This is a genomic window from Anaerobacillus sp. 1_MG-2023, from assembly GCF_030547345.1.
Taxonomy (GTDB): domain Bacteria; phylum Bacillota; class Bacilli; order Bacillales; family Guptibacillaceae; genus Guptibacillus; species Guptibacillus hwajinpoensis_B.
In genome coordinates this window covers 1-57,671 of record NZ_JAUORD010000017.1, presented here as the reverse complement: position 1 = coordinate 57,671, position 57,671 = coordinate 1, and the positions used below count along the sequence as shown (strand labels likewise).

The window sequence follows — 57,671 nt, the reverse complement described above, 5'->3', positions numbered from 1 at the left end:
TGTGATATGAACTCGTTACGATCAAGCTGTTCCTGTTGAATAATACCATCCACCTCATTTAAAATATGTTGTGGGAGAGTTACAACAATCGATTTTTTGTTTGCCTCTGACACAAACATACACCTCCGAAGCACTGCTACTCATATTGTATTCCACCATTAATCTTACCATTGCAAACGACGCATTGCAAAACAACTTTCCACAAGACTATTTCATCATATTCTTCCAAAATCCTTCTTTTATTTTACTATTTTTTTAAAATTGTATTCATTACGCCTTTTTTTTCTCCGTTTTCACGAAAAAGTCTCGGAACGCGCGGTCCTATCATACAAGGAATTTCATAGTTAATCGTCTCAAGTCGTTCAGCAATGTCATCTATTGTAATTTCCTCTGAACCTTGTACTCCAATTAGCGTCACATGAGTTCCTATTTCAACTTCAGAAGAAAGACGAACCATGAGTTGATCCATACAGATACGGCCCACAATAGGTGCACGCTCGCCATTTATGAGAACATAAGCATTACTTAGTTTACGTATCCATCCATCAGCATATCCAATAGGAACTGTTCCAATCCATTCCCCTTCAGCTGTGTGATACGTAGACCCATAGCTAATCGGCTCTCCTGTGCTCATTTGCTTCACGTTAACTAGCTGACTATGAAGACTAAATGCAGGTTTAAGCTCAAAAGGTTGAATGGACTTCATCTCTTGAGAAGGAATCAATCCATACATTGAAATACCGATACGAATTAAATTTCCAATTCGATCAGGATAGCGAATCGCTCCTGCACTATTTCCAAGATGAACCCATTTAGGCTCAATACCTTCTCTTCGAAAATAATCTTTCATTTTTTTAAAAGTTGCTATTTGAGATTCAATGAAAGCATTATCCGGTTCATCCGCTGTCGCGAAATGAGTGTAGATCCCCTCAACGATAAAAGAAGTGTACTTTCTTAAACTTTCTATAATCATAGTTGCTTCTGTTTCCTTTTTTATTCCAAGACGCCCCATCCCAGTGTCAACTTTCAAATGGATATTAAGTGATAGTTCCCCTAGTACTCTCGCAGCTTGTTCGATCCAATCTTTTTGGAAAGCAGTAAGGGTAATGTCATGTTCTGCCGCCATTTTCACATGCTCAGGAGGCACCCATCCCAATACAAGAATGGGAGCATCAACTCCTTCTTCACGAAGTGCAAGTGCCTCATCAAGAATAGCCACCGCAAGGTATTTAGCCCCGGCGCTTAAAGCCTTCTTAGCTGTCGCAACAGCTCCATGTCCATACCCATTTGCTTTCACAACAGCCATGATGGAAACATCTTTCGGCACATATTGCTCATATGATCTTACATTCTGTTCAATGGCATCCAGATTAACCTCAGCCCAAGTTCCACGATAAAACGCCCGATTGTCCATTCCAACTTCCTCCTAAAACAAATCACTCTGCCCTCTATTTTAGGAGATTTCAAGAAAAGCGCAAGTGTCTCGTTAGTTCCGACAAGCGCTGGAAGCTTTTTTCCTGAACACGCCCTTTGTGTTCTGGGAAAAAGCTGAAGCGACTCGAGGAACTAGACACTGGAGCTAGACAATAAAAGCGCAAGTGTCTCGTTAGTTCCGACAAGCGCTGGAATATTTTAAATATGGTTAGCTGTAGCTATTTCTAAAAAAGGTTCAGCCATGTAATCATAGCTGAACCTCTTTGAAGTGTTATTTAATTTCCGTCATACCATACACTGACCTTGCCACAGATGCCATCTCTTCTTGAGTTAAATCATTTGAAGCCAGGAAGAAATCAACACCATTATGGTTCCAGGTAACTGTCGTATCTGTCATGACACCCATTGTAAAGCCTAAGTCCACCGGTTGACCCTCGCCTACCGAGACGGGGGCACTTGTTTCGAGCACTGCCTCACTTTTCTCTTCTATTAACGTAAAGGACTTTTCACCAGTGAAGCTTAACATAACTTTGTTTGTGCCTACTTCTTTCTCATCTGTAAGACCTGTGCCTTGTGGTTCATACATTGGATACACAACTTCAAACGGTTCATTTGTTGTAGCAATGACAGGTACTTCTAACTGAGCAGCTGTCATATTTCGTTCCATATCAAATGCACCCTTATCGAATGAAGCGTTGAATTTCATATTAGAGAATTCAATATCAACAAGAGGTTTCTGATCTTGATTCATAATTGTAACTTTCTCTGGCGCAAGGTCTTTCTTATTTAATTGGATAGACTGTTTTGATAAGTTCTTGTTCTGATAGTTTGTTTTCGTAGTAAACAAATAATCATTTTCTTTTGCTTCAAACTCTGCTCCAGAATCATTTAGTATATCTAGAACAAGCGTGTTATAGAGATAAGCCTGGCTACCGTTCTCAGGCCAATCACTCTGGAATCTAAAACTTTTATTAAGAGCAGGTGTCAGAACAAATACCCCTTCATCGTTACGCAAGATAATTTGACTCTGTTCTTTTGAAGCGTTTTTTAACTCAACACGATAAAAAGAGGGCTTTTGGTACCAGATCTCTACATCATAACGCTGTGGTTCTTCACCTGTTTCAAGCGTCATTTTGGCATTTACTTTATAGCTCTCCATCTCATTCAACTTTTTGTCTAAAGCATCTACAACATCCTGCTGACTTTTCTGTCCGCATCCCGATAGCGCCACAAGCATCAGTACTCCGATAAGAAAAACGACTCCGAACTTTTTCACTCTATCCAACTCCTTTGCCTCATTTAAAACGACAAAGGAGGTTCCTGTCATGTGAAAAACCTATCCGTGATGTTGGTTAAGAAATGAATGCAGAACGGTTGGAATCGTAGCAATAACATCAGTCGCCAGTACGTCAAGAGTAGTGTGAGTTGTTTGAACAAGGGTATCTGCTGCTTGCCCATGTAGAAATACCGCATTGCTTATCCCTTCTTGGATGGACGAACTGTGCATAACGAAAGCAAGTACCATACCAGTCAGGACGTCACCGGTTCCTCCCTTAGCAAGCGCTGGATTACCTGTTGTGTTAACGAACTGACTTCCATCCGGGGAAGTTACAATCGTATTTGGGCCTTTCAATACAAGGTAAACACCAAATTCTTTAGCAAATGAACGAGAGATCTCGAATCGCTTACGCTGAATTTCCTCGATTGGCAAGTCAGTTAACCTTGCCATCTCTCCAGGATGGGGCGTTAGCACAGTCGGTGTTTCCCTTGCCTTCAGACATCCTTTCAATTCTGCCAGGTGGTACAAAGCATCTGCGTCCAGAATGAGGGGGGAAGTTGTTGATAACGCTGCTTCAACGACTGTTTTACACCCCGGTTTTCTCCCAAGACCTGGACCAACAGCAATTCCATCGAAAGAAGAAAGGTCCTCCGGCACTTCTCCAGAGAAAAATCCTTCGCGAGATGACCACCCCTGGAAAATTGTTTCAACGACTGTTCCAGCTACCACAGAAAGAATCTCATCAGGTACTGAAGCCTGAATTAACCCCGCTCCGCTCCTATAGGCAGCTTTCGCTGTCATAACAGGCGCTCCAACCATTCCTTTTGATCCTCCAATCACCAGCCCTTTTCCATGGCTTCCTTTATGAGAGGACGCCGATCGATCAGAAAGCGTGCGATGTACATCTGACTTTTGCCAGAGTTCTCTATTGAATATAGATGAAAAAGCAGCCTGTGGTAGACCAATATCAACTACCTCTAAATCTCCATAAAAATCGGCATCTGGATAAAGGAAGGCTCCTAATTTTGGACACTGAATCGTATAAGTTTTATTCGCACGAACCGGAACGCCTTCGCCCACGTATCCTCCATTCGCATGTAAACCGCTCGGAAGATCAACAGATAAAACCGTTGCAGAAGACCGATTCAATTGCCTAATTACCTCATCGTAGGGAGCACGAATTGCTCCTGATAAGCCAAGTCCTAGAAGACAATCGATAACTACAGAATAGTTTTGAATGTCCCCAGCGAATGCAACTCCATCTTCATACGATCTGTAAGAATACGAGAGGCTACGATAAATATCGAAGTGAGTTCTAGCGTCTCCCCTGACCTTTGAATATGGTGGGATCAACCAGATATCTACATCATATCCATGCTCTTTTAAATATCTTCCCAGAACAAAACCGTCGCCTCCGTTATTCCCTGTGCCAATTAATACAGCCACACGCTCTTCTTTTTGAATTCTGCTCTTCATCGCCTCAAATAGAGCTTTCCCCGCATTTTCCATCAACATCACACCGCTAATCCCGATTTCCTCCATGGCAAAACGGTCTGCTTCATACATTTCTTCTCCGGATACGATTCTCACAACAGGTCCCTCCTGACCGTGGTAAATTATATGAGGCAAGTCTCCACCTTATGCAGACTAGCTTGACGAGCACTCAATAATTACTTGTGCAATAGCATGCTGCTTCGTATGTGAAATGGATATATGTACCTTCTCATCTTGATCGGCTGATTCAATATACGGCGCACCCTCTGGCGATTTCCGCACACAAATGTCTTGCCAGCTAAGTCTACCAATCCCAGTACCCCTCGCTTTTGCATACGCTTCTTTAGCTGCAAAACGTCCAGCCAAAAATTCCACACTTCTATGCCCACTTATTTGCTGATATTCTCTACGTTCACGTTCAGTTAGGATACGCCCAGCAAATGCAGCATTCCTCTGAATAACCTGCTTGATGCGATCAATTTCAATCATATCTATTCCGATTCCTCTAATCATCTCTATACTCCTTCGTACTAATTCGTCACAAGCCTGCATAGTGTTTTCAATAGTGATTATACCTCTAGCTATGCTAAACTAATAAGAAAACGAGTGAGCTTAATTTACCAGCCACTCCTACAACATTCCATTGAACCAAATTGATAATAAATTCTCTGAAAAAGGTGGTCGAATTATGTTTGTGCGAAATGAAGATTTTCGCTCATTTATCCGTTATTATCCTATCATTTCCATACTTATTGGTATACATATCCTCCTCTTTGTTCTCGCAAACCTTTTTGGTATGTATTCGATCTTAAGACTTGGAGTAGGCTACAATCGAGCGATTGAAATTGGTGAATATTGGAGACTTGTCACACCAATATTCCTCCATGGTGGATTTGCCCACGTCTTATTCAATTCCTTTTCACTCTATCTTTTTGGTCCGGCCTTAGAACAGATGTTAGGGAAAACCAAGTTCTTGGTCGGCTACTTCGGAGCTGGAATTATCGCCAATATTGCCACCTTCTATTTGCAAGATAGCAATTTCAGTCACGTAGGTGCTTCTGGTGCAATCTTTGGGCTTTTCGGGATATATTTTTATATGGCTTTCTATCGCAAAGAATTAATTGATCAAGCAAATTCACAATTGATTTTAATGATTCTTGGTATAGGGCTCGTAATGACATTTGTAAGTCCTAATATCAACATTCTTGGTCATCTCTTTGGGTTTATAGGCGGGGCAGCTCTGGCACCTATTCTTTTGATTGGGGCTAAACCATTTATCAATCGCGGCATTATTCGCGTCAGACGAACGGCTGACAGTGGAGAAATACGGTTTAAACCAAACCGTTGGCAACGGAGAAAAATCCGTACAGGGTCTGGGCGCGGCGGAAGAATTCTATGGGGGATTTTCATTTTCCTTGTCGTGATTGGTTTTATAGCAAGATTTGTTTAACGAAGTTCACACAAAAAACCAGTGATTTTAACTAATCACTGGTTTTTTTACGTGAAAGACTGTTTTAAATAATAATCTACAGCATCTTTTAAGCTTCCCGTAACCTCAAAGTTTTGATTTAATTCAAAATCATTCTTCATTAATTGAAGCACATGGTTCGGTTTTAACCCACATAAAACCACGGAAACGCCAATAACTTCGAGCATCGAGCAAAATGATAACAGTGGAAGAACTCCACTATTTTCAATTTCTCCAATACCACTAAAGTCTAGAATTACACGTTCATACTTTCCATTGTTCAAAATTTGTAAAAGATTTAACTCGTTAACAAGGAAGAGCTCCTTTTCAAGTTCACCAAACAAAGGAATAATCCCCATATTATTAGATATTGGTAAAAAGGGGCTTGATAGCTTTTTTATTTTCATTAATGCAGCTTCAAGCTCCTCCTTTTTATCTAATAAATCAAAGTTTGTATCAGCTAGTCTCTCTCGTTGCTTCTGTAGCATCGTGGACAACTTCTCAATGCGATCATCCTGTCTGACACAAACTATCTGCCCAACCCCGCTTGACCATTTTGCAAAAACCTGAAAAAGAGAATAGGGCGACTGCACCGTATTCATGACTAATTCTAATTCAACTTCATCTTGAGAGGGTCTCAACATACGTACCGCTTTATCCCTGCTATCAAAATCAACAAGATCCAAAAAAGACGAATGGATTGAGAAAGCTTTCGCAGCATTTTCCGACTGTGAAAGGATCGTCAATGTCTCATCAATTAAAAAAGCTGGAAGAGGATGATCATTTATATCATAAATCATACTGTACACTATCCTTCCAACTTTCAAGCCATTCACGTACCTGATGCAAATCAGCTACTAGCTTAGTTTGTTCGGAGCAATAGCTAGACAAATCATACTGTGATGCAAGCCTACCCCCTACTATTATCTCAGGTGAATGTGGCAAATCTTCTAGTTCGGTTACATATCGATTTAAGCGCTCCGCATGGCGTCGAATAGAGACCGAAATCCCTACTACTGACGCTCCCCACTTCTTAGCTTGATCTAAAGTATACTCAAGAGGTAAATTTGCTCCAAAAAGCTTTGTTTGAAATCCGTATTCCTCAAAGAGCAATGAAATCATTTTCACTCCCAAGTAGTGCTGCTCTTGTTCAATACAAAGAAAAAGAGCCTTTGGTCCTTCTGAATTCCGATTCGCCATCTTTCTATAATGCGCATATCTTGATAGAACATAATCACAAGTTGTTGTAGCTAAATGCTCGTCCGCTACAGATATTTTGTTTTCCTCCCATAGTATTCCAATACGATGCATCGCTTGTGTAAGAACTTCAAAGGTTAAATAACTGTTTTCCATCAACTCAGAATGATCCATTATTCTTTCCCATGCTTGATTTTGATCACCTTCAAGAAAGTCATCTGTTAACATTTCAATATTGATCGCCATGTTCACACCCCTTTCTATAAGATGAATGATCGTTCTAAAAGTTTTGCTATTTCATATAACCTGACATTCTGCTACAAGAAATTCACTCTTCATGATCCTTCCTTTTATTTGAACGATAGGAATACCAATACAACAGTTCTTCTGCATGAGAACGACCGAGGTCTTTCACTCTAAACTGTTTTCCAGCAAAACTTGATAAAATCGATACTTTAAAGGTAGCTAATTGTCGACGCTTTTGGAAGAAAGTTGTCTCGATTTCCAGCGATTGAATCTTCTTACGAGAAACATAGACTCTCGTTCTTCCAATTTGCCTAAATTGTAACAGCGCCACGTCATTTTTCACACCAGAAGCCGCATCTCGATAATGAAGATAACCAATTAGAGCAGAGATCGGTAGCAACAATATCGACATAGCGCCATATGGAACAAAGTAACTAATGACACCTATTGGTAGTAGAACGGGGATACAGAATCGAAAAAAATACCTTCTCCTAGCACGAACAGGCAAGGAAGTATACTCTTCATGTATCGCTAATTCAGGTAGAATTTCTGCAAGCACCTCGGTAACTTTCTTACGCTTTATGAGTGGAAATAAAATCGTTGAAAACTGTTCATCTTTTCCACCGCCACCGCCGCTCTCCACATAAAGCACAGAGTAGCCGAACGGTTGGCGAAGAACACCCTCTACAATGCGTATGGCCTGGATACGATGCACAGGAATCGTTAACTGTCTCTTCTCTAAAATCCCTCTATTAATGATTAAATCATTCTCCATTCGAGTGAGAATGAACCCTCCATACTTCAAAACAGTCCCCAAAACAGAAAAGATCCAGGAGACTAATAATAAAAAGGCAACACCAAGTAATACATATGGAAGGGTGGCCTCCATCACTCGCTCTGTTATGCTCTTATAAAATGCATCAGGAAGAAGATCATCCACTTGGGAAGCAAAGGCTGCGACGAAAGAGAGCACTACGCCAATCCCGCCCGATGTGGATGCTGCTATAAGTAACTCTCGCCATGAGAGCTTATATTCGTATGTCTTTGGACTTTCTAGTTCTTCCACTTCTTCATCTAATATTGGTTTTCTTTTATCATAAAGTTCACTTCTTAATAACTCTGCGTCTTCACGTCTTAGAGCGGACATAACCACTTCAGGTTCGCCACCACCACCAGCGGTTTCAATTTGAACTTTCACAAGACTGAACAAACGTTGGATAAGACCTTCAGAAAAATCAATGGATTGAATTCTCTCACGTGGAATGAATCTTTTCTTTCGAAATATAAACCCTTGATGAATTCGAAGCTCATTGTTTTCGACCTGATATGTATAAAAAAACCAACCAAGAACACCATTTCCGATCGTAAACAGTAGAAGTGCCCCTATTGCTATCACGTGCCACCATTCATAGCCGCTTCCGCCCCCAACAAAAACGAAGAAAATAAGAGGGAGCGCCGCTTCTCTTGCATATCTTAAAAGGGATAATAACATAGCAACTGGATGAAGACGTTTCTTATTAGACATCTTCTTCCGCCACCCTTGCAAGCACGGAGATACGGTCTCTTAGCTCATCTGCTATGTCATTTGATAGAGCTGGAATCTCGTGAGTCGTTGCTGCAGTAGAAATAGTCACAGATGATAGACGATAAGCTCTTAAAAGCGGCCCCTGTCTTGTATCAACGTGTTGAACTCGAACCATTGGAATCAACGTTCGCTTCACTATAATAACGCCATATTTAAGCTCAATTTCATGTTCTGTAACTTCATACCTCCATTTTGACCATCGTAATCTCGGTAAAATCCAGGTTTGTAAAAAGAAAAAGAGCAAAGCGAGTATGCAGCTTATCACCAATATCCATAAAGGAATAGGTACTATCATTAAATGAATAACAAACAGGCCACATAGGAGGGCAATGGCTAGTAAAGAAACTAGTCCACCAGTAATTTGCCAAACTTTCAATCCTTGTGGATCAATTTGTTTTGAAGGTTCCAGTCGCATTCTTTTTCCCCCTTTCTACCTCGTATCCTCTATTTTCTTTAAATTAGTATATCATGTTTATTAAATCTTCTATTCTCATTCTTATCCTCTATAACTAGTCCTAACTGTATTCTTTGTTCCATCTTCATTCACCTTTTCATTTCATCATAATCTCTCAAAACAAAAAACTTGAGCAACATTCAGCTCAAGTTTTTTCTGAAATTATAACTATATTAATTCATTATGTTGATTTCTCGATTTTTGGCTCATTTCGAGAGAAAAGTTCTCATAAAGGGTAAATGCCCAAAAAACTAATAACGTTTATGAGCATGGCAGAATTAAAAATGTTTTGATACATAAGGGCGCTCGGATTCTCTCATACTAATGATTTCCTTTTGTTCATGATCCCATATTGATAGTATTTTTGAGTCAGCGTTGTAGAAAGTTAAATGTTGATCTGAACATTGAACAAGCTCACTACTTGGGATAGGGAATTTTTCTTGATGCCCTGTTTTGGAGCATATATAAACGAGCTGATCACTTTTCCCTGTTCGCCCATTGATGCCATGAACAATTAAGCTCCCGTTCCAGGAGTGAATCGTTCGTGGAGAAAAGTCGAGCTTAAAGGAGTTTTTTATCTCATACGAATCATTTAGAAGAAGAATCTGATCTTGATAAGAAGCGGAGATCGATAGCGCAGCAACATATATACCTTCTTCTGCGATCATCATATTAACTGGAGAATATCCAGCTTCTAGCGGGATCACTTTTTTTCCTTTGTCACTGAATGTTGTTAAAAGAGCTTCATTTCCCTCAACATGGTAGGAAGAAACAATAAGCTGATTTCCTTTTCTTTTTAGATCACAGAAAATGCCATTCACGTGCCACTGGTGTGTGATACGCGGGTCTTCCTTTGAGAACTCATAAATCCATCCATTCCATTCTTCCCCTTCACAAGCAATGCAAATTGACTCAGGGTATTCATAGAAACTTGGCTTCCCGTTTACTTGAAATGTTCTCAATTGAGCAAGGTTGTGAACAAAGACATAAACCTCGACATGGTTAGATGAAAGTTGCTTGGTAAACCAATAATTCTGGTTTGAATCCCTTACAACATTAGAAAAGCCTTCTTCACTTGCAATTGGTAGCTTGGGTACATTGACCCGCTCTGATGTTTTAGTATTGTGATGGGCATTTTCACCGGATTTGAGTGCTTTGTTCCCTTGCTCTAACGGCATTCCAAACTCTCCCTTCATAATCAGCTGCCTTCTTCCGTTTAGGCAAGTAGGAAAAAGGATAGATATTTATAACCGATCCTTGCTGTTAGTACTAGTTTAACAAACAATTCGTCAAGGGGGTATTGGGAAATAACAATAACTTTCGTCGGATTAATAAAGCGAATTGTTTCCTACTTTCCCAAGTATTGTAGAATCGACTAGGACTTTATTCCTCGTTCTCTCCATTTAACAGGAGCACGCTCTCTTTACTACTAGTGTATAAACAGTAGTAGGAGGACGACTTTTACCTTGACACCCTTTCTCTTCTGCATAACAATGATTACGAATCCACTAATTTCAGGAAGGATGAGATTCACTTGGCACGCAACCATGATGAGTATATTCGCAATCTATTCGGAAATGAAGACACAGCACTTCAATCAGTCAATGAAAGCATTCGTAGAAATGGTATGCCCGCAATCTCAATTAAACCTGAAGTAGGACGCTTCCTAGCACTACTCGTCAGTATTGCAAAACCTCGAAACGTAATGGAAATCGGTGCCCTTGGCGGTTATAGTGGCATCATGCTCGCAGGTGCTCTTGAGAAAGAAGGCTCCCTCACATCTCTGGAGTTAGAAGAAACCTACGCCAATGTTGCTAAAGACAACCTCACTAGAGCGGGACTTGGCGATAAAGTGAAATACGTTATAGGACCAGCTCTTCAAAATATGGAATCTCTCCATAGCGCCGGCCAACAATACGATTTCTTCTTTATTGATGCTGATAAAGTGAACTACCCTAACTATTTTAGTATGGCACTAAAATTAGCAACTCCTGGAGCAGTCATCGTAGCTGATAATACCCTTCAAGGTGATAGAGTTTTCGATGAAGATATCCATAGTGAGAATGTGGAAGCTATGCGATCATTTAATAAACAAATAGCGACTGATGATAGAGTGGAGTCCATTCTATTACCTTTGTGCGATGGCTTAACGATTTGTAGAGTAAAACCTTAACTAGAAGAAATAAACAAGAAAGAAGGGAGAGCATTGCTCTCCCTTCTTTCTTGTTAGCTGAAAGGCGAAGGTACCACCTAACATCGCTCTCTTATTTAGAATGCAACGATTGTTCTTCCACGTACTTTGCCACTTAGAATTGAACTCAAGACATCAGGTAGTTCATCAAGTGTCACTTCATTTTGAATCGCTTCAAGGTGCTCAGACGGTTTATATTCGTCAGCGGCTTTCTTCCAAATTTCCTTCCGCTTTTCCATTGGACAATAGACAGAGTCAATCCCGAGTAAATTAACTCCTCTTAAAATAAACGGAAAAACAGTTGTAGGAACTTTAGCGCCTGCAGTAAGACCACTTACGGCAACAGCGCCACCGTACATTGTATTACTTAAAACAGCAGCAAGCGTTTCTCCTCCAACGGGATCGACTGCGCCTGCCCACTTCTGTTTGCCAATCGGCTTAAATCCTTCAGGGGCTACTTCTTCTCGACCGATTGTATGTGTCGCACCAAGTTGCTTCAAGTAATCATATTCTGATTCTTTCCCTGTACTTGCTGCCACTTCATACCCTTTTTTAGCTAAAATAGCTACAGCCATACTTCCTACGCCACCCGTTGCACCTGTCACAAGAACTGGTCCTTTTTCAGGCGTCACACCCGCTTGTTCAAGTTGGTACACGGAAAGAGCTGCCGTAAATCCTGCTGTTCCGTATACCATTGCCTCTTTAAAAGACAATCCGTCAGGAAGTGGGACGATCCAATCTGATTTCACCCTTGCATACTCGCTAAACCCGCCGGAGTGTGACACGCCTAACTCGTAGCTAGTAACAATGACCCGATCTCCTTCCTTCCAATCTGGATGATCCGATTCCTCAACAACACCTGCAAGATCTATACCAGGGATGTGGGGGTATTTCTTAACAATATTTCCCTTTGGATGAGTAGCTAACCCATCTTTATAGTTCACGCTAGAATAATGAACTTTAACTAACACATCTCCTTCAGGGAGATCGTTTTTCGTTAAATTCTTTATCGATACTTTTGTATCCTCATCAATCTTATCAACAACTAGAGCTTTAAATTGATCCATCTAGGATCCCTCCTTCAACTTTCTTTCGGACTCATCTTAACAGAAATTATTCTGACCGGTCAATTAATCTGAATTCTTTAATCGCACATATGGTTTGTGTATAATGATCACTGTAAGGAGAGGAATAAGATGAAACGTAAAGCTGAGTTAAAGCGGCAGCAGATTATTAAAGCAGCCTATCAAGCCGTCTCTGATAAAGGCTATGAGGCAGTTACACTTCAAGACATAGCTGATTATGCAGATGTAAGTAAAGGCGTCCCAAATTATTATTTCCACAACAAAGAGGACGTACTTGCTCATCTGCTCGCTCAAATTACAGATCGAATATATGAAAAAGAGAAACTGGCTGTTGAAAAAGAAACAACTTCAACAAACATGCTTATGGCATATTTAAATACAGTGTTTGTAGGTCCTAAAGAAAATGAGAAATTCTATCGTGTATATTTAGATTTTCTTGCGCAGGCAACCAGAAACAAACGGTACAGAGAAATAAATGAACGCTTTTATCAAAATTGTTCATCCATCTCTAAAGTGATCCTCGAGCAAGGGAAGAAAGAGGGCGCCTTTCGCACGATTGATAACGAAGAGGCAGGGAGAACAATTAGGGCAATGATAGATGGGTATATGATTCAATGGATGATGACGGGTGACCATACGCAACATAACGCATATAAAACAGCTTGTTACAGGAGCGTGCTTTCCTATATACAAAACTAACTTTTGCTACTTTTCAATAAAAATCCCCTCATTTCTTATTGAACTTCATTCTCTCAAAAAAACAAGACGGCCTAATAAAACATCTGAGAATGGGCAAGCTAACATCTAATAAAGGAGGGATGACGTTTGCCTCAGGAAAAAAAACGCAGCATGAAAAAAGAGCTGTCTCAATCTGTTGAACATGCCAACCAAACAAAGCCTTCCACTAAACAAAAAAGCAAAAAAATCACAGAATAAAACCGGGCCAGGAGCGCCCGGTTTTACTTTAGTTTGAACGTAGATTGATCAATAAGTTCAACATCACTTCTTTGTCTAATTCCATCCATCAGTTGAAAGAGCGCTGCATCTTTTTGTTTGGCTTCAATCATACAATCAATTTGGTCTGTGCTTCCTTTGACTTCATTCAGAAAAGAAAAGAACCAATCAACATCTACATAATCAGCATGACTTCGAAATTCCTTTTCACTCTTAGGAGAAGAAATATGCATCTTAACAGGTAGTGAAGAGTCTCTCCAAGTATTAACCACTCTCCCCCATTCTTTCGCCCAATCTTTTGTTTCATGACACGCCAGATGATGATGATAATCAAAAACGAGCGGCACGTTTAACTTCTCACATAAATAAAGAGTATCTAGGAGCGTAAACGTTGTATCATCATTCTCTAAAATAATGGTTTGTTGTATTTTCTGCGGGGTATACATCCAATTATGGATAAACCGTTCAAGTGACTTCTCCTTATCATCATAGGCTCCTCCTACATGAAGGACACACCGATGTGTTGAAGGAAGTCCCATTTCTTCAAGAAGACGTACGTGCAAAGAAAGCATTTGAATCGATGCTTGTAAAATTTCTTTCTTAGGTGAATTAAGTAAGACAAAATGATCCGGGTGAAAGTCCACCCTCATTTTTTCTCTAATTGCAAAATCACCTAACTGTTTCAACGGTTTCTTTAGTGGAGAAAGATAATCCCACCCTTCAAGGGCTTCATGATTGGCAAGCGGGATTAGCCTTGAGCTAAAGCGAAAAAAATGAATCTCGTTCCCTTTGTTGTGCTTAAGAAGACGTAGGCAGTTCTCAAGATTTGAAATAGCAATCCGCTCAAGCTTCCGAATAGCCGCTTCTCTATCTTGGATTTTTTGAAATTGAGCATATGTCATCGTCTGAGACGGAGAGCCGTTATTCAGTTCTGTACTCATTGCGACATACCCTAGCCGAATAATTGTCATCCCATTCTCACCTCCAAACATCTTTCTATTAGGCTCTCCATTCCATTCTTAATTCATTAGCCACAACTTACGTTCGATTAGGCGTTGAAGCGTGGTACAATAGACATAATACCTGGATGCGGGTAATAACAAAAAAGGGGTAATTGTATGGCAACTCGAATCATTACTGACAGCAGCGTCGACTTCCCTGAAGAACTGCTAAATGAATTGAACGTAACGGTCGTTCCACTCAACCTTCTCTTTGGTGAAGAAGAATACAAAGCTGGAGTAGATCTTGATACGCAAACGTTCTACCAAAAACTTAAAAAATCGAAAGAGCTTCCTAAGTCCTCTGCCCCAGCACCACAGGACTTTCTTACAAAATTTGAAGAAGCAAGTCCTGAGGACGATATTCTTGTTATAGCGCTGTCCGGATCATTAAGCACTACTTATGACAACGCTGTACTTGCAAAGAAAATGTTTCATGAGGAACATCCTGACAGGAAAATCGAAGTCATCAATTCAAAAACAGCCTCATCAGGTCTTGGGATCATTGTTTATCATGTTGCAGAAATGGCACGTGACGGCGAAACCTTTGAATCCATCGTTGAACAAGCATATGAATACACTGAAGATACGCTAACAATGTTTTTATTAGACACCCTTGAGAACGTTATCAAGGGGGGACGCCTCGATCGTGTAAGAGGAACGATTGCTTCAGCCTTGAATATTAAATTACTTATGAAGGCAAGTGATGACGATGGTTCACTTGAAGTCCTTGATAAAATCCGCGGAAACAAGCGAGCAGTACGCCAATTCATTCAAAAAATTGGCGAGTATGGACATAATTTTGAGGATAAAGTCATTGCTGTAGCTCATAGTAATTGTGAGGATAAAGCAAAGGCATTAATCGAGCAAATTCAAGAACGCTATAAATTCAAAAATGTGATTCTTTCGACGATGGGGCCGCTTATTGGCACTTATGCTGGCGAAGGTGGCCTTCTAGTCGCATTCAAGAAAAATTAATAACCATTTAGGGAGCGCATTTTGCGCTCTTTTTTTTTGGATAAATCTATGTTTGTTCATATTGTTGATTACTCAAATGAGCCAAAAATCAATAATATTCATTACCATATCCTTGAATAAAATAAAAATTTAAAATAAAAAAGCGCTTTCTTTACAGGAAATGAATGACCATTCATCGAAATGTGTTCAAAACAAAGAAGTGTGGTGAGCAGTTATGAAATGGGAAAAATTATTTAAACCAATTCAATTAAGGAGATTAACCCTGCCGAACAGAGTAATGATGGGATCCATGCACCTTGGAATGGAAGGAAATAAAGATCAAGAGGATGCTCTCATTTCGTTTTATACTGAACGGTCAGGAGAGAACGGTCCAGGTCTCATTGTTACAGGAGGGATATCTGTTTCACCTGAAGGCGATGGTGGACACCATTTTCTAGGATTCTATCGAGACGATGATCTTCGAGTCATGAAACGATTAACAAGCAGCGTGCATACAGCAAATGGGCGTATTGCGGCACAGCTTTTTCATGCTGGACGATATGCTTACTCTGAGATGAACGGAATTCCGTCTGTCGCTCCATCTCCTATCAAATCGCCCATACACAGAGAGACTCCCAAGGAACTAAATGAACTTGATATTCTTAATTTACTTGAATCCTATGCAGAAGCCGGTAGGAAAGCGAAAGAAGTTGGATTTGACGCAGTAGAAATCATGGGCTCTGAAGGATATTTAATCAATCAATTCCTATCACCAAGAACAAATAAGCGAGCAGATAAATGGGGCGGAAACTTTGAGAATCGCACCCGTTTTGCAATCGAAGTCCTTAAAGCAGTTCGAAAAGCAGTCGGAGAGGATTATCCGGTGATTTTTCGTATGTCTGGACTCGATTTAGTACCCAACTCCTCAACACCAGAAGAAACCGTTCAACTAGCTACAAAATTAGAGGCCCATGGTGCTGATATTCTAAACATCGGAATCGGTTGGCACGAATCAACAGTCCCAACGATTTCAATGATGGTGCCTCGTGCTGGTTTTATCGAACCCGCTCTACAAGTTAAAGAAGCGGTGACTATCCCGGTGATTGGAAGTAATCGAATTAATGACCCGGTTCTAGCTGAAGAGTTACTTCAGAAACTCGATATGGTCTCAATGGCTAGACCTTTTCTTGCCGATCCTCATCTATTAGTGAAGGCGAAGGAACAGTCACTTGATCAGATCAATACATGCATCGCTTGTAACCAGGCATGTCTTGATCATGCCTTCGAAGGCAAAGCCGTCTCTTGTCTTGTTAACCCCAGGGCTGGGAGAGAGCACAAGTGGACCATTAAGAAAGCTGCAAAGATAAAAACAGTTGTAGTGCTCGGAGGAGGCGTCGCTGGCATGGAAGCTGCAAGAGCTCATGCTGAATTAGGTCATAATGTGACACTTTATGAAGCAAGCTCTGCGATTGGTGGGCAATTTAATCTTGCTAGAAAAATTCCAATCAAGAAAGAATTTGACGAAACCATTCGCTACTATACAACGGAACTCAACCGATTAGGTGTTGAGATTTATTTAAATCATAAACCAACGGAACAAGAGCTTTTAAATCACTCACCAGATCTCATTGTGGTAGCAACTGGTGTGACACCAAGGCAACCGGTTATTCCTGGTATAGAACATGCCATAGCTTATCCAGACGTTCTTTCTGGTAATGTAGCTGTGGGCAAAAATGTGATTATCATTGGCGCCGGCGGCATCGGATGTGATGTGTCTCATTTCTTAATCGAAAAAGGAATTAATAATATTCTCCTTCTAAGACGTAATGGAAAAATGGGTGAAGGCCTTGGCAAAACAACTAAGTGGGCGATGTTGCAGGATTTAAAACAAAATGGTGTGAAATTTCGAACGAATCTCTCATATAAAGAAATGACAAAGGATGGTCTTACGATCATAAATACAGAGACAGATGAGAAAGAATTTCTCAAAGCCGACACCATCATTCTCGCAGCTGGACAAGAATCGAATATACCCCGTGAATACGAATTACTTTCACAAAAAGGTGTTGAAATCGCCATTATCGGTGGCGCACGTCTTGCTGGTGAGCTAGATGCGAAACGCGCCATTTATGAAGGTGCTAAAATCGCGTTTGAACCCGAAACCATATCGATTAACTAGCTAGGTCCCAAAACGAAAAGAAGAGACGCCAGAGAGCGCCTCTTCTTTTCATTCTATATCAATTCCAAATCATACGTTTAAGAAAAGGCACACTATAAACCGTACCTTCTAACTGCTCTATGATCCAATCTTCCTCTTCCTTCAACCAGTTTCGAATAAACTTAGCAGACATCTCATGCTCTTCAATCGTCATAAACTGAAAAATTTCTTTCGACTTCTCAACCTCTTTCTCCCCTAGTGTTCCATTCAATGCTTTTAAACCAAGCTGGGCTCGATCCGGGTGATAACGGTGCAATATCACTCTTGAATAATGAAGCATAACTTGATTTAACATATGAACAGACCAAATATCGTTTCCTCTTCTTCTGGACTTCTCGTATTGAAATAAGAAAAAAGCTGTATCATCCACGTGATTGATAAACTCCTGCCTCGATAAGGTTAACTGCTCATTAAAATGACTCAACCGATTGTTGGGATCATAAATCACTTTGCAATAATCTTTCTCTATCAACGATTCCGCTGTCACTGTAAATAAATCAAGATGGAGCATATTATCGAACACAGCGATGATCTGTGGAGCAATAATAAAAATTTCATCATAAAAGAGAAGATTAGCATATGCTTCTAAATGATGCTTTCGATTCTTAAGAAACAATTCCACATCGTTCTCTTCTACAAGACAATAAAGATCAACATCCGAATTTTCATCATGTTCGTTTCGTCCCATAGATCCTTTAAGAAAAATCGCTTTTACAAGAGGATCTTGCTCCAGACTGTTAGATATCACTCGAACCGCTTCTTCTTGCTTCACTCCCTCACCTCGTTTTTACATTTTTTAGGCATTAAACCATTATATAGGGAAAATACGTAAATAGACAAGAAAAAAAGAATGCTTAAATGCACTCTTCACCCTAATTTATCGCCTTTTTTCACTTTTTGATCAGGCTGTATTAGCACGACTCCTTCATCTCCATATACGCCTAATACAAGCACTTCAGACATATAATCTGCAATTTGCCTTGGGGGGAAATTCACCACCGCCATCACCTGTTTACCGATTAAATCATCCTGATTATACAGGTCCTTAATTTGTGCACTGGACTTCTTTATACCAATTTCCTCCCCCAGATCTACCTTTAATTGATAAGCCGGTTTTCTAGCCTTTTTAAAATCATTCACTTCAATAATTTCCCCAACACGAATATCAAGTTTCATAAAATCATCAAACGTCGCCACTTCATCCACCCGACCCTTTCATCTAAGTATAGAATCCTTTCTTTCAATACCTCTATCATTTGTTTCTCGAGATGATTTCAAAATCCTTCCTATTCCAATCTCTTCTCCATAAATAGATGAATCCCGCTATGAATTTCATCCTCACTTTTGTGTCGCTCTCCAAATAAAAATGAAGAATAACACTCTACTAGGAAGCGATCGCTCTCTTCAAATTGTATGGCGTATAGTTCAGATAGGGTAAGGGGGTATTGTGAAGTCTTGATAAACTGTTCGATGCGAAGGGCGTACATGATGTCATTTAATAATTCGTAGTGGTTGATTGGCGGCATACATTGTTGCAAGCGAGTATCAATGGACTGTAGCAGGCTCACAAGACCACGCTTGATTTTAGTTCTTGAAGGAAGAACAAATGGTGTGTCTCCATATACGTTTAATTGCTCAAAACAAGGAGCCACATACTCTCTTGACCCATCAGCCATTTCGCTAAATTCCTGTAGACTAACTTCTCTTAGATCAAGTGAAATACCCGTTAGTTCAGGGAGACATGGAGACTTACTTGGGAGTTCCTTATAAAAACACCAGATATCCAGATCGGAATACGGACCAGCTTCCCCTCTAGCAAAGCTTCCTGTCAAAACAATCCCAGATAACGATGGTTGTTTCAATCGGACTACAAGTCGTTTAGCGTATTTTTCAATCATTATTGGAGTAAGTAGTGGATTTCGCATCTCTTTTTCTCCTTTTCACCGAGACCCTAAGAAGGAGCTAGCAAGTATGAAGCTGTTCTTTATAGTTAAAAACAAGCTCTTTGTATTATAATCAATCATCCCGCTAGTTTATAAGGAAACGGTACACCGTATGAATAACATCATCCCGATCCTCTCCGTGGCAGATCAAATGCTTTGAATTCTCCATCAATCTAACCTGTTTCTCATCCGAACGAATCAATTGATAAATCGTATCAGCGGTTTTATAAGGTACCATTCCATCAAGCTTTCCCTGTAGGATGATCGTTGGAATAGAGACATGTTCAAAGGATGGCTTGAGGTGTTGGACAAGCTTTCGAAATTCTAATGAAGCAAGGAGTGGCGTTGTCTTCACCTTTTTGCTATAGCGAATAAACAATTCATTTTGAAGAAGCTTTCCTCTGTAGAGATCGGTCATCATTTCTCTTATATCCTTCACCATCTGCAAAGGATGAATATATTGTATAGCTGCACTTAATAACACTAATTTATCAACTTGATACTTCGTTGCTAAATAGCCAGCCAGAACGCCACCCATTGAAAATCCAATGAGATAAATCGTATCGCAACGTTCTAACAACTGCTTTAAATGCTCCTCAGCTGTATCTATCCATTGTTGAAAAGTAATCCCTCTAAGTGAATCCTTTTCCCCGTGTCCCGGAAGCGTCGGTGATACTACAATCCAATCCGTTTGACGTCTAAAATAATTTGCCAGAGGTTCAACTTCAAATGGTGACCCTGTAAATCCATGTATGAGCAAACAACCAATCATGTTTGGCCCCTCACCTTTCCTTCTGTCGTTACCACTTTATATTCCCATCAGAAGAAAAAGTTAATCACTTGTAGTCCTTACATATCATCCCTATTGCTTAAATGAGGTTCTTGAACCTTTCCGAACATGAACCTTTAGTGAAGACGGTTCTAGTTCTTCACGAAGAGAGGTAGAGCAATTCGGACAAATCACTGCTTTCGAAGGTATCGGCGTACAGCAAAACTGGCATTCTTTTCTAGTCATAGAATTAATAGGATCTTGTCCTGGTTTTCGCCATCTATTCAACTGACGAACGACAAGAAACACCGAAAAGAAAATGATTAAAAAGCGAATGGACGTTGTAAGGAAAACTCCATAATTGATTGTCGCCGCCCCAGCTTCTTTTGCATCAGAGAGAGACGGATAATAATGCCCATTTAAACTAATAAAAAGATCGGAAAAATTAATTCTCGCTAATAGTAAACCTACAGGTGGAAGAATAATATCTGAAACAAGCGAATCGATAAAATTACTAAATGCTGCGCCTAGTACAATTCCAATTCCCATATCAGCCGCGTTACCTCTAATAGCGAAATGACGAAATTCATTTAATAGACCGATGGAAATTCACTCCTTTATCCTCGCTCTACACAATATGTATGCTTCATTAATACAAGCTATGAATTTTTATAATGTTTTCAATTTTTCTTTAATTAGTTTTAAAAGCGAAGAATGTCACTTAGATGATATAATGTCTATTTGCGACTATAGTCTAACATCAAGGAGTGAAAAATAATGACATTTGCACTAGCCTGGTCAAAGGCTAATCCATTAATTGAGGATCCGATGGCTGTATTTGTCTATCTAACGGTTGTAGTTGGAGCAATCTTCATGCTTGGCGAATCAAAAAACAACGTTCTGCAGAAGATATTTCATTATGCCCCACCGTTAATTTGGACATACTTTATCCCAATGCTATCAACGACATTTGCGATTATTCCGCAAGAGTCGACTTTATATGGCTTCGTTTCTACGTATATTCTTCCAGTTGGGCTCCTGCTGTTATTATTATCAGCTAACGTCCCAGCTACGTTAAGATTAGGACCAAAAGCCTTATTAATGTTCCTAGCAGGAACAATCGGTGTTATTATCGGTGGACCGATTGCGCTAGCCATCTTCCAACCTTGGCTACCTGCAGACGCATGGACAGGAGTTGCTGCTCTCGCAGGAAGTTGGATTGGCGGCTCAGCGAATATGGCTGCAATGATTGAAGCAGTGGGCACACCTAAAGAAATTCTTTCCCCAATTATTGTCGTTGACACTGTTGTCGGCTATAGCTGGATGGGGATTATGATTTTTCTTGCAGGATTCCAGCACAAGTTTAACAAATGGAACAAAGCGGACGATTCCGTTATTCAAAGTGTGAATAAGGAAATGAATGATATTCAACGTAAGAATGAACGCCCGATTCAAGTACCTCAGCTACTAGGATTACTTGGACTTGGCTTTGGCGTCTCTTATATCGTATTGAAAATTTCCGAGAATCTTCCACAATCAGCTGTGCTATCTACAACAACATGGACAGTCATGATTATTTCTGCCATCGGTATTTTGTTCTCATTCACTCCTATTAAAAAGCTAGAGGGTTATGGCGCTAGTAAAGTCGGCTATACAGCCATTTATCTTTTGCTTGCTACAATAGGGGCAAGAGCGGATCTTACTTATGTAGTGGATTCACCACAATATGTCCTAATGGGCATTGTGTGGCTCAGTATTCATATTCTTGTTATCTTCATCGCAGCGCGCTTATTACGTGCCCCTCTTTTCTTTGTGGCCGTAGGTTCACAAGGAAATATTGGTGGGACAAGCTCGGCACCAATCGTTGCCTCTGTTTTCCAACCCTCACTTGCTCCTGTTGGACTTTTGATGGGAATTGTAGGTAACGTTGTCGGTAGCTACGCAGCGGTTCTCTGTGCGCAATTGGCCAAGATGGTCGCCACAATGTTGCTCTAGAACCTCAGTCTAGAAAGTTAAAAACCGTTCTCCTATATGGAGAACGGTTTTTCATTATCCTTGGGATGTTGGACGCACTAGTACTTCATTGATCGATACACTGTCAGGTTGACCAACAGCATAATAAACGGCATCAGCAATCGCCTCTGGATCCAGTGGATCAAGACCATTTGGTCCGCGATTATTCAACTTCTCTTGAACATCTTCATCTGTAATTGTGTTCGTTAACTCTGTTGCAACAGCCCCTGGTGATATGATCGTTGCACGAATATTTGTTGAAGGAGACATTTCCTTACGCAGTCCTTCTGTAATCGCTCGCACAGCAAATTTCGTACCACAATACACTGCACCAGCTGGCATAATTTCATGACCGGCAACAGAAGATACATTAATTATATGTCCAGATTTTCTTTCTTCCATATGTGGAAGAACTCCGGCAATACCGTAGAGGACACCTTTTATATTCACATCAACCATCTTATCCCACTCATCAATCTTAAGCTTATTCATGAATGATAGTGGCATCAATCCTGCGTTATTGATCATGACGTTAATCTGTCCATAATGCTCAATCGTTTTATCGGCAAGAGCCTGCATTTGTTCCCTTGAAGTTACATCTGTTGTTTGGATAATTGCTTCTCCGCCATTGTTCGTAATATCGTTCTTTAATTCTTCAAGGCGGTCCTCACGTCGAGCTGCAAGAACAACTTTTGCACCGTCTCCTGCAAGTTTCTTCGCCGTTGCTTCGCCGATTCCACTGCTTGCTCCAGTAATAATAACTACTTTTCCATTAATATGACTCATGATTCTCCACCTTTCGTTTTATCCTCACATCTCTAGTTCCCGGTTGAATGACGTGTAAACATTCCAATGTTTTATTGTATACAAAAAGCACCCTCACAGGGTGCTTTTGTATGTTAATCATTCTTTTCAATCCACTGTTTAAAAGTGTCTTCTGTTTGCGTACCTACAATACGATCAACTTCTTTACCATCTTTAAATCGTACAAGAGTTGGCGTTGATTCAATTCTGTAATCATTCCATCCTTGTTCAAACTCAAGAACATTGTATTTTTTCAAGTCAATTTCCATATCTTCTGCAAGTGGTACAAGGACTGGGGACGTATTTTTACAATGGATACAAGTTGGACTATAGAAATAGACGAAGGCATCTTCTTCATTAGACAGTGCTTCATCAAGCTCATCAGGTAAAATTTGATTTTGATATAATGGATCGTCGAGTTGTTCTATAGTAGCTGGATTTAGAGAGCTCTTCCCGTATGGATTCCCTTCTGTCTTCTCACTATTACTATAGTTTGTAACGAAAGCGAGTGCTCCGAATATTACGATGACAATACCAAGAAAGATAATAGCTTTCTTCATATGTTTTCCTCCCTCTTTGTTTGCTTATGTAAGGCAACCATTAGAATCGTAATGGTTAGAAATGCAATAAGTGCTAGAAACGGTATCGTAATAAATCCAAGGTAATTAATATATTCACCTGTACAAGGAACCCTACCACATGATGGTGCCGATTCTGCTAGAAAAGATGTTTTTTGTAGCAAATAATGGTACAGCGAAACGCTTGCACCAATGATCGACAATGGGAGAACATAAAATCGTTGGGATGCGTCTTTGCGAACCACAGCGATACCTAGAATCATAACTAGAGGATACATAAGAATTCTTTGATACCAACATAGTTCACAAGGTTCGTATCTAAGAACTTCAGAAAAATACAAACTTCCAGCAAGGGCAAGAACTGAAGCAGCCCACGCTCCAAATAAAAGATACTCACTTTTTTTCTCAGTATTCACAGCTGTACCTCTCTTCTTTCAAGCCAAAATATATTATTATTATACACTACTATTGATGACGTGAAATAAACAGAATGATGACAATCCATTTAACTCTTTTTTAAGCCGGCTCTTTGAAGAGCCGACTTTATCTCACTTAATAATTTGTAGATCCTTCGGATACTTTGTTAACGTCTCATAACCAGTCTCTGTTACAAGAACATCATCTTCTATACGCACGCCGCCAACATCTGATAGATAGATACCCGGCTCAATCGTATACGTCATACCTACTTGAAGCAAGTCGTCATTCTTCTCGCTCATGGAAGGATACTCATGTACTTCAATTCCAATACCATGTCCAATACGATGTGGAAAGTGTTCGCCATATCCTGCTTTAGAAATGATGTTTCTTGCTGCAAGGTCAATATCACCTAGTCGTGTCCCAGGTTTTGAGATATTAAGTGATTCCGTTTGTGCACTTAGTACCGTCTCATAAATTTCTTTTTGCTTATCGTTAACCTCACCAAAAGCCACTGTTCTAGTAATATCAGAGCAATATCCGTTTAGTACAACGCCGAGATCAAATAAGACGAGATCTCCTTTTCTTAATTGCCGCTCTCCAGGATTACCGTGTGGTTGTCCAGATTTCTCACCAAACAAGACCATTGTTGAAAATGACATCTCACGAATTCCTTTTTTCTTCAATTCAAATTCAATTGTAGCAAGGACTTCCATCTCAGTAACACCTTCGCGTAAAGCCTTAACACCAGTTTCTACACCAAAATCAGCAAACGCTGCTGCTTCACGTAATACTTCAATTTCTTTCTCATCCTTAATTAGGCGCAATTGATTCAGTCCAAGTTCTGCAGAGTGATAGCTCAGCTCAGGATAACGTGTTTGCAGTTCTTCAGCACGCTCATAAACAAGCATACCTTTTTCAATCGAAGCACTAGTTGGCTTATGGACGCCGCGTTGTTTCAGTGCTTCATAAATGAAGTCAAATGGTTGTTCTGAATCACTATAGCCGATAATGTCATATTTCCACCCTGCATCTCTAGCCTGTGAAACTTCCATTCCAGGACAGACGAGAAAAGGTTCCTGATTCGGCACCACAAAAAGTCCAAGCAACCTTTCATGAGGCTCACAATGAAAGTTAGTCAAATAATAGACGTTAGAAGGAGAATGGATGTACGCAAAATCTTGATTCTGCTCAATAAGGTAATTAGTAAATTTCGATAAACGTTCGTTCATAGTGACACTTCCTTTTTGAAATTAACCTGTTCACTTTTTCATTCAATTAGAACACAGGTCTCTTGATTATTAAGATCGTTACCTACCCTAGCTTATCATACGTGAAATCGTATACGTCATACAAAAAAATACTATGTAAAAAACCCTGCATTTAATATGCAGGGTTAAATCTCTCTATTCTAGTTCTTTCGCAAAGCTTGGCTTAATTAAATCAGCATCTTCAAAGACTTTACCCATTTGATCTTCAAACATCGTAAAATGCTCTAATGCCTTCTCCTGTACTGAAGAATCATCAATAGTAGCTTGCTCAGCGCGAATTTCATAGGCTTCCGTTAGTTCATCAAGCGCGCTTTCAATTTCTTCTTTCGAGTCGTTCAATTCAGATGGAACTTTTAGGTTTTCAATACCTTCAACAGTGGCTTTGCTTGCTTCTACAGCATTGCCTTTCAGTTCTTTAAGTTCTTCGGTTGAAGGCTTTTCCTCTTCGGGTGTTTCACTGTCACTTAAAGCAAACTTAGCTGACTCATATGCTGCAATGTCTTCATTATTTTCTTTCAAAACGCTAACGATTTCAGATTGAAAATCAAGTAGAACACTCTTCGTGTCCATCTGCTCTGCCTCTCCGCTAGTTTCATTAGCACTATTTGTATTTGAACCGCATGCTGCTACGACGAGAAGCATTGATAAACTCAAAACAAAAAAGACCTTTTTCATTGGTATAACCCCCATTATAAGTGTACTTCCAAAAATTAGTTTAGCACGTTATTAAATTTTGTAAATGAAAATATATGGATAAAAACCCTTTCTAAATCACTGGTATAAAAGGATTTATGTATATTTATTAAATGAGACAAATAAAAATAGCTGCCGGCGTTGGCAGCTACGATATTTAAACAATTGGAGAAGGGGGAACTTCTTTGGCTTTGTTTGAGCTATATATGACAATTTGTGTCGGGGAACACCATGTCTCTTTTCTTCTATACTGATAATGATAATCTTTATCAATTAGAAAGTCAATAACTTTTCTTAAATGAAATTGGTGGTGTTGATTCAAAAGCACTCGTTTTCTTTTTACGTACATAACCACTTCTTAAAGCCTCTGCCCTAAGAACAAGTGCAAATGCTGTAAAGGAAAAGACTAGTATTAAGAAAAACATGGAGATTTGTAACGTTTCAACCATATTACCCACCTCTTCGTTGACTATTTTTTTCATTATAGCACGCCTTAATGATAATGAGAAGCATTATCATTAAGGGTGAGCACATTTGCACACTAATAAAGGTTCAACAAGTTGCGCAAACGATTTCATTACATTATGATAAGAAAAGTACATATAAAACCATTTTGGAGGATTAATAATGCAGCGTATTCATTTAACAGAAGATTTATCATTCTCTCGTCTCGTCCATGGTCTCTGGCGACTTGCAGACTGGAATCAAACGAGTGAAGAAACACTTTCTTTAATAGAGCATAATCTCGATCATGGCATTACAACGTTCGATCACGCTGACCTTTACGGAAGTTATGAGTGTGAAGAACTTTTCGGGAAAGCATTATCACTCAAACCATCTCTACGTGATCAAATAGAGATTGTCACAAAATGCGGGATTGTAATCGAGTCTCCTAATCGTCCCTCCCACCAATCTCATCATTATAATACAAGTAAAGATCACATCATCGCTTCTGCTGAACAGTCCCTTACAGCACTTGGGATTGAGCATATCGATGTCCTGTTAATTCATCGACCTGACCCCTTTATGGATCCAGAACAAGTGGCCGAAGCTTTTTATGAATTAAAACAAGCTGGAAAGGTTCGTCATTTTGGAGTCTCTAATTTCAAACGTCATCAACTTAACATGCTACAATCTTATGTGGATCAACCATTAATTACAAATCAGCTGGAACTTTCAGCCTATCATCTTGAGAACTTCGAAGATGGCACGCTAAATCTTTGTCAGGAAAAGCGAATGAAACCAATGGCATGGTCTCCTCTTGCAGGAGGAGATGTGTTCACATCGCAAGAAGATAAAGCAGTTCGTCTCCGCAAGACGATAGAAAAGATTGCCTCTGAGATCGGTGCTGAAGGAATCGATCAAGTGCTTTATGCATGGCTACTTAACCATCCGGCAAACATTATGCCAATCGTTGGATCTGGAAAGCGTGAGCGAATTGATAGTGCTGTTGAAGCTCTTTCTTACTCCTTATCACGCGATCAATGGTTTGAAATTCTAACAAGTTCTATGGGACATGATATTCCATAAGAGCCTCGCTAACCGAGATATATTCTAAATTTGATCTGGATATGACACAAACAGAAGCGCCTATCTATAGAAAGGCGCTTCTTCTTATTATTCATTTTTAAACAAACGTGTATTTAGCTCTATTTAGAGCTATATTGCTGTACAATATTTACTGAAAAACCTTCTCTTCAAATACCGTTCTGTTTCATCTTTTTATTTTTTTACTTGAAATAATTTCAGATAATGCCAGCTTCCTACTACCTGTAAATGCTAGTATAAGTGATAATCCAAAAAGGGAAAGTGGAAATTCGTAGCCTCCTATTAGCCCCATAGGAAGCTTTGCAAGAACAATAGCACCAATCATCGTTAATCCAAGGAGGATCGCAGATGGGATAACGAAAATCCCCGCAATAAGAAACGCTCCTCCAACGGCTTCAATAATGGCTGTAGCATAAGCTAACCAGGCAGGTTGACCAATTTTTTCAAACATCGCAATGGTATTTCCTATTCCACCTAATTTTTGTATTCCATGAGCTAGCATAATGAAACCGAGTATTACTCGACCACCCAGAAAGCCCCACTCCATTCTGTTCTTCATAATGGACACCTCACTTGTTGTATTGTTTCTTAGCTAACGTGTCAGGCAGGGCCAATGGATCACTTTACGCTTGAATCGTTCCCACGGGGCTTTGTAAGAGCCTTGCTTGAATCAGACGTTTGCGAACAGTAATACCTATCCAACTTGCAAGAAATGCTTTGATTAAACCAACGAATAAGAAAGGATAAACCCCCGCGACCATCGCTTCATGCCAGTTTAGATCTACAACAAATTTTAATTGAATCGTACCGATTAATAGGATGATAATCATAGACACTGTGTTCGCCAACATCGCATGCACCATAGTATACGATGTTTTCTCTAGGATAAGGCCAGTAACATATGCCGCAATAATGAATGCAAAAATATATCCACCAGTTGGTCCTAATAAGACTCCTAATCCACCTTTTGCCTGTGCAAACACCGGAAGACCAATACCCCCTAATATTGTATAGCCTGTCATCGTAATGGCGCCGTATTTACTACCAAGAATTGTGGCCGTTAAACCGACAGCTAAAGTCTGTCCACTAATTGGAACAAGTGGTAAAGGAATTTCCATTTGTGCAAGAATAGATGTGACCCCAATAAAGAATCCACATAAAATTATCACTCGAAAATTTGATTTCTCCATTTTCTCCCCCTCAAATGTTAACCTTAATAAAAACAATGTTAACACTTATTCAAGGAAGGAGGAAGATCTATTTAAGGCATGCTTTCATCAATCATTTCAAAACCTGGAATCATCTGCGAAAGAGGTACAATTGTTGCTTCATTTTTGTACATTGGAATAAATTCATTTAAAACAGCTACCATCTTTTCCCCCGCGATTCCTACATGTCCAATTGCGATATGAGCCTCATCATCTTTCAGTTTTTCCGCCAACTCTTGAGCTTGTCTGCTCATATGTTGAATCGTATAGACATCATCAAAAAAAAGCTCATTCTCAAGATAAGGTACCCCTATTTCTTCTGCTAGTTCAGGAATGACACTTTTCCCTGTTGTCTTGCTATCTAAATAATAGAGTCCCTTTTCTCGACACACTTCAAGAACTATCCTCATCACTCGTTCATCAGCTGTCGCTTTTGAACCCATATGGTGATTCATTCCTACCGCATGAGGAACAGCCTCAATCGCTTCGTTTACTCGCTTTCGAATTTCTTTATTAGGAAGATCAGTTGTAATTGCCCCTGGACCTAGCCAGCTTCTCTTTCCTCTAACCGGTTCCATCGGAATATGAACGATCACTTCATGTCCATAACGATGCGCTTCCTCCGCATCTCTTTCAGTCGTTTCAAGAAACGGCATAATGGCTACTGTTAGCGTAACAGGTAATCGAAGCATTTCATCTGTCCCACCCATGTCATTTCCAAAATCATCAATAACAATGGCCAACTCGCGATTATTCTCCGCATACACGTGACTTGGAAAAAGTATGATCAACATCATAATACAAATCCACCTGTTCACATCCTCACACCCCTTTTCTCTTTAATATTCCCATATAAGCCATCTTCATGAATGCCGAGGTAGATCAGTTGCGTTATCCATACGACTGCATGAAAATAGAGAGAGGATAGAAAGGAGTTTCAGTATGAACGTAGAGGAGTATTTACTACGCATCTGTACAGAAAGTGAGCAAACCGACCTTCTCTCTCTTCAATTACTTCAAAAAAATCATATACATCACATTCCTTTTGAAAACCTCGATACCTCAAAAAACATATGGATCGATTTAAACCTTGAGACTATGTATCAAAAGGTAATCACACAAAAACGAGGGGGGCTATGTTTTGAACTTAACCCCCTATACAATTGGCTTCTTAACGAAATTGGCTTTTCCCCTATTTTGATTACAGGTACAGTAGCAATTAATGAAAAAAATTGGGGTAAAAAAAACACACACCTAACAAATCTTGTTGAACTTGAAGGAACGACATACTTAACAGATGTAGGGTTTGGAAATTCAAGTCAAACTCCTATTCCCCTAACTGGAGAGGTTGTTTACGATGGTTATCACCATTACAGGATTGTTCATCACTCTGAAGATGAGTTTGATCTGCAAAAAGCAGAATATGAAGAATGGCAGACTCAAGTCCGCTTCTCAACTGAAGCCCGAACGTTGGCTGATTATGAGCCATTAAGTTCTTTCGTTCAATCAGACCCGAACTCACCTTTTACTAACGGTGTAGTAGTCACTATTGCGACTAATGAAGGACGAACGACACTAACAAAAGATTCACTTAGTTTTACAAAAAATGCACAAAAAACGGTCTTTGACGTGAACGAAGATGAGTGGGACTATTTATATAACCTCTACTTTAGATAACTCTTCTACATGTACATGTAAGACATAGGTTTTTCAACTCTTGATCAAGGGCATAGTAAAGATAGACTACAAGAAAAGCATAATAAGGAGAGACGAATATGGAATCTAAATACATTCGCGAATCACGTGTTGTCAAAACAAGTCACGTATTCCCAGAAGCAACAAACAATCATAACACTTTATTTGGTGGCCAGCTGATGAGAGACATTGATGATATTGCATCAATCGCAGCAATGCGCCACTGTCGTAGTGAAGTTGTAACAGCCTCAACTGACTCTGTTGACTTCTTACACCCAATTACACCAGACGATTCCGTTTGTCTCGAAGCATACGTGACATTCACCGGAAAGTCATCTATGGAAGTATTTGTGAAAGTGATAGCAGAGCATCTCCTATCAGGCGAAAGACATATCGGAGCAACAGCATTCCTTACATTTGTGGCATTGGATGAAAAGAAAAAACCACTACCTGTTCCAAAAGTCATCCCTGAATCAGAAGAAGAAAAAAATCTACACGAAACAGCTCCCGCCCGAGCAGAAAAACGCAAAGAACACCGCCAGGCCAGTAAAGAACTAGCCGGCCTCCTAACCACAGAAAAACCTTGGGAATAACAAAAGCAGAAGGGACCGGTTAGCCTCGACAAGCGCTGGAGGCATTTCAATAGAACACGCCCTTTGTGTTCATTTGAAATGGTGAAGCGATCGAGAGGCTGGGCCCTGCAGCTGGATGATAACAAAAGCGGAAGGGACCGGTTAGGCCCGACAAGCGCTGGAACCATTCAAAATGAACACGTCGTTTGTGTTCATTTTGAGTGGTGAAGCGATTGAGGGGCTTGGCCAATAACTAAAAAAAGCGACAGCCAATATAATTGGCTGTCGCTTTTTCACATTAAATCCAATTGTACCCGATTGAAATAATCACTAAAATAAGAACAATACACGCGATCCAAAGCATCTTTGTTGATTCGGCACGCTTTCTTCTCCCAACGATCATTTCCATAACCCCGATTAATACAATCGCCAGGATTCCTTTAAGCACATAGATCAGCGGAAAACCAAGGATAAAGAGCATCCCAATTCCAGTACCGAGCATAATCAAGTAAAATAATCGCTGAACCATAAGCGAGATCTTCTGCTTAGGAGCAAAATAACTAATCACTAATAGCAAAACAAGAATCGCCCATGAACCTGAGTGAGACTGAAGTAATATATTGAACATTCGTGTTCCCCTTCCCATTGAAAATGGATATGACTAATGCCATACCCTAATAGTAGAATTGTATTGAGGTTGGCACAAGTCCTAATGTGAAATCGTAACAAAATTATACGAATTAAGATATTATTTATCCCTATTAAATAATTCCGAAACGAACAGATTTCAAACAAATAAAGGGAAGCTCCATTTAATGAGCTCCCCTTCTGCGTAGAGATTACGCCATTTCTTTATAATGCTTGCTAATTAGATCAAATAGAGTTTCTCCTTCGGTTACTCCTGTAAAAGCAGTAATCGCACTAGAAAGTCCTTCATTTTTGATTTTACTCTGAATCGTTACAGCATCTTCATCTTCTTTTGGATCAAATCGCAATGCTGCTGCAATTCCTTTCGCGAGGTAGTTTGGTTCTTTGTTTAATTCCGCAAGCTGACGTGCCGGGCCAACAAGTCGATCGTCAGGTCCAATTTTACGAATTGGAGCTCGTCCAACGCGAGTAACTTCATCCACTAGATGTGGATTTAGAAAACGACCAAGAATTTTTGTAATATAAGCCTCATGCGCCTCTTTTTCAAAACCGTGCTTATGCTGAAGCAATTCACCAGACTCTTCAAGAGCATTCTTCACATCATGATAGATATCTTCGGTGTCTAGTGCTTCCTTGATTGTCTCATACCCTGCTTGATAACCAAGGTAAGCTGTCACTGCGTGTCCTGTATTAACGGTGAACAACTTCCGCTCAATGTAAGGAGCAAGATCTTGAACGTACGTAAGGCCAGCTATTTCCGGAACTTCTCCAGCCATCATTGTTTGATCGACTACCCATTCATAGAAGGGCTCAACCGCAACCATTAATGGATCTTCATGCGTCTGGTTTGGAACAATACGATCCACTGCAGCATCTGGGAAACCAGCATATTGATCAAGCACTTTACGATCCGCTTCATCCATCTTTTCTTCAACAGCATTTCGAAGCATTGTACTGCCACCGATCATATTCTCACATGCTATGACGTTAACGGGAGCTTTTCCATCTGCGATACGTTTTGAGATGCCTTCTTTGATAGCAGAAGAAATCAATTTTAATACGGTCGGACCAACAGCTGTCGTAATAAGGTCAGCTTGATAGATCGCATCAATCACCGCTTCAGGATCTTGTTGGCTGTTAATACCTCTTACGCCTTCAACATCAATCTGCTCCTTATTCTGACCTAATATTTCTACTGTATAACTATTTCGTTCATTAAGCTCGTTAATCACAGTCTCATTGATATCTACGAAGCATACTTCATATCCTGATTGAGAAAGAAGCTTTCCAATAAAGCCTCTTCCAATATTTCCAGCACCAAAATGAACGGCAAGCATGATTAATTCACCTCGTTAAACATTGAGATTAACGTTTCTTTGGAATCCGCTTGAATCAACTCTTCCACATTTTCTTCTTCAGAACAAACAATCGCAATTTGAGAAAGGATCTCTAAGTGCTCATTGTCCTTACCAGCAATACCAATGATAATCTTCGCAATATTTCCATCTCCGAAATCAACGCCTTCTCGCAATTGGATGATGGATAGTCCAGAATGCTTCACAGCTTTCTTAGCATCCTCCGTACCGTGAGGAATAGCAACAGAGTTGCCCATGTAAGTCGTCGTGATCTTTTCACGTTCTTGCATTTGCTCAAGATAGCTTTCATCAACATAACCGTTGTCGACAAGGATCTGACCAGCCATACGGATAGCCTCTTCTTTAGTTGCAGCCGTTTCGTTTAGTAATACGTTCTCAGTTGATAGAATTTCTTTTGCCATTTTAATCGTCTCCTTTAAATCCTAATTGTTTTTCTACATGACTTTTCATTTTGTTTGCGAGATACAATCCAATTGATTCTTGATTGCTCCCCGAAAAAAGCGCGATACTTTCATTTGATTCAATGATAAGAGAACTAATGTAGCTCATGATCTCAATGCTTTCAATCGGCGAATCCTCTGGTGCCAGTTGTAAAAGAACGGTGTCCATTTCAATGAATGAACCATCCATTGCCTTTCTCTGAACAGGTTCCATTAATCGAACAATTGTAAACACAGGCTTCTTAACTTCAGGAGTCCGTGTATGGAATAATCCAAGTGAAGTCTCAGGAATCCCCACTCCACTAATGTTTTCGCGCTTTAGAAGCGCTTCTTTAACCTCTGATGAATGGCTAATAGCATCAAGTGTTTCTAGACGCCTACACTCTTCTACTAAAAGCCTCTCCACCTCTTTGTGTTCAGATTGGTTTACTCGAAATAATTCCACTATTGAAGCTGCAGTTGTGGTATATAATTCAGCTTTACGAAACCAGGTACTTGCTTCATCACTTGAAAAAAACAAGGGTTCCTTATCCGTCTTTGGCTTCTCGCCCGTGCTTCTTCTTTTCAACATCGATTTCTTTTGAAGTGTCGAACGAATTCGCGTTGCCTCTTCCTCCGTTAAAAAAGGATTGACCTTTATATACTCTCCTTCATATTCAGGGAGAGGGATCGTAGAAACAATCAGATCATAATTCTCTGGATCTTCATCTCGTAGTTCAAATAATGAAGCGCTTTTGATGGTTTGGATTTCTGGTAACTCCTGTTTCAATCGAGTCGCCAGCATTTTGGATGTACCGATACCACTTGAGCATACAGCAAGAATATTCACTTCGTTATGTTGAAAGCGACCTTCAAGGGCCGAACCAAAGTGGAGAACGAGAAAACCAACTTCTTCATCAGGAATAGATACCCCGGGAAAAATTTCTTTGAGCGCTTCTTTAAGCAGTTGGAATAAGTCAGCATAATCTGCTTTTATTTTTGTAAGCAAAGGATTATGGAAATTCATGTTCTGCCTAACACGATGCGTTGCAGGACCAAGGTGTGTTACCAAACCCTCTAGAAGTGATTCATTCGTTTCTAAATCCGCATTGAGACGCTTATCTACATAGCGGATTAACTCTTTCGTTTTAACAAGAATCGGATAATTTGTTTCTTCTAAATAGTAGTCTCCAGTGTTTCTTAGTTTGGCTCCGCGTAAATGCATGGTGATATAACCGATCTCAGCTTCAGGTATTAAGACATTAAAAGATTCTTCAAGTTTTGTAGCGATTATTCTAGCAAAACCAAACTCTTTCGTATTCCTTAGTGTGCTTAAATACTCTTCATCAATCTCGATCTTTTCACCCTTTTGAATACGCTCCACAGCCAGAGTCAAATGCACAATTAAACCAATATATGCGCTATCCGCGATCATATAAGGTAACTCATTATTTACATCATCAACGATTGTTTCAACTTTCAAAAGCTTATCTCGATCAACTAACCCTAGCAATCGTTCGGAAGCAGATTCGAGAACATTGCCTTGAGATTTCTTTTGAATAGACTTCTTTAACAACGTAAAAAAGTCTGAATCATTAAACTCAGAAGCAAGCAAGGAACTCATGGCGTGCCTTTTCAGGGCTTCAGTCCCTTCAACCTGCACGCCATATCCCCGCCTTCGTATTAATGAAAGCTGCATCCTTTCAAGCCATTCTTCCGCTTTGTCTAAATCATGACTGACAGTAGCAACTGTCACTCTCAAGTCATTCGCTAGACCAATTAACTTAATAGGATCAGCTGATTCCAACAGCTTGCATAGAATCAGCGTCTCCCTTTCTTGTTGCGTATATTCCGTAATGGTTAGATCAACTAGATAGCTTTTCAACTCATTTCGGTTGGATTCTTCACCTTCAATTTGAACCCCTACCCCAGCTTTCTTGTTTAAGGTTAAATCATACTGAGTGAGAATATCCTCTACGCCTACTAAATCACGGTGAACCGTTCGTTCGCTTACCTCAAGTTCTTGAGCGATTCCTTTGACCGTATAATAGTCATTACTCTCTAATAGAAGCTGAAGAATTGTTCGTTCCCTTGCTGAAATAAACACATGGTTCACCTCGAATTCTGGCTATACCTATTTTTTAAGTCTATCAACAAGCTCTTCGTATTTCGGGCTATTCATAAAGTTTGCCACTGAGATATGCTCAGCATCAGGACGTTTTGCTTTTGCTCGATCTGTTAAGTCCTGGTGCGTTACGATTAAATCCGCATCATCTGGTAAGTTACTAATAGCCGTATTTGTCACATCAATGTCTTGAAGTCCAGCTTTCTTGAACTTATTGCGAAGGACTGATGCGCCCATTGCACTTGATCCCATTCCAGCATCACATGCAAACACTACTTTATTAATATCTTTCTTCTCAACTTGCTCTACTTCTTCTTTCACTGGCGCTTCACCTGCGGAAGTTAACTCAGCAACAAGTTCATCATATTTTGGACTGTTCATAAAGTTTTTAACCGAGATGTGATTCGCTTCTGGAAGCTTATCCTTTGCACGATCGGTTAAATCTTGATGAGTCACAACGAGATCGGCATCATTAGGTAAATTGCTAATCGAAGTATTTGTTACTTCAATGTCTGTTAAACCAGCTTTTTTGAATTTATTACGTAGTACGGATGCCCCCATTGCACTTGATCCCATTCCAGCATCACATGCAAAGACTACTTTGGCTATATTGCCATAAGAAGATGTTGTTTCTTCTTTTGGCTCTTCGGCATTCGTTTTTAGGTTAGAAGATACGCTGCTCTTCTTCCCTTTCATTGCTTCCATTTTTTCAGTCGCTTCTGAAATATCTTCTCCGCTATCTTTTGAGCGTTTAAGGATTACGGCAGAGACTAAGAAAGAAACTACCGTTGCCGCAACAACCCCTGCAATAACACTTAGATACTCGCCACGCGGTGTCATAATCATAAGTGAAACGATACTTCCTGGTGAAGTAGGTGCTAACAATCCTGCATTTAGAAGCGTGAATGTGAACACACCACTCATTCCCCCAAGAATAGCAGCAAGAAGTAGTGCTGGTTTCATCAAGATGTATGGGAAGTAAATTTCGTGAATTCCACCTACAAAATGAATCAGTGCAGCTCCTGGGGCTGATTGTTTTGCTGTTCCCTTACCAACAATTGAGTAAGCAAGAAGAATCCCTAAACCTGGTCCTGGGTTGGCTTCCACCAAAAAGAGAATCGATTTACCAGTATTTGCAGCCTGTTCAAGTCCAAGTGGGCTAAAAATCCCGTGGTTAATCGCATTATTTAAAAAGAGCACTTTACCTGGTTCAATTAATATACTTACTAATGGTAATAGACCTGCAGCAATAATAGCTTCTACACCTGCAGCAAGCGCTTTGTTTAATCCTAAGACAACTGGACCAATTGCTAGAGAAGCAATAATAGTTAAAGCCCCACCAATAATCCCAGCTGAGAAATTGTTAACGAGCATTTCAAAGCCTGATTTAATCTTGCCATGAATAGCTTCGTCGAATTTCTTAATCAAATATCCCCCAAGCGGCCCCATAGCCATAGCTCCAAGGAACATCGGAATGTCTGCTCCAACAATAACACCAATGGTTGCCGTTGCACCAACAACTCCGCCTCGACCACCGTATACAATTTTACCTCCAGTGTAACCAATCAAAAGTGGCAATAGGTAGTAAAGCATTGGTTCTACTAACTCGGCAAGGCTTGCATTTGGTAGATAACCATCTGGTATGAATAAAGCAGTAATCAATCCCCAAGCAATAAATGCGCCAATATTTGGCATAATCATACTGCTTAAGTAACTTCCGAAACGCTGAACTTTTACTTTAAATCCAGATTTCTCTGCTGTGTTCTGTTCACTCATTATATATCCTCCCTTTCTTCCGCACCGTTAAAGCGTTTTCATTTTTTTAGGAGACTTGTTGACATGATCTTATATTTCGCTTAATTGGAACCCATATTCCCCGGCACGTATTGTTTGTCTTAATTACTTACTATGATAAAGGGAGACAAAGTCAGTTACAATGAAATCCAAACGCGAATTCGGCATATCACTTGTTGACATGATTAAACAAAGCTATACTTTCTGTTAATTTTTAGGGTGAATAATATAGAATGCCAACATAAACAAAAACCCTCTAGAAATCTAGAGGGTTACGAATGCTGTGGCTCTGCTTCATTATGAATATGTGTTTTTTCTTTTGTTTTCCGTTCCCATAGAATCGTTAAACTAATGAACGTCACGAGAATTGTTGCTCCCATATCAGACAGTATCGCAATCCATAGCGTTAATAAACCAGGAATAGTAAGAAGTAAAGCAATCAGTTTTAAGCCAAGGGCTAACGCAATATTAACCCGGATCGTTCGATTTACTCGTTTAGCGATGGAGACCGCTTCAGGCAATTTACTTAGATGGTCCTGCATCAATACGATATCGGCTGTTTCAATTGCGCTATCTGTCCCTTTTCCCATAGCGATTCCAAGGTCAGCTGAAGCAAGAGCCGGAGCATCATTAATCCCGTCACCAATCATGGCTACTTTACCTTCTGTTGTTAATTCTTTCACTTTAGCCACTTTGTCTTCAGGTAAGAGACCGCCGAAATAAGAACGTACGCCAACACGGTTTGCCACTTTCTCAGCCGTTTTTTCATGATCTCCTGTTAACATCACCGTATTTTTAATACCTATATGATGTAAAGCGCGAATAACAGACTCACTTTCCTCTCTAATTTCATCTGCAACTCCAAACACGCCAAGAATATGTTTCTCATCGGCTACAAGGACAAGCGTTAACCCATCATGTTTCATCGCATCAATCGATGTTCTCACATCCTCAGGGATGATTACATGTTGAACACTTTTTTCATTTCCTACCCAATGTCTTTTTCCATTAATGTCGGCTATGATCCCCTGCCCTGATATCGTTTCTGTATTTGTTGCTTCGATTTCACGATAAGGAAAGCTATTTACTTTTGTCATGATTGCTTTTGCTAACGGATGTGAAGAATGTTTCTCAACCGCTGCCGCTACTGATAAGAAATGCTCCTGGTCATAAACTTCATATTTCTCCACATAAGGTAGCCCTTTTGTAAGCGTACCGGTTTTATCAAAAGCGAGCGTATCAATTTTTCCTAGCTGTTCAAGATAAATAGATCCTTTTACGAGAATACCGTTACGCGCATTTCGAGTAATACCCGAGATGTTGGCAATAGGTGATGAAAGAATAAGTGCACAAGGACATCCTACAATAAGCACGGCAAGTCCCTGGTAAAACCACTCACTCCAAATCCCTCCGAACAATAAAGGCGGAACAAGCATCACGAGTGCTGATATAAGCATAATAATCGGTGTGTAATACTTTGAGAAACGATTAATAAATAATTCCGTAGGTGTCTTTGTTTCCTGAGCTTCTTCAACTAAATGCAATATTTTTGCAAGGGATGAATCCTCATAAGCTTTCGTGATTTTCACACGAAGAATTCCTTCATTATTAATACTTCCGCCATAAACAGACTCATTAGCACTTTTTTCAACCGGCATAGCTTCTCCAGTAATAGCCGCTTCGTTCACTGAACTATAGCCAGATTCGACGATTCCATCCGATGGAATTTTCGCGCCTGATTTGACCAAAACAATGTCTTTCACTTTTAGATCCTGAATCGAAACGATTTCTTCTCTTCCCTCTCGAATAAGAAGGGCTTCTTTCGGCGCAATTTTTAGTAAGGACTCCATAGACTTCCTTGCCTTCTCCATACCAAGTCCTTCTAAATATTCATTCAGTCCAAATAGGATTGCAACAAGCGTGCCTTCCTTCCACTCTCCAATAGACACCGCACCTATTAAAGCAATTGTCATTAACGTCTCAATGTTAAATGTTAGTTTCATTAAGTTCTGTAGACCTTTAATAAACGTTTGATATCCACTTAAAATAATGGCCGTTAAATAGAACGGGATAGCTGATATATTTGATAGTCCATCGAAAAGAAGAGCAGTAGCGAAAATCGCCGATGAGATAGCAAGGAGCCACTTCACCTTGTTGTGACCATTACCATGTTCATGGGCATGTCCATTCTCGTTTTTAATCAATGATGCGTGATCTGAAGCAAGGATTTTCTCAACTTGTTCAAGATTCACTCTCTCATCCAGCTTTAATTTACCGGAATTATATTGAATTTGAGCGGAATCGCCGTATTCAAGTTTTTGAATCTGTTGTTCCATTCCCGCTGCACAATTCGGACAGGATAAACCTTTCAAACGATATTCTTCCATCGATGTGAACTCCTTTCTTATGTGATTTTTCTATTTTATTCAATATATGAGCATGTGTTCATATTAGTCTATGTACAATTTTACTGAATCTTATATATGTTGTCAAAAAAGCTTATGAGTTACCTCAAGATAAATCGCCAGTAAAAGTATTCCCAGACTTGTATATAAGTACAACTCCTGATTTAAAACTCTTCCGACAACATGACCGATCATTTCGTGAATAGCTACATACGATAAAGATCCAATTGCTACGCCCATAAAGAGACCATTTAGTAGATTCGATTGATAAGAAACCACCCCGAACCAGGCTGATAGCGTTAATATAATGGTTACAGAGCTTGCTGCTAAAATCACAAACAACCGATGGAGTCCGTTCATTCTAGTGAGTATATACAACGCCACTCCCTCTGGTAAGTGATGGATAAATAAGGCTAGCAGCAATGACATGCCAATTCCGCTACTAACTGACGTCATTCCAAGAGCGATCCCGACTGGGATGTTGTGCGAGATGACAGCAAGAACGAAAGCAAACACTGGAAGGTAACTCTTATCTTGAAACTTTCTGTGAACCACTTGCTCTGTCCAAATAAATAAAAGAACAGAAAGCGACGCACCTGCTAGTAGTGCCCAAAACGAATACGAACGAACGCTTTCTGGTATCAGTTCAAAGGAAATCACGCCGATGAGCATACCACCACAAATCAGATAAAGAGCTTCCAAACGATGTTGATAATAGGTAAATGCCACCTTCCCTGCAGTAGCTCCTATCAAAAGTCCCCCGAAGCCTATCATAAATAAACTTGTGAACAGTGAAGTGTTCATGGGCGTCTTCCCCTCCTCAAATTAATTCAAAGATAATCTTATTCTTCCACTTGTCCTATTAGCGAATTTTATTATCAAGAAACGAAAGTTATGAATTTAAAAAGCCGAAGAAAGGATTCACTCCCTTCTTCGGCTTTTTATTTAGACAATGTCATATCCTTGTTCTTCTACCGCTTCATTCATTTCCGAAACGCTAACGCTAGAAGCATTATAAGAAACTTTTGCCGTTCCTTCTTCTACGTTCACATTTACTTCTGAAACTCCTTCAAGTTCCTGTAAAGCCGTTGTTACTGCTGCTTTACAATGATCACATGTCATTCCTTCAATTTTTAATGTTGTTTGTTCCATCGTGATTCTCCTCTCAATGAATTATAGTTTCACTCGCTTCAAACGAAGGGAATTGGTTACGACTGATACAGAGCTAAAGGCCATAGCAGCCCCCGCAACCCAAGGTGCTAGTAAACCAATTGCAGCAATTGGAATCCCAATTGAATTATAGAATAACGCCCAGAATAGATTCTGGCGAATATTCCGCATCGTTTTACGACTTAAATGAATCGCTTTTGCAATATTTTCAAGATCGCCACCAACAAGTGTAACGTCGGCTGTCTCAATGGCGACATCTGTGCCAGTGCCGATCGCTATGCCTATATCGGCAGTTGCAAGAGCTGGGGCATCATTTATACCATCCCCTACCATCGCCACACGTTTTCCCTGTGCCTGTAATTCCTTCACCTTAGTAGCCTTTTCCTCAGGAAGCACTTCAGCATACACACCATTTAAGTTCACTTGCTGACCGATAGCTTCAGCTGTCCGTTTATTGTCACCTGTAATCATATACACATCGATTCCGAGCGACCGCATTTTCTCAATGGCTCTTTTCGACGTTTCCTTCACTGTATCTGCAACGGCGATAATTCCCTGCATGCGACCATCGAATGCAATAAACATGGCAGTCTTCCCGTCAAGTTCATATGTTTTCATTTGTTCTTCATGAGTGGAATAAGGAATTTGCTCTTGTTCCATAAGTTTTCGAGTCCCAACAAGAACCTGCTTTCCTTTGACAGTAGCTACAATACCGTGACCTGGTATGGCTTGAAACTGCTCTGCTTCAGCAACAGTGACATTGTGGTTCGCACCATGCTGCACAATGGACCTGGCTAGAGGATGTTCAGAAGCTTTCTCAGCGGCAACCAAGTGTTCTAACACTGTTGTTTCATCGTTTTTGAAAGCAACAAAATCAGTTACTTCTGGTTTTCCCTTCGTGATCGTACCTGTTTTATCAAGTAAGATCGCATCAATTTTATGAGTGGCTTCTAGAAATTCCCCACCTTTAAACAGAATCCCTTGCTCAGCACCCTTCCCAGTCCCTACCATGATAGAAGTTGGTGTAGCTAATCCTAATGCACAAGGACATGCGATAACGAGCACCGCAATCCCCGCTTCAAGTGCCTGTGGCAAATTGTAGGGATCAACAAGGAAATACCAAACTAGAAACGTAATCGCTGCGATCGCTACCACAATAGGTACAAATATGCCTGAAATCACATCTGCTAAACGCTGAATCGGTGCCTTTGAGCCCTGCGCTTCTTCAACAATCTTAATGATTCCAGCAAGTGCGGTGTCTTTCCCTACTTTTTCAGCCCGCATTGTTAATGTCCCATTTTCATTAATCGTAGAGCCAATCACACTCGCCCCCACTTCTTTCTCAATGGGAATGGATTCACCTGTAATCATGGACTCATCTACGGATGAATTTCCTTTTTCCACGATACCGTCTACTGGTATCTTTTCACCTGGGCGAACGACGATTCGATCAGCTACCTGAACCTGATCGACAGGTACCTTCACTTCAACGCCTTCCCGAATAACACTCGCTTCTTTCGCCTGAAGGTTTAGTAATTTCGTAATGGCCTGCGTCGTTTTCCCTTTCGCTAGATCTTCAAATAACTTCCCTACTAAGATGAGCGTGATCAGAATGGCGCTTGTTTCGAAATAAAGCGACGGACTGTATCCATCTGTCAAATAACTTCTGATCCCTTCAATAACACTATAAAAATAAGCGGCTGAAGTCCCAAGCGCAACAAGAACGTCCATATTTGCGCTTTTATTCACTAAGGCACGATAAGCTCCAGTGTAAAATGGAGCACCTATCACAAATTGAACAGGTGTTGCTAAAAGAAACTGAAACCATGGTTCCATAAGAAGATGAGGAACAGGAATAGCCGACTCACCTGGTATATGGGCAAGCATCGTTAACAGAAGTGGAAGGGAAAGAAGAGCTGAAATCAATAATCGACGTTTCTTCTTCTTAATTTCATCATTTTTATGGCTTTTCTGATTTTCACGATTCTCTTTAATCACCGCTTCATAACCAAGTTTTTTCAGCTTCTGGAGAATGTCATCTAACGTCACTTCTCCCGACTGGTATTCGACAACGCCAGACTCTGTTGTTAAGTTAACAGAAGCAAGCTCAACACCCTTCGTACGGTTTAAGCCTTTCTCGATTCTTGTGGAGCAAGCTGCACAAGTCATTCCGTGAATATCAAGTTCCACTTTTTCTTTCCGAACCCCATAGCCTAGTTTTTCAATTTTCCCTACGATATCTTCTGTCTTCACTTTATCGTAATCGTACAAGATCGTTGCTTTTTCCATCGTTAAATTGACGTTTGCCTCGACACCATCCATTCTATTTAATACCTTCTCGATTCTTGATGAGCAAGAAGCACATGTCATCCCCGTCACATCAAGAGAAAGTTGTTTTTTCGAATCCATCTGACTCACCTCTTTATTTAGAGAACTGCTGAATCACTTTCATTAATTCCTCTATTTGCTCATCTCCATTACCTTCTTGTATGGAACTAGCAACACACGTTTTAGTATGACGCTCAAGTAACGTATAGCCTACCTTTTTTAAAGCTGCCTGAATGGCAGACAGCTGAATCAGAATATCAACGCAATATCGATCATCTCCAACCATTTTTTGAATCCCACGTATTTGACCTTCGATACGTTTTAATCGGTTCTGAAGCTGCTGTTTCTCTTCATCCGTTCTCGGCTCAGTTGGCTTTTTATCTGGCTGTAAAGGGATGTTTAATTCATCTGTCAACCCGATCATCTCCTCTCATTTAGTTTACCACCAATATACCCCCCTTAGGTATAATAGTCAACCAAAACACATCTAAAAGAACCCTACAAAGGTTTGTAGGATTCTTTATGAAATAAATATTGAATTAGCCTTCAAGCCACTTTCTCTTATCCCCTCTCAAGTGGTAAGGTCATACATCGAATTCCTCCACCACCGTTTTCCAATTCATTTACCTCTATCTGAATAAGCTTCTTTTTACGAAGGGTGGGATTATTCTTAAGAATAGATTTATTGGCTTTCGTACTAACCAATAGCGTCTCAGGATTTAAATTCAAGAAATTAATATCTGCAACAGTATGTTTGATCTCCGATGTCCATTCGACTTCATATCCATGTCGCCTTAAAAAATCACCCGTCATCTCATATCGAAAATCATTTTCCGTTACAACCTGTACAGGAAGATAGCTCATATAGCTTTTCGCTATAAATATACTCTCCCCCGCTACATTACAATTCATATCAAGATGCATCGTATCTGGACGTCGTGGTAGATCAATAACACCGATTTCCTGGAACCCCGCTTTAAAAATACTCCCTTGCAGTGCTTCTATACTTTCTATGCTTGTCCGAATTCCAGAATTAATAAAAACAGCATCCTTATTAAGTATCATGACATCGCCATATTCCAATGCCTTTAACTGATTATTTGATTGCATTTGAAACGTCCGCTCATCAAACCACTGTTGAAATAGCCTGTGGCTTTGAAAATATTCAGGTCGCCTCATGGAAGTTCCTGCTGCTCCCGGAAGAATCGTATTTCCAAATACACAAGCAAGATCACGAACAAAAATACGATTGATTAATTTTTCATTTAGTAAAAGTTCTTCTCGTGATAAATGAACGGAATAATCAATAACATGAACCCCAGCATCCTCCATTGCGCGAATCATTTCTTCATGATTTTCTTGGGCCTTCTTTTGTTTCACTGTTTTTTCCCACTGCACATCTGTAGCAGTTTGCTGATCTGGTACATCTAAGTGTGAAGGAGAACAAACGACAACCGTTTTTAATTCTCCATATTCATTCCAACAATTCGGATGGATGTTCATTCAACCAAACTCCTTTATCATACATAGTCTCCTTACTTTCTCCTCATCCGAAGAAAAGATTCTCCAATTCAAGAAACACACATAAACACTGCCAGTGATTCTCAAACTAAAGAAGATAAGAGGGGGATGCAATGATGAGTAAATCGACAAATCACGAAAAGAAATTAACCTGGTGGCAAATGTCGTTTATAGGGGTAGGGTGTATTATCGGGACCGGGTATTTCCTTGGTTCTAGTATCACGATTGAAAAAGCAGGCTATCTCGTTTTATTGGCTTATTTTCTGGCCGCGATCGGCACATGGATTGTTTATGAAGCACTTGCGAAATTAACTGCTGAACATCCAGAAAAAGGGTCTTTTCGCACTTATGCAAAACAAGCTTTTGGCCAATGGGCCGGCTTTAGTAACGGCTGGGTATACTGGTCATCTGAAATGCTTATTATGGGTAGTCAACTTACAGCCCTCGCGCTATTTGCACAGTTCTGGTTTCCCAATGCCCCTTTATGGCTCTCGGCATCTGTATTCGCTTCACTTGGCCTTATCGTTATTCTTATCGGTGTTCAACTCGTAGAAAAAATGGAGAACGTATTTGGGGTAATGAAGATTGCTGCCATTGTGATGTTTCTCGCTATCGGAATCGCTGCCTTACTTGGTTGGCTTGAACCAGATAAAGGTCACGCTAGAATTGAAATCACGTCAAAAGACTTTCTCACAGGTAGCGCAATGGGTCTCTGGGTTGCCTTTGTTTATGCGTTCTATGCATTTGGTGGAATTGAAGTGATGGGACTGATGGCGAATGAACTTGAAGATCCCAAAAATGCCCCGAAAGCTGGCAAGATCATGCTGTTAGTCTTAACGATCCTTTACGTGATGTCTTTCTTCGTTGTGTTAAAACTCATTCCTATCAAAAGCATTGATCCGAATGAAAGCCCATTTTTAACAGCTTTAACTCAGTTTCATCTACCCTGGATCCCACAAGTATTTAATGCGATCCTCATTATTGCCGGTTTCTCCACAATGGTCGCTTCCCTATATGCCGTAACGACCATGCTTGTAACACTTGCTGAAGAAAATGATGCACCGGCCATCTTCGCAAAGAAAAGCAGGAAGATTCCTCTCCCTGCTTTTGGTCTCACAACTCTAGTCGTCTTACTTTCAATTGTTGTTGCACTACTTTTACCGGAGAACATCTTTGAGTATTTGACGACAGCTGCTGGTTTAATGCTCCTCTATAATTGGATGTTCATTCTTTTTTCATATCGGAAACTAACCAAAACTACGTTTAAAGATCATTTGAAAATAGGAATCGGCGTAGTCCTGATCGGTACAGCTATTTCAGGAACTTTATTTGACAAAATTAGCCGGGCTGGTTTTTTAGTTAGCTTATGCTTTCTAGTTCTCATTGCCGGGGCAACTTTTCTGAAAATGAAAAGAAAACACAGTTAAGAGCGAATGCTCTTCCACTTGTTTTTCATCGCCATAAAGGGGCACTTGGAAAGAGAAGAATCATCATCAGATAGAAAATATTGCTCCCATTCATAATTATCTTGTTGACCGTACCACTTCAAGGCGGGGTGAGCTGGCATCCCATCGTAAGAAACCAACCGTTGCCGGATCGCTTTTTTAAGCTTTTGACCAAATGTTGTTTCTGCATTAATTTCATCAAAAACCCATCTTGGTTGAAAAGCAATCAGAAAACATGGAAACTGACGACTCTTTCGAACTTGGTGAGCTGGTGTCGCACAGAATGCAAAATACGGTTCTCCATTGAAGCAGAACTCCCATTTAGGATCATGTGGGTCTTTAGGGATATGTTCTGGCCACTGCGCCTCATCAAGCTCATGCAAACTGTTTAGTAGCGACCAGAATAATTCCTGGTATTGATCTACTTCGGCTTTTTGTTTCTGTAACGTCGTGGAGTCAAAAAAAACAACAAGAGAGGCATATTTCCCCGTTTCCCTTGCTACTTCCCCATACTGTTTCAACAAGGTAGCTAACTGTACACTTGCTACGTCTGTTGTAGGATCTTCCGCAAATCCAAATCGTAAATTATCTTGATGGAACCCCTGCTTCCCAGGAATGCAAGGGTAAGGTTGTTCACGATCTGATAACATCGCTCCAAAATGAGCAAATGCAGTTCGCTCCCAATCTTCCATTCCTTCTCCATGTTCTTCAATCCATGATTTCGTATATAGTTCCAAACGGAATCCCTCCTTAACACTACACGCGTTATCCTATTAGGAGGGACAAAAAGAGGTGCCAGTCTAACCAAGGAACAACCTAACAGCTTGCATACCGAAATAGAGTCCAAATCCGATTAACGTGATACCGGATAAGATCGATATTCGCTTCAAAATAAATGGATTTACCCACGCTCGTGCACCTGCTGATGCACTCGCCATTGTGAGATCCCATAGGGTGATACCTAAAAAAATGCCCGTACTATAAAGAAACAGTTGGGCGGCACCAAACATACTAGATGTTTGGGCTAGAATCGAACCATAAATGCCAAGCCAGAACAAAATGTTCAGCGGATTTGAGATTGCGATAAAAAAACCAGTTCGAAACGATTTGCGGTTCGTTTCATATCGACCACTTGTCTGTTTAAGTCCAATTGAATCAGCCTTCACGATATTTTCAATTCCTGTATACGTTAAAACAAAAAAACCGAACAGCCAAAGAAATGTTTTCATAAACGGCGTCTCAATAACATGAGCAAGTCCAAAGTAAATGAGCATCATAAAGACGCCATCCGCTACCATCGCTCCAAACCCTACTAACCAGGCATTCATAAAACCAAATCGAATCCCCCTGTCCAGCTGTGCCGCATTAATCGGCCCCATTGGAGCTGAAAGGGAAAGTCCTAACAATATGTAGCTTACAAAGATACTCATACGCCTCCACCCTTCTTCGTATTCGTATCATTGTATTCGGACATGCTTTTAAGTAGTCGAAAAAAGAGAGGCGAGTCTTTTTTAACTATGATAATCAACAATAAAACGGCCCTCCCTAGTAAGGAAAGGCCGTTCTAATCTATCTATGGTTACTCTACCGTAACTGATTTAGCAAGGTTTCTTGGCTTATCTACGTCGCATTCTCTGTGTAGCGCTGCATAGTATGCAAGTAATTGAAGCGGTACAACAGAAGCTAGCGGAGTAAGATGCTCATGTACTTCATCAAGGACGATGGTGTCGCCTTCTTCTTCAAGGCCAGCCAGAGAAATAATGCATGGTGAGGCCCCACGAGAAACGACTTCTTGTACGTTTGAACGGATGCTTCCATTAACGTGCTTCTGCGTAGCAAGAGCAATAACAGGAGTACCTTTCTCAATTAGAGCAATCGTACCGTGCTTCAATTCACCGCCAGCAAATCCTTCAGCTTGAATGTAAGAGATTTCTTTCAGCTTAAGAGCTCCTTCAAGACAAACGTAGTAATCTACACCGCGACCAATAAAGAATGCATTACGCGTAACTGAAAGGAAGTTACGTGCAACTGTTTCGATCATTTCCTTCTGATCAATCATGGACTCCATCGCTGTTGCAACGATTCCAAGCTCCTGAATTGGGTTGAAATCAAGCTTAATGCCTTTTGCCTGAGCAGTATCAACAGCAAGTAGTGTTAGTACAGCCATTTGTGCAGTGTAGGCTTTTGTTGAAGCAACTGCAATTTCAGGGCCTGCATGTGTGTGCAGCGTATAGTCAGCCTCACGAGAAAGCGTTGATCCTGGAACATTCGTTATCGTAAGAGATTTAAATCCTTTTTTCTTCACGTTCACAAGTACGCCACGGCTATCTGCCGTTTCACCACTTTGTGAAATAAAGATAAAGAGTGGATTCTGTGAAACAAGCGGCATATTGTATAAGAACTCACTTGCGATATGCACTTCAACAGGAACCTCAGCGATGTTCTCGATCAGCTGTTTACCAACAAGGCCAGCATTGTAACTTGTGCCACACGCAATGATGTAAATACGATCCGTTTCTTTCATTGCTTCACGAATATCTTTATCAAGTTTGATGTTATCATTCTCATCTTTGTACTTTGTAATAATGTTACGAATCGCAAGCGGCTGTTCGTCAATTTCTTTAAGCATATAGTGAGGGTATGTTCCCTTTTCTATATCACTTGCGTCGATTTCAGCTGTGAATGGTTCGCGTTCCATTACTTTTCCACTCATATCTTTAATTGTGACAGAATCACGCTTCACAATCACTACTTCTTCATCCATAAGCTCGATGAATTTACTTGTTACTTGAAGCATAGCCATTGAGTCACTTGCTACTACGTTGAAGTCATCGCCGATTCCAACTAGAAGCGGACTCTTATTTTTCGCTACGTAGAGCGTTTCTGGATTATGATTGTCAATAAGTGCAAGTGCATATGAACCGTGAAGTTCATTCAATGTGTGATGAAAAGCATCTTCAACAGACATATTTTGATCTTCAACAAGAGTAGCAATAAGTTGAACAACTACTTCTGTATCTGTAGCACTTACGAAATTAACTTCGGATAAGAAGTCACGTTTGATTTGTTGATAGTTTTCAATTACACCGTTGTGAACAAGCGTGAAGCGTTCAGTTGAGCTCTGATGTGGATGAGCATTTACCTGACTAGGTTCACCGTGTGTTGCCCAGCGTGTATGTCCAATCCCTGCTGTCGCTTCCACACTTGTATCCACTTTTTTTCTAAGGTCAGCAATACGACCTTTTTCTTTAAAAAGGTGGAGTCCACCGTCATTAAGAAGCGCAATACCTGCTGAGTCGTACCCTCTGTACTCAAGCTTCTCCAGACCTCGTAATAGAATTTCTTTAGCATCCTGATTTCCAATATATCCAACAATACCGCACATGTAAAAGTCCTCCTTCAATTGAAGGAGCAGGCATACAACGGGGCAGACCTGCCCCTTCTTTTCCGATTAATAGCTTTTTTGTCACCATAGTTTTGCTTTTGTTCAGAAAGTCACCTCTCTGTTTTTCACAAAACCATTCAATTGTGGTGGAGCAATCGAGAGGTATCCGCCGATGATCGATAAACCTCTTCCTCGTCAACTGTTTTCTACCGTTCGAAAACAGTCCAGGCGCTTTTATATCAAAAGTAACCCAACTTCCCTCACTTTCCCTATTAGAATAAAAACCAAACATACTTCTATATTATATCAATTGTAAAAAGCTGGTCAATTCTTTTTTCTAGAACAAGTCGTTCTCGCTATAATTTGCTCTATTTTGACTCATTTTAATGAGAAAATCACTTGTGAAAATCCCCTTATATATAAAAATATGCATGGGTAGCTTTTTCTGTGCTTCCCATGCATACCTTTCGTACAAACTTTTCATTTTTGTCGATTAAGCTCCAAGTTCTTCTTTCACCATAGATACAACGCGATCGACGTACTCATCACACAGATCTTTTGTAGGGGCCTCAGCCATGACGCGAACAAGAGGCTCCGTTCCAGATGGACGAACAAGAATACGTCCTTCTCCGTTCATGTCGCTTTCTACTTGCTGAATCGTTTCTTGAATACGCTCGTTTGAATCTACCTTGTTTTTATCTGTTACCTTTACATTCACAAGAGATTGAGGGTATTTCTTCATTTCTCCAGCAAGCTCTGACAACGATTTGTTTGTCACTTGCATAATGTTAGCAAGCTGAAGTGCTGATAGCATACCATCACCTGTCGTAATATGATCAAGGAAAATAATATGTCCAGACTGCTCTCCGCCAAGGTTGTAGCCTTCTTTACGCATTTCTTCCATCACATAACGATCGCCTACCTTAGTTTGAAGCGATGTTATACCTGACTCTTCCATCCCTTTATGGAATCCAAGATTGCTCATTACAGTTGAAACGACCGTATCATGGCGTAAACGCTTTTGATCTTTCATGAATTTAGCGCAGATAAACATAATCTGATCGCCATCTACGATATCTCCATTTTCGTCAACGGCGATTAGGCGGTCTCCATCTCCATCAAATGCAAAGCCTACGTTGGCATTCTTTTCTTTCACAAATTCAGCCAGTGTTTCTGGATGCGTCGATCCGACACCGTCGTTAATATTTGTTCCAGTAGGATTCGTACCTATAGTGGAAATATCAGCTTCAAGATCAGCGAATAAATGAGCTGCAAGCGAAGACGTTGCACCATGTGCACAGTCGAGCGCAATGTGAAGTCCAGAGAAATCTTCATCAATTGTTTGTTTCAAATACTGAAGGTACTTCTGACAACCTTCGAAGTAATCACTAACGATACCTAGATCAGCACCTGTAGGGCGTGGTACAAGATCCTCATCGCTATCAATAAGCGCTTCAATTTCTTCTTCCTGAACATCTAAAAGCTTAAAGCCATCCGGGCCAAAAAACTTAATTCCGTTATCCCCAACTGGATTGTGGGAAGCAGAAATCATTACTCCCGCTTGAGCACTTAGTGCCTTCGTTAAATGAGCAACTCCTGGCGTAGAAATGACACCAAGACGCATTACTTCAGCCCCAATGGAAAGGAGACCCGCAACTAGCGCCCCTTCAAGCATATATCCAGAAATACGCGTATCGCGTCCGATTAAAATCTTAGGTTTCTCGGTCTCTTTCGTTAAGACATAACCACCGAGACGGCCCAATTTAAATGCAAGTTCTGGGGTAAGCTCTGTATTAGCTATCCCTCTTACACCGTCAGTACCAAAATATTTACCCATCGTTATACTCTCTCCTTTATTATCGCGCAGTTCCCACTATTATGAAGGACTATTCTCTATTTGCAGCGTTACCTTCTTCGATGAACCAGACCAGCGTACATAAGACGGCCCGTTCCATTGTAATTCTAATTCATGTTCTCCCTCGGAAAGACCACTTGCATCAATATAAGCCTGAAAATCATCATTCTGAATATTTTCAAGCACGCTAGATACACCATAAATCTTCATATCCGTAGATCCCGTTTCAGGTTCTGAAATATTTGCTGTTAACCCATCAGATACTCCAGTTACTTTAATTGGTACATCTTCAAATGCTTTTTCATCTTCTTTACCAACTTTAATTTTTGCTTCAACCGTTTCTGGATCTACTTTTTTCATCCCATCCGGAACTGGTACATCAAGCTCAACCGTTGTATCCTTTGTTATTTTTGATAGATCAAGTGGAATACCGTCCAGAAACTCTAGTTTGCCAAGTTCCTCTTCAGGACCAAAGACAGAAACCTCCGAAGGTTCAAGATCAATTGATGAGATACTAACACCATCAGGAAGCTTACCTTTTTGATCAAGTTTAATCGGCACCTTTTTGTATGGGGCAGTAATTGGTACTTTCACATCAACTACGGCAGGATCAATCGATACCCCCTGTATTTCTTCCATATTCGCATCATACACATTTAGTGTTATTCTTTCATTAACTTCTTCTTTTGCACCGCTCACATTTACATAGCCTCTAACAAATGCAATTTGTTCAAGCTTTGAATTTGCGCCAGTAACTGTAACGGTTTTAGGGGAAACGATCGGCTCTTCTGTCGCATAACCTTCCAGAAGCTCATCTTCCTTCAATAAGTTGATCCCAACTTGAAAAGTACTCGACTTTTTCTCTTCAATCGTTACAGAAACTCTGACGGGATCAATCGCAACATCTACATTTTCAGGAAAATCTCTGTGTTTTACGGTAACGAGATGTTGACCTGGCGTTAGGTTTCGCAAATCGACATAAACTTCTTTATTCGTTAACTTTGATAGCATTAAACCATCTGTGCGGCCTTCAACAATGACATCTACGGTTTCAGGTAAATCAGAAACCACCACGCTATCTTCATCGTATAGCACTTCAAGCTCCATATCTGGTAAACGTTCTGTTTCTGTTTGTTGAGTAAGTAATCCATTAGGATCAGTAGTAGAACCATCAGGCATCGCAACAATTGTGTAAAGCATGAGAGCGAGAAGAAAAGAGATGATTTTGACAAACCAGTTGCTCGTTAACAATTTGTCCATTACTTTTTCCCCCTCCAATTACTAAAGCGGTTGGAAGTCTCAGTCTTAGACACAGAAGGATTTAGCTCAGCATTAAGAAGATCACGTAATACCTCTTCAGATAAATTTCGATGAAGTTCTCCGTTCTTTGTCAGGGAAATACTCCCTGTTTCTTCAGACACAATGAGTGTTAGGCTATCTGTTACTTCACTTATTCCAAGAGCAGCTCTGTGCCTTGTACCGAGTTCCTTCGAAATAAAAGGACTCTCTGAAAGTGGCAAATAACATGCCGCAGCTAAAATTTCATCCTTCTTTAGAATAACCGCTCCATCATGAAGTGGTGTATTCGGAATGAACACATTAATTAAAAGTTCAGAAGTTAATTTTGCATTCATAGGAATACCTGTCTCTACATAGTCATTGAGACCTGTTTCCCGCTCAATAGATATTAACGCGCCAATTCTTCTCTTACCCATATAGGATGATGACTTAATAATGGCTTCCACCATTTTATTCGTCTCTTCCTCTTCAACAGCGGAGCGAGCAAACAATCGACCGCGTCCTAACTGCTCAAGTGCTCTTCGAAGCTCAGGTTGAAAAATAATAATGATGGCAAGCAGTCCATAAAGAACGACCCGCTCTAGAATCCAATGTAGCGTGTTCAGTTCGAAAAAACTACTTAAGAACCATGCGGCAATAATGACCGTAATTCCCTTAAGTAACTGAACAGCCTTCGTGCCGCGAATAAGCATAATAATTTTATATATCACATACGTAACGAGCAAAATATCAATAATCTCAGTTATGTAATCAAGTACATTTACATTTCCAACAGGCAGCACGGCTCTTCCTCCAAACGTATTGTATTTAGCCTGAAGTTCACTTCTAGTGCATTGCTAAAATACATTTGTAACTTTTTAATTATATCATATTTTTGACAACTTCAAAAAAAGCACATCTCTTTTATTATGAAGTTTCATATAATTAGTGACTCTGTGATCAGATGTTGAGTTAGGGGAGAAAAATCATTTTTAACTATAGCAAAGCTACACAAAAATAAACCGCCCTATTGGACGGTTTATTTCTGCTCATCATTTGTAAATACACTACCTATATCTTGAAAAAGGTGTTTCAACTGAAACCACGTCCAGTCAAGAATATGATCCACCTCTTCTATTTCACCAGTTACCTGTCCAGCAGAGGCCATATATTGTTCTCCATTGATCACAAGAACATCACCTTTAACCTGTCCTTCAATTTCAAGATTACGGTTTTTCACTGTTAGATCTCCTTCAATGACTTCACCCTCAGGAACAATAACTGTATTCGTTTCCTGGTCAAATCTTAAATTACCAGAGAGCGCAGATAATTGATCCTCACTCGTCCATGATGAGTAAACAGATCCTGCCATTAATACTAAGAATAAAATCGCAGCTGTTACGAATGGATGAGATTTCATCCATCGTTTCATCCAGACCGTGCGTTTCTCTTGTGGTAGCTGTTGCATTACCTTTGATGTAAAACCATCGGGTGCCTTCATAGAAGGTGAGCTGAGGAGAAATGATTCCGTTTTCTTCAGTTCTTCATAATGCTCTTTGCAATCATGACATGTCTTTAAATGATCAAATAGCTCTTTACGCTGTTGATCTGTAGCTTCTTCATCAAGTACGTCATGCATAATCGCAACTATTTCTGCAGGGCATTTCATAGCTTCTCCCCCTTTCTTACTGCTCTCGAAGCTTCTTTCTAAGCGCTTCTCTACCCCGATGTATTCGGGTTTTGACCGTTCCTACTGGTAAATCCAGAATTTCACTTATTTCCTTTAGCGATAACTCCTGGATATACTTTAATGTTATAGCACTTCGATACTTAGCTGGCAAACTCAGAATAGCTTGATGTATCCCATCCTGTGCCTCTAACGATACAACTTCATCATCAGGTAATGGTTCATCTGTCGACACTTGAGAATACATTGTCAGGCCTTCCGTACCCGAAATTTCAGCATCGAGGTAATAGTCTGGCTTTTTCTTTCGCATACGATCAATCGATAAGTTCGTGGCTATACGATATAACCAGGTAGAGAATTTCCGATCAATCTGATAGCGATCAATATTCGTATAAGCACGAATGAATGCCTCCTGAGCCACATCCTCAGCTTCCTGCCTGTTACCAAGCATTCGGTATGTCAAAGCAAAGACTCGATCTTTATAGAGCTCTACTAACTCCCCAAATGCATTATGGTCCCCTTTTCTTACTTTCAACACGATTCTTTTTACGATTGCATCCATTTTTTCAACCCCCGCTGATTCCTGCGGCTATTATAGTTACGTATCAGGAAAAACAAAGTTTCACTTTTTCTAAAAAAATATTTTCTTATCTTTCCCTATTCTATCACGTTTGAATTACTGTTTTTAATGAAAATACATAATTTTCTAGTGAAAATAGTTTATTCTTTTAATATATAGGGTAAAAGGCTATAAATTATTGAGAGGGTGGTTCGGCTCATGGAAAGGTTGAATCGTAAAATAAGCTTTCAAATAAAAAGCGAGAAAGATCATCTCCTTCAAGAAATTGAGGCTTCCCGCAATAAAATGAATTTATTAGCAAGAAACAAACCACTTAGTTCTTCCGAGATCATTGAAATAAGCACTTATTTGGACTATCTATTAAACGAATATGATCAATGTCGAAATAGAAAAACAGCGGCTTTATCTTAAGATAAAGTCGCTGCCTTTATGTCTATTTTAATTTTTCCCCAAATAAAGATCCCATTAAAGCAACGGCAACAGTAGCCGTTTTATTTTTCTCATCTAAAATAGGATTCACTTCAACGAATTCTGCAGAGGTTAAAATGTTTGACTCTGCTAGCATTTCCATCGCAAGATGACTCTCGCGATAACTAATTCCCCCAAGTACTGGTGTACCTACTCCAGGAGCATCGTGCGGATCAAGTCCATCAAGATCAAGACTTAAATGCACCCCATCAGTGTCTTTCGATACATACTCAATAGCCTCTTCCATTACTTGCGTCATACCCATACGGTCAACTTCATGCATCGTATATACTTTAATACCTTTTTCTTTAATCAATTTACGCTCACCATCGTCAAGAGAACGAGCTCCGATAATCACAATGTTTTCTGGTTTAATTTTAGGTGAATATCCTGAAATGCTAGTTAAAGACTCATCACCAATGCCAAGACTAACTGCAAGTGGCATTCCATGAATATTTCCTGATGGTGATGTTTCAGAGTTATTTAAATCACCATGCGCATCGTACCAAATAACACCTAAATTTTCATAATTACGTGCTACACCGGCAAGAGTGCCAATAGCAATACTATGATCTCCACCAAACACTAGTGGAAAACGCTTTCGATTAATCACTTCATTTACAACATTTGAGAGCTTTTCGCTTGCATCAGCAACTTCTTTCAAATTTTTAAGTTGATGATCCTGTTCTTCTGGACGCTTTTCTGGCCTTCCAATTTCAATATCCCCAAGATCTTCTATATCGTAATTCAAATTTGATAACCGTTCTACAATTCCAGCATATCTGATCGCACTTGGACCCATGTCTACCCCGCGTCTCATCTGGCCAAGATCCATTGGTACTCCTATAATCGAAAGTTTATTATTCATTATGTAGCCTCCTCGTATCCTAGTCTAGCTCTATTCTACCCATATTCCAGTAAATGACTCAACCTGACATAAAACACGAATAAATATTCATACAATTACGTAAATTGATGTTCTTTACGGATAAATATAAGCAACAGTAGCGTGGACATGGAGGATCTGAATCATATATCATCTGCAAGGTGCATTAGAAATAGAAAGCTTTCCGACTTCCAAAAGATTTTATGACATAAAAAAAACCCTAAACATTGTTTAAGGAAAATGGTGGAGCCTAGCGGGATCGAACCGCTGACCTCCTGCGTGCAAGGCAGGCGCTCTCCCAGCTGAGCTAAGGCCCCATTTGGAGCGGGTGATGGGGATCGAACCCACGACATCAGCTTGGAAGGCTGAGGTTTTACCACTAAACTACACCCGCATATAAAGTTTGGAGCGGAAGACGGGATTCGAACCCGCGACCCCCACCTTGGCAAGGTGATGTTCTACCACTGAACTACTTCCGCATATGGTGAGCCATGAAGGACTCGAACCTTCGACCCTCTGATTAAAAGTCAGATGCTCTACCAACTGAGCTAATGGCTCTTACTGGTGGAGGGGGACGGATTCGAACCGCCGAACCCTGAGGGAGCGGATTTACAGTCCGCCGCGTTTAGCCACTTCGCTACCCCTCCACTGGAAAAAATGGTGCCGGCCAGAGGACTTGAACCCCCAACCTACTGATTACAAATCAGTTGCTCTACCAATTGAGCTAGGCCGGCAAAATATATAGTACTTACAAATAAAAAAGAGTGCACTCTACTGAGTACTCCTGAAGGTAAATCATTTATTAAGAAAAATGGTGGAGGATGACGGGCTCGAACCGCCGACCCTCTGCTTGTAAGGCAGATGCTCTCCCAGCTGAGCTAATCCTCCACAGAGTATAAATAAATTAAATTGGTGACCCGTACGGGATTCGAACCCGTGTTACCGCCGTGAAAGGGCGGTGTCTTAACCGCTTGACCAACGGGCCATGTCCTGGAGCTTCCAACCGGATTCGAACCGATGACCCCTTCCTTACCATGGAAGTGCTCTACCTGCTGAGCTATGGAAGCATAATGGCTCCACAGGTAGGATTCGAACCTACGACCGATCGGTTAACAGCCGATTGCTCTACCACTGAGCTACTGTGGAATATTGGTCAGCCTGGCAACGTCCTACTCTTGCAGGGGGAGATCCCCCAACTACCATCGGCGCTGAAGAGCTTAACTTCCGTGT

57 protein-coding genes, 10 tRNA genes and 1 rRNA gene (1 of these 68 running past the window's edge) are annotated in these 57,671 nt (G+C 40.3%); 11 read left to right on the top strand and 57 right to left on the bottom strand.

The window, feature by feature from the left end:
* The 5 genes from Q4550_RS20965 to acpS form a co-directional block, all read right to left on the bottom strand.
* Positions 1 to 119: the 5' end (the start) of a CopG family ribbon-helix-helix protein gene (locus tag Q4550_RS20965; protein WP_048312993.1), read on the bottom strand. It extends 166 nt beyond the left edge of the window; 119 of the gene's 285 nt are visible here — the first part of the coding sequence; the start codon lies at positions 117 to 119; its stop codon lies off the left edge, out of view.
* A gap of 128 nt (positions 120 to 247) precedes the next feature.
* Positions 248 to 1,414 carry an alanine racemase gene (alr, locus tag Q4550_RS20960; protein WP_303535784.1) on the bottom strand — a complete coding sequence of 389 codons (1,167 nt, stop codon included), beginning with the start codon at positions 1,412 to 1,414 and terminating at the stop codon, positions 248 to 250.
* Between the two features lie 291 nt (positions 1,415 to 1,705).
* Positions 1,706 to 2,710 carry a LolA family protein gene (locus Q4550_RS20955; protein ID WP_303535781.1) on the bottom strand — a complete coding sequence of 335 codons (1,005 nt, stop codon included), beginning with the start codon at positions 2,708 to 2,710 and terminating at the stop codon, positions 1,706 to 1,708.
* Between the two features lie 60 nt (positions 2,711 to 2,770).
* Positions 2,771 to 4,303 (bottom strand): NAD(P)H-hydrate dehydratase, encoded by a 1,533-nt coding sequence (locus Q4550_RS20950; RefSeq protein ID WP_303535779.1) that lies wholly within the window; start codon positions 4,301 to 4,303, stop codon positions 2,771 to 2,773.
* 57 nt (positions 4,304 to 4,360) lie between these two features.
* The gene (gene acpS / locus Q4550_RS20945; protein WP_303535775.1) at positions 4,361 to 4,720 is read right to left on the bottom strand and encodes a holo-ACP synthase; all 360 of its coding nucleotides are present in this window, start codon (positions 4,718 to 4,720) and stop codon (positions 4,361 to 4,363) included.
* Between the two features lie 175 nt (positions 4,721 to 4,895).
* Here acpS and Q4550_RS20940 point away from each other — a divergent pair, with 175 nt between their 5' ends.
* Positions 4,896 to 5,657: a rhomboid family intramembrane serine protease gene (locus Q4550_RS20940; protein WP_303535773.1), complete on the top strand. Its 762-nt coding sequence runs from the start codon at positions 4,896 to 4,898 to the stop codon at positions 5,655 to 5,657.
* A gap of 47 nt (positions 5,658 to 5,704) precedes the next feature.
* Here the strand turns inward: Q4550_RS20940 and Q4550_RS20935 are convergent, their stop codons facing one another.
* The 5 genes from Q4550_RS20935 to Q4550_RS20915 form a co-directional block, all read right to left on the bottom strand.
* Positions 5,705 to 6,475 carry an STAS domain-containing protein gene (locus Q4550_RS20935; protein ID WP_303535770.1) on the bottom strand — a complete coding sequence of 257 codons (771 nt, stop codon included), beginning with the start codon at positions 6,473 to 6,475 and terminating at the stop codon, positions 5,705 to 5,707.
* The gene (locus Q4550_RS20930) at positions 6,465 to 7,118 is read right to left on the bottom strand and encodes a cobalamin B12-binding domain-containing protein (RefSeq protein ID WP_303535765.1); all 654 of its coding nucleotides are present in this window, start codon (positions 7,116 to 7,118) and stop codon (positions 6,465 to 6,467) included. The genes Q4550_RS20935 and Q4550_RS20930 overlap by 11 nt, the downstream gene beginning before the upstream one ends.
* 82 nt (positions 7,119 to 7,200) lie before the next feature.
* Positions 7,201 to 8,643 carry a PH domain-containing protein gene (locus tag Q4550_RS20925; RefSeq protein WP_303535762.1) on the bottom strand — a complete coding sequence of 481 codons (1,443 nt, stop codon included), beginning with the start codon at positions 8,641 to 8,643 and terminating at the stop codon, positions 7,201 to 7,203.
* Entirely contained in the window at positions 8,636 to 9,118 is a 483-nt protein-coding gene (locus tag Q4550_RS20920; protein WP_303535758.1) for a PH domain-containing protein, read from the bottom strand. Before Q4550_RS20920 ends, Q4550_RS20925 begins: the two co-directional genes overlap by 8 nt.
* Before the next feature lie 317 nt (positions 9,119 to 9,435).
* Positions 9,436 to 10,335 carry a hypothetical protein gene (locus tag Q4550_RS20915; RefSeq protein WP_303535756.1) on the bottom strand — a complete coding sequence of 300 codons (900 nt, stop codon included), beginning with the start codon at positions 10,333 to 10,335 and terminating at the stop codon, positions 9,436 to 9,438.
* A gap of 356 nt (positions 10,336 to 10,691) precedes the next feature.
* On the opposite strand from Q4550_RS20915, the gene Q4550_RS20910 reads away from it, so the two are divergent.
* Positions 10,692 to 11,330 (top strand): O-methyltransferase, encoded by a 639-nt coding sequence (locus Q4550_RS20910; protein ID WP_303535754.1) that lies wholly within the window; start codon positions 10,692 to 10,694, stop codon positions 11,328 to 11,330.
* Between the two features lie 95 nt (positions 11,331 to 11,425).
* On the opposite strand, the gene Q4550_RS20905 is transcribed toward Q4550_RS20910, so the two are convergent.
* Positions 11,426 to 12,415 carry an NADPH:quinone oxidoreductase family protein gene (locus tag Q4550_RS20905; RefSeq protein ID WP_303535752.1) on the bottom strand — a complete coding sequence of 330 codons (990 nt, stop codon included), beginning with the start codon at positions 12,413 to 12,415 and terminating at the stop codon, positions 11,426 to 11,428.
* Positions 12,416 to 12,544: 129 nt separating this feature from the next.
* On the opposite strand from Q4550_RS20905, the gene Q4550_RS20900 reads away from it, so the two are divergent.
* Positions 12,545 to 13,132, top strand: coding sequence for a TetR/AcrR family transcriptional regulator (locus Q4550_RS20900; protein ID WP_303535750.1), 588 nt, complete (start codon positions 12,545 to 12,547; stop codon positions 13,130 to 13,132).
* A 260-nt stretch (positions 13,133 to 13,392) separates the two neighbouring features.
* Here the strand turns inward: Q4550_RS20900 and uvsE are convergent, their stop codons facing one another.
* Positions 13,393 to 14,358, bottom strand: a complete 966-nt coding sequence (gene uvsE / locus Q4550_RS20895; protein ID WP_303535746.1) for a UV DNA damage repair endonuclease UvsE — start codon at positions 14,356 to 14,358, stop codon at positions 13,393 to 13,395.
* A 147-nt stretch (positions 14,359 to 14,505) separates the two neighbouring features.
* Here uvsE and Q4550_RS20890 point away from each other — a divergent pair, with 147 nt between their 5' ends.
* Together Q4550_RS20890 and Q4550_RS20885 are read left to right on the top strand one after the other, a co-directional pair.
* On the top strand, positions 14,506 to 15,363 hold the full coding sequence (locus tag Q4550_RS20890; RefSeq protein ID WP_303535744.1) for a DegV family protein: 858 nt from the start codon (positions 14,506 to 14,508) through the stop codon (positions 15,361 to 15,363).
* Positions 15,364 to 15,577: 214 nt separating this feature from the next.
* Positions 15,578 to 17,521, top strand: coding sequence for an oxidoreductase (locus Q4550_RS20885; protein ID WP_303535742.1), 1,944 nt, complete (start codon positions 15,578 to 15,580; stop codon positions 17,519 to 17,521).
* A gap of 58 nt (positions 17,522 to 17,579) precedes the next feature.
* Here the strand turns inward: Q4550_RS20885 and Q4550_RS20880 are convergent, their stop codons facing one another.
* The 5 genes from Q4550_RS20880 to mscL all read right to left on the bottom strand — a co-directional run bounded on the left by Q4550_RS20880 (position 17,580) and on the right by mscL (position 20,875).
* Positions 17,580 to 18,332 (bottom strand): nucleotidyltransferase domain-containing protein, encoded by a 753-nt coding sequence (locus Q4550_RS20880; protein ID WP_303535740.1) that lies wholly within the window; start codon positions 18,330 to 18,332, stop codon positions 17,580 to 17,582.
* A 95-nt stretch (positions 18,333 to 18,427) separates the two neighbouring features.
* On the bottom strand, positions 18,428 to 18,757 hold the full coding sequence (locus Q4550_RS20875; protein WP_194222513.1) for a tRNA-binding protein: 330 nt from the start codon (positions 18,755 to 18,757) through the stop codon (positions 18,428 to 18,430).
* 89 nt (positions 18,758 to 18,846) lie between these two features.
* Positions 18,847 to 19,485, bottom strand: a complete 639-nt coding sequence (locus tag Q4550_RS20870) for a nucleotidyltransferase domain-containing protein (protein WP_303535738.1) — start codon at positions 19,483 to 19,485, stop codon at positions 18,847 to 18,849.
* A gap of 103 nt (positions 19,486 to 19,588) precedes the next feature.
* The gene (locus Q4550_RS20865) at positions 19,589 to 20,275 is read right to left on the bottom strand and encodes an alpha/beta hydrolase (RefSeq protein ID WP_303535736.1); all 687 of its coding nucleotides are present in this window, start codon (positions 20,273 to 20,275) and stop codon (positions 19,589 to 19,591) included.
* A gap of 90 nt (positions 20,276 to 20,365) precedes the next feature.
* Positions 20,366 to 20,875 (bottom strand): large conductance mechanosensitive channel protein MscL, encoded by a 510-nt coding sequence (mscL, locus tag Q4550_RS20860; RefSeq protein WP_303535810.1) that lies wholly within the window; start codon positions 20,873 to 20,875, stop codon positions 20,366 to 20,368.
* Positions 20,876 to 21,049: 174 nt separating this feature from the next.
* Between mscL and Q4550_RS20855 the strand changes: the two genes are divergently transcribed.
* On the top strand, positions 21,050 to 22,267 hold the full coding sequence (locus tag Q4550_RS20855; RefSeq protein WP_194222516.1) for a DUF819 family protein: 1,218 nt from the start codon (positions 21,050 to 21,052) through the stop codon (positions 22,265 to 22,267).
* A gap of 54 nt (positions 22,268 to 22,321) precedes the next feature.
* Here Q4550_RS20855 and Q4550_RS20850 read toward each other — a convergent pair whose 3' ends face one another.
* From Q4550_RS20850 to Q4550_RS20825, 6 genes are all read right to left on the bottom strand, one after another.
* Entirely contained in the window at positions 22,322 to 23,071 is a 750-nt protein-coding gene (locus Q4550_RS20850; protein ID WP_303535733.1) for an SDR family oxidoreductase, read from the bottom strand.
* 113 nt (positions 23,072 to 23,184) lie between these two features.
* On the bottom strand, positions 23,185 to 23,649 hold the full coding sequence (locus tag Q4550_RS20845; RefSeq protein WP_303535730.1) for a thioredoxin family protein: 465 nt from the start codon (positions 23,647 to 23,649) through the stop codon (positions 23,185 to 23,187).
* A complete protein-coding gene (locus Q4550_RS20840; RefSeq protein WP_303535728.1) occupies positions 23,646 to 24,083 on the bottom strand; it encodes a disulfide oxidoreductase in 438 nt (145 codons plus the stop codon). Before Q4550_RS20840 ends, Q4550_RS20845 begins: the two co-directional genes overlap by 4 nt.
* A gap of 132 nt (positions 24,084 to 24,215) precedes the next feature.
* Complete coding sequence (locus Q4550_RS20835) at positions 24,216 to 25,316, bottom strand: M24 family metallopeptidase (protein WP_303535726.1); 1,101 nt, start codon at positions 25,314 to 25,316, stop codon at positions 24,216 to 24,218.
* Between the two features lie 174 nt (positions 25,317 to 25,490).
* The gene (locus Q4550_RS20830) at positions 25,491 to 26,030 is read right to left on the bottom strand and encodes a hypothetical protein (RefSeq protein WP_303535724.1); all 540 of its coding nucleotides are present in this window, start codon (positions 26,028 to 26,030) and stop codon (positions 25,491 to 25,493) included.
* A gap of 299 nt (positions 26,031 to 26,329) precedes the next feature.
* A complete protein-coding gene (locus Q4550_RS20825) occupies positions 26,330 to 26,530 on the bottom strand; it encodes a hypothetical protein (protein WP_303535723.1) in 201 nt (66 codons plus the stop codon).
* 145 nt (positions 26,531 to 26,675) lie between these two features.
* Here Q4550_RS20825 and Q4550_RS20820 point away from each other — a divergent pair, with 145 nt between their 5' ends.
* The gene (locus Q4550_RS20820) at positions 26,676 to 27,578 is read left to right on the top strand and encodes an aldo/keto reductase (RefSeq protein ID WP_303535721.1); all 903 of its coding nucleotides are present in this window, start codon (positions 26,676 to 26,678) and stop codon (positions 27,576 to 27,578) included.
* 184 nt (positions 27,579 to 27,762) lie between these two features.
* Here the strand turns inward: Q4550_RS20820 and Q4550_RS20815 are convergent, their stop codons facing one another.
* The 3 genes from Q4550_RS20815 to Q4550_RS20805 all read right to left on the bottom strand — a co-directional run bounded on the left by Q4550_RS20815 (position 27,763) and on the right by Q4550_RS20805 (position 29,601).
* Positions 27,763 to 28,155: a DoxX family protein gene (locus Q4550_RS20815; RefSeq protein ID WP_303535719.1), complete on the bottom strand. Its 393-nt coding sequence runs from the start codon at positions 28,153 to 28,155 to the stop codon at positions 27,763 to 27,765.
* Positions 28,156 to 28,219: 64 nt separating this feature from the next.
* Positions 28,220 to 28,786 (bottom strand): biotin transporter BioY, encoded by a 567-nt coding sequence (locus Q4550_RS20810; protein ID WP_303535716.1) that lies wholly within the window; start codon positions 28,784 to 28,786, stop codon positions 28,220 to 28,222.
* A 71-nt stretch (positions 28,787 to 28,857) separates the two neighbouring features.
* Complete coding sequence (locus Q4550_RS20805; protein WP_303535808.1) at positions 28,858 to 29,601, bottom strand: divergent polysaccharide deacetylase family protein; 744 nt, start codon at positions 29,599 to 29,601, stop codon at positions 28,858 to 28,860.
* Positions 29,602 to 29,746: 145 nt separating this feature from the next.
* Between Q4550_RS20805 and Q4550_RS20800 the strand changes: the two genes are divergently transcribed.
* Together Q4550_RS20800 and Q4550_RS20795 are read left to right on the top strand one after the other, a co-directional pair.
* On the top strand, positions 29,747 to 30,481 hold the full coding sequence (locus Q4550_RS20800; RefSeq protein WP_303535714.1) for an arylamine N-acetyltransferase family protein: 735 nt from the start codon (positions 29,747 to 29,749) through the stop codon (positions 30,479 to 30,481).
* A 98-nt stretch (positions 30,482 to 30,579) separates the two neighbouring features.
* Positions 30,580 to 31,092, top strand: coding sequence for an acyl-CoA thioesterase (locus Q4550_RS20795; RefSeq protein ID WP_226616780.1), 513 nt, complete (start codon positions 30,580 to 30,582; stop codon positions 31,090 to 31,092).
* A gap of 277 nt (positions 31,093 to 31,369) precedes the next feature.
* On the opposite strand, the gene Q4550_RS20790 is transcribed toward Q4550_RS20795, so the two are convergent.
* From Q4550_RS20790 to Q4550_RS20740, 11 genes are all read right to left on the bottom strand, one after another.
* Positions 31,370 to 31,699 (bottom strand): DUF1516 family protein, encoded by a 330-nt coding sequence (locus Q4550_RS20790; protein WP_303535712.1) that lies wholly within the window; start codon positions 31,697 to 31,699, stop codon positions 31,370 to 31,372.
* Positions 31,700 to 31,910: 211 nt separating this feature from the next.
* On the bottom strand, positions 31,911 to 33,056 hold the full coding sequence (locus Q4550_RS20785; protein ID WP_303535711.1) for a mannitol-1-phosphate 5-dehydrogenase: 1,146 nt from the start codon (positions 33,054 to 33,056) through the stop codon (positions 31,911 to 31,913).
* A gap of 2 nt (positions 33,057 to 33,058) precedes the next feature.
* Positions 33,059 to 33,496 (bottom strand): PTS mannitol transporter subunit IIA, encoded by a 438-nt coding sequence (locus Q4550_RS20780; protein ID WP_160921705.1) that lies wholly within the window; start codon positions 33,494 to 33,496, stop codon positions 33,059 to 33,061.
* Between the two features lies 1 nt (position 33,497).
* A complete protein-coding gene (locus tag Q4550_RS24605; protein ID WP_303535705.1) occupies positions 33,498 to 35,621 on the bottom strand; it encodes a BglG family transcription antiterminator in 2,124 nt (707 codons plus the stop codon).
* 27 nt (positions 35,622 to 35,648) lie between these two features.
* A complete protein-coding gene (locus Q4550_RS20770) occupies positions 35,649 to 37,415 on the bottom strand; it encodes a PTS mannitol transporter subunit IIBC (RefSeq protein ID WP_303535702.1) in 1,767 nt (588 codons plus the stop codon).
* A 290-nt stretch (positions 37,416 to 37,705) separates the two neighbouring features.
* Positions 37,706 to 39,820: a heavy metal translocating P-type ATPase gene (locus tag Q4550_RS20765; protein ID WP_303535699.1), complete on the bottom strand. Its 2,115-nt coding sequence runs from the start codon at positions 39,818 to 39,820 to the stop codon at positions 37,706 to 37,708.
* A gap of 102 nt (positions 39,821 to 39,922) precedes the next feature.
* Entirely contained in the window at positions 39,923 to 40,642 is a 720-nt protein-coding gene (locus tag Q4550_RS20760) for a ZIP family metal transporter (RefSeq protein ID WP_303535696.1), read from the bottom strand.
* 141 nt (positions 40,643 to 40,783) lie between these two features.
* A complete protein-coding gene (gene copZ, locus Q4550_RS20755; protein ID WP_194222535.1) occupies positions 40,784 to 40,990 on the bottom strand; it encodes a copper chaperone CopZ in 207 nt (68 codons plus the stop codon).
* A 21-nt stretch (positions 40,991 to 41,011) separates the two neighbouring features.
* Positions 41,012 to 43,417: a heavy metal translocating P-type ATPase gene (locus Q4550_RS20750; protein ID WP_303535693.1), complete on the bottom strand. Its 2,406-nt coding sequence runs from the start codon at positions 43,415 to 43,417 to the stop codon at positions 41,012 to 41,014.
* A 13-nt stretch (positions 43,418 to 43,430) separates the two neighbouring features.
* Positions 43,431 to 43,760: a metal-sensing transcriptional repressor gene (locus tag Q4550_RS20745; protein WP_303535692.1), complete on the bottom strand. Its 330-nt coding sequence runs from the start codon at positions 43,758 to 43,760 to the stop codon at positions 43,431 to 43,433.
* A gap of 137 nt (positions 43,761 to 43,897) precedes the next feature.
* Positions 43,898 to 44,839: an arginine deiminase family protein gene (locus tag Q4550_RS20740; protein WP_303535689.1), complete on the bottom strand. Its 942-nt coding sequence runs from the start codon at positions 44,837 to 44,839 to the stop codon at positions 43,898 to 43,900.
* 134 nt (positions 44,840 to 44,973) lie between these two features.
* Here Q4550_RS20740 and Q4550_RS20735 point away from each other — a divergent pair, with 134 nt between their 5' ends.
* Positions 44,974 to 46,284 carry an amino acid permease gene (locus tag Q4550_RS20735; RefSeq protein WP_303535687.1) on the top strand — a complete coding sequence of 437 codons (1,311 nt, stop codon included), beginning with the start codon at positions 44,974 to 44,976 and terminating at the stop codon, positions 46,282 to 46,284.
* On the opposite strand, the gene Q4550_RS20730 is transcribed toward Q4550_RS20735, so the two are convergent.
* The 8 genes from Q4550_RS20730 to sigW form a co-directional block, all read right to left on the bottom strand.
* A complete protein-coding gene (locus tag Q4550_RS20730) occupies positions 46,281 to 47,039 on the bottom strand; it encodes a YqcI/YcgG family protein (RefSeq protein ID WP_303535685.1) in 759 nt (252 codons plus the stop codon). The two genes, Q4550_RS20735 and Q4550_RS20730, sit on opposite strands and share 4 nt — an antisense overlap.
* Positions 47,040 to 47,102: 63 nt before the next feature.
* A complete protein-coding gene (locus Q4550_RS20725; RefSeq protein WP_303535682.1) occupies positions 47,103 to 47,732 on the bottom strand; it encodes a LysE family transporter in 630 nt (209 codons plus the stop codon).
* A 149-nt stretch (positions 47,733 to 47,881) separates the two neighbouring features.
* Positions 47,882 to 49,687 (bottom strand): glutamine--fructose-6-phosphate transaminase (isomerizing), encoded by a 1,806-nt coding sequence (gene glmS / locus Q4550_RS20720; RefSeq protein WP_303535680.1) that lies wholly within the window; start codon positions 49,685 to 49,687, stop codon positions 47,882 to 47,884.
* Between the two features lie 493 nt (positions 49,688 to 50,180).
* Positions 50,181 to 51,524 (bottom strand): phosphoglucosamine mutase, encoded by a 1,344-nt coding sequence (glmM, locus tag Q4550_RS20715; RefSeq protein ID WP_303535678.1) that lies wholly within the window; start codon positions 51,522 to 51,524, stop codon positions 50,181 to 50,183.
* Positions 51,525 to 51,563: 39 nt separating this feature from the next.
* Entirely contained in the window at positions 51,564 to 52,802 is a 1,239-nt protein-coding gene (locus Q4550_RS20710) for a CdaR family protein (protein ID WP_303535676.1), read from the bottom strand.
* A complete protein-coding gene (cdaA, locus tag Q4550_RS20705; RefSeq protein ID WP_194222558.1) occupies positions 52,802 to 53,620 on the bottom strand; it encodes a diadenylate cyclase CdaA in 819 nt (272 codons plus the stop codon). Before cdaA ends, Q4550_RS20710 begins: the two co-directional genes overlap by 1 nt.
* 239 nt (positions 53,621 to 53,859) lie before the next feature.
* The gene (locus Q4550_RS20700; protein ID WP_303535674.1) at positions 53,860 to 54,489 is read right to left on the bottom strand and encodes an anti-sigma factor family protein; all 630 of its coding nucleotides are present in this window, start codon (positions 54,487 to 54,489) and stop codon (positions 53,860 to 53,862) included.
* Positions 54,490 to 54,505: 16 nt separating this feature from the next.
* Positions 54,506 to 55,069, bottom strand: a complete 564-nt coding sequence (sigW, locus tag Q4550_RS20695; protein ID WP_194222545.1) for an RNA polymerase sigma factor SigW — start codon at positions 55,067 to 55,069, stop codon at positions 54,506 to 54,508.
* 216 nt (positions 55,070 to 55,285) lie between these two features.
* Here sigW and Q4550_RS20690 point away from each other — a divergent pair, with 216 nt between their 5' ends.
* Complete coding sequence (locus Q4550_RS20690) at positions 55,286 to 55,498, top strand: aspartyl-phosphate phosphatase Spo0E family protein (protein WP_303535673.1); 213 nt, start codon at positions 55,286 to 55,288, stop codon at positions 55,496 to 55,498.
* Between the two features lie 22 nt (positions 55,499 to 55,520).
* Here the strand turns inward: Q4550_RS20690 and rocF are convergent, their stop codons facing one another.
* The 12 genes from rocF to rrf all read right to left on the bottom strand — a co-directional run.
* A complete protein-coding gene (gene rocF, locus Q4550_RS20685; RefSeq protein WP_194222547.1) occupies positions 55,521 to 56,423 on the bottom strand; it encodes an arginase in 903 nt (300 codons plus the stop codon).
* Positions 56,424 to 56,682: 259 nt separating this feature from the next.
* Positions 56,683 to 56,758: transfer RNA gene (locus tag Q4550_RS20680), tRNA-Ala, on the bottom strand.
* 3 nt (positions 56,759 to 56,761) lie between these two features.
* Positions 56,762 to 56,835 (bottom strand) — tRNA-Gly (locus Q4550_RS20675).
* Between the two features lie 10 nt (positions 56,836 to 56,845).
* Positions 56,846 to 56,920, bottom strand: a tRNA-Gly gene (locus Q4550_RS20670).
* Between the two features lie 3 nt (positions 56,921 to 56,923).
* Positions 56,924 to 56,999, bottom strand: a tRNA-Lys gene (locus tag Q4550_RS20665).
* Between the two features lie 4 nt (positions 57,000 to 57,003).
* Positions 57,004 to 57,088: transfer RNA gene (locus tag Q4550_RS20660), tRNA-Tyr, on the bottom strand.
* Between the two features lie 11 nt (positions 57,089 to 57,099).
* A tRNA-Thr gene (locus Q4550_RS20655) sits at positions 57,100 to 57,175 on the bottom strand.
* A gap of 78 nt (positions 57,176 to 57,253) precedes the next feature.
* Positions 57,254 to 57,329: transfer RNA gene (locus Q4550_RS20650), tRNA-Val, on the bottom strand.
* Between the two features lie 22 nt (positions 57,330 to 57,351).
* Positions 57,352 to 57,426: transfer RNA gene (locus tag Q4550_RS20645), tRNA-Glu, on the bottom strand.
* Positions 57,427 to 57,432: 6 nt separating this feature from the next.
* Positions 57,433 to 57,508, bottom strand: a tRNA-Thr gene (locus tag Q4550_RS20640).
* A 4-nt stretch (positions 57,509 to 57,512) separates the two neighbouring features.
* A tRNA-Asn gene (locus tag Q4550_RS20635) sits at positions 57,513 to 57,587 on the bottom strand.
* A 10-nt stretch (positions 57,588 to 57,597) separates the two neighbouring features.
* Positions 57,598 to 57,671, bottom strand: a 5S ribosomal RNA gene (gene rrf, locus Q4550_RS25210); the annotation flags it as partial.

Bases quoted from the DNA above. Each gene is read 5' to 3' on its own strand.
- Q4550_RS20770 (WP_303535702.1), bottom strand. From the start codon at position 37,415: ATGAGTGAACAGAACACAGCAGAGAAATCTGGATTTAAAGTAAAAGTT.
- Q4550_RS20885 (WP_303535742.1), top strand. From the start codon at position 15,578: ATGAAATGGGAAAAATTATTTAAACCAATTCAATTAAGGAGATTAACC.
- Q4550_RS20820 (WP_303535721.1), top strand. From the start codon at position 26,676: ATGCAGCGTATTCATTTAACAGAAGATTTATCATTCTCTCGTCTCGTC.
- Q4550_RS20920 (WP_303535758.1), bottom strand. From the start codon at position 9,118: ATGCGACTGGAACCTTCAAAACAAATTGATCCACAAGGATTGAAAGTT.
- Q4550_RS20845 (WP_303535730.1), bottom strand. From the start codon at position 23,649: ATGAAGAAAGCTATTATCTTTCTTGGTATTGTCATCGTAATATTCGGA.
- Q4550_RS20765 (WP_303535699.1), bottom strand. From the start codon at position 39,820: ATGGAAGAATATCGTTTGAAAGGTTTATCCTGTCCGAATTGTGCAGCG.
- Q4550_RS20810 (WP_303535716.1), bottom strand. From the start codon at position 28,786: ATGGAGAAATCAAATTTTCGAGTGATAATTTTATGTGGATTCTTTATT.
- Q4550_RS20745 (WP_303535692.1), bottom strand. From the start codon at position 43,760: ATGATCGGGTTGACAGATGAATTAAACATCCCTTTACAGCCAGATAAA.
- Q4550_RS20905 (WP_303535752.1), bottom strand. From the start codon at position 12,415: ATGGATCAATTTAAAGCTCTAGTTGTTGATAAGATTGATGAGGATACA.
- Q4550_RS20805 (WP_303535808.1), bottom strand. From the start codon at position 29,601: ATGATGTTGATCATACTTTTTCCAAGTCACGTGTATGCGGAGAATAAT.
- Q4550_RS20850 (WP_303535733.1), bottom strand. From the start codon at position 23,071: ATGAGTCATATTAATGGAAAAGTAGTTATTATTACTGGAGCAAGCAGT.
- Q4550_RS20830 (WP_303535724.1), bottom strand. From the start codon at position 26,030: ATGAAAAAGGTCTTTTTTGTTTTGAGTTTATCAATGCTTCTCGTCGTA.
- alr (WP_303535784.1), bottom strand. From the start codon at position 1,414: ATGGACAATCGGGCGTTTTATCGTGGAACTTGGGCTGAGGTTAATCTG.
- Q4550_RS20750 (WP_303535693.1), bottom strand. From the start codon at position 43,417: ATGGATTCGAAAAAACAACTTTCTCTTGATGTGACGGGGATGACATGT.
- sigW (WP_194222545.1), bottom strand. From the start codon at position 55,069: ATGGATGCAATCGTAAAAAGAATCGTGTTGAAAGTAAGAAAAGGGGAC.
- Q4550_RS20735 (WP_303535687.1), top strand. From the start codon at position 44,974: ATGAGTAAATCGACAAATCACGAAAAGAAATTAACCTGGTGGCAAATG.
- Q4550_RS20855 (WP_194222516.1), top strand. From the start codon at position 21,050: ATGACATTTGCACTAGCCTGGTCAAAGGCTAATCCATTAATTGAGGAT.
- Q4550_RS20700 (WP_303535674.1), bottom strand. From the start codon at position 54,489: ATGAAATGCCCTGCAGAAATAGTTGCGATTATGCATGACGTACTTGAT.
- rocF (WP_194222547.1), bottom strand. From the start codon at position 56,423: ATGAATAATAAACTTTCGATTATAGGAGTACCAATGGATCTTGGCCAG.
- Q4550_RS20930 (WP_303535765.1), bottom strand. From the start codon at position 7,118: ATGGCGATCAATATTGAAATGTTAACAGATGACTTTCTTGAAGGTGAT.
- Q4550_RS20690 (WP_303535673.1), top strand. From the start codon at position 55,286: ATGGAAAGGTTGAATCGTAAAATAAGCTTTCAAATAAAAAGCGAGAAA.
- Q4550_RS20900 (WP_303535750.1), top strand. From the start codon at position 12,545: ATGAAACGTAAAGCTGAGTTAAAGCGGCAGCAGATTATTAAAGCAGCC.
- Q4550_RS20870 (WP_303535738.1), bottom strand. From the start codon at position 19,485: ATGCGAAATCCACTACTTACTCCAATAATGATTGAAAAATACGCTAAA.
- uvsE (WP_303535746.1), bottom strand. From the start codon at position 14,358: ATGACAATTATTCGGCTAGGGTATGTCGCAATGAGTACAGAACTGAAT.
- glmS (WP_303535680.1), bottom strand. From the start codon at position 49,687: ATGTGCGGTATTGTTGGATATATTGGAAATCAGGATGCTAAAGAAATT.
- acpS (WP_303535775.1), bottom strand. From the start codon at position 4,720: ATGATTAGAGGAATCGGAATAGATATGATTGAAATTGATCGCATCAAG.
- Q4550_RS20925 (WP_303535762.1), bottom strand. From the start codon at position 8,643: ATGTCTAATAAGAAACGTCTTCATCCAGTTGCTATGTTATTATCCCTT.
- Q4550_RS20940 (WP_303535773.1), top strand. From the start codon at position 4,896: ATGTTTGTGCGAAATGAAGATTTTCGCTCATTTATCCGTTATTATCCT.
- Q4550_RS20710 (WP_303535676.1), bottom strand. From the start codon at position 52,802: ATGGACAAATTGTTAACGAGCAACTGGTTTGTCAAAATCATCTCTTTT.
- Q4550_RS20725 (WP_303535682.1), bottom strand. From the start codon at position 47,732: ATGAGTATCTTTGTAAGCTACATATTGTTAGGACTTTCCCTTTCAGCT.
- Q4550_RS20785 (WP_303535711.1), bottom strand. From the start codon at position 33,056: ATGCTTGCCGTTCATTTTGGTGCTGGAAATATTGGAAGAGGCTTTATT.
- Q4550_RS20790 (WP_303535712.1), bottom strand. From the start codon at position 31,699: ATGTTCAATATATTACTTCAGTCTCACTCAGGTTCATGGGCGATTCTT.
- Q4550_RS20780 (WP_160921705.1), bottom strand. From the start codon at position 33,496: ATGGCAAAAGAAATTCTATCAACTGAGAACGTATTACTAAACGAAACG.
- Q4550_RS20890 (WP_303535744.1), top strand. From the start codon at position 14,506: ATGGCAACTCGAATCATTACTGACAGCAGCGTCGACTTCCCTGAAGAA.
- Q4550_RS20865 (WP_303535736.1), bottom strand. From the start codon at position 20,275: ATGATTGGTTGTTTGCTCATACATGGATTTACAGGGTCACCATTTGAA.
- Q4550_RS20825 (WP_303535723.1), bottom strand. From the start codon at position 26,530: ATGAAAAAAATAGTCAACGAAGAGGTGGGTAATATGGTTGAAACGTTA.
- copZ (WP_194222535.1), bottom strand. From the start codon at position 40,990: ATGGAACAAACAACATTAAAAATTGAAGGAATGACATGTGATCATTGT.
- Q4550_RS20815 (WP_303535719.1), bottom strand. From the start codon at position 28,155: ATGAAGAACAGAATGGAGTGGGGCTTTCTGGGTGGTCGAGTAATACTC.
- Q4550_RS20760 (WP_303535696.1), bottom strand. From the start codon at position 40,642: ATGAACACTTCACTGTTCACAAGTTTATTTATGATAGGCTTCGGGGGA.
- Q4550_RS20800 (WP_303535714.1), top strand. From the start codon at position 29,747: ATGAACGTAGAGGAGTATTTACTACGCATCTGTACAGAAAGTGAGCAA.
- Q4550_RS20915 (WP_303535756.1), bottom strand. From the start codon at position 10,335: ATGCCGTTAGAGCAAGGGAACAAAGCACTCAAATCCGGTGAAAATGCC.
- glmM (WP_303535678.1), bottom strand. From the start codon at position 51,524: ATGGGTAAATATTTTGGTACTGACGGTGTAAGAGGGATAGCTAATACA.
- Q4550_RS20795 (WP_226616780.1), top strand. From the start codon at position 30,580: ATGGAATCTAAATACATTCGCGAATCACGTGTTGTCAAAACAAGTCAC.
- Q4550_RS20835 (WP_303535726.1), bottom strand. From the start codon at position 25,316: ATGAACGAACGTTTATCGAAATTTACTAATTACCTTATTGAGCAGAAT.
- Q4550_RS20740 (WP_303535689.1), bottom strand. From the start codon at position 44,839: ATGAACATCCATCCGAATTGTTGGAATGAATATGGAGAATTAAAAACG.
- Q4550_RS20935 (WP_303535770.1), bottom strand. From the start codon at position 6,475: ATGATTTATGATATAAATGATCATCCTCTTCCAGCTTTTTTAATTGAT.